This is a genomic window from uncultured Ruegeria sp. (assembly GCF_947489545.1).
Taxonomy (GTDB): Bacteria; Pseudomonadota; Alphaproteobacteria; order Rhodobacterales; family Rhodobacteraceae; genus Ruegeria.
In genome coordinates this window covers 112,236-169,906 of the sequence record NZ_CANLDZ010000010.1, presented here as the reverse complement: position 1 = coordinate 169,906, position 57,671 = coordinate 112,236, and the positions used below count along the sequence as shown (strand labels likewise).

52 protein-coding genes (2 of these 52 cut by a window edge) are annotated in these 57,671 nt (G+C 54.9%); 25 read left to right on the top strand and 27 right to left on the bottom strand.

What is annotated here, in order from left to right; translation table 11 throughout:
- From Q1B13_RS15155 to Q1B13_RS15145, 3 genes are all read right to left on the bottom strand, one after another.
- Positions 1-902 carry the 5' portion of a TRAP transporter large permease gene (locus tag Q1B13_RS15155; RefSeq protein WP_298936335.1) on the bottom strand. 439 nt of this gene lie to the left of the window's left edge, so 902 of the gene's 1,341 nt are visible here — the first part of the coding sequence; it begins with the start codon at positions 900-902; its stop codon lies off the left edge, out of view.
- Positions 902-1,468: a TRAP transporter small permease gene (locus tag Q1B13_RS15150; RefSeq protein WP_299081428.1), complete on the bottom strand. Its 567-nt coding sequence runs from the start codon at positions 1,466-1,468 to the stop codon at positions 902-904. The genes Q1B13_RS15155 and Q1B13_RS15150 overlap by 1 nt, the downstream gene beginning before the upstream one ends.
- Positions 1,469-1,537: 69 nt before the next feature.
- Positions 1,538-2,554 (bottom strand): TRAP transporter substrate-binding protein, encoded by a 1,017-nt coding sequence (locus Q1B13_RS15145; RefSeq protein WP_298936333.1) that lies wholly within the window; start codon positions 2,552-2,554, stop codon positions 1,538-1,540.
- Positions 2,555-2,709: 155 nt separating this feature from the next.
- Here Q1B13_RS15145 and Q1B13_RS15140 point away from each other — a divergent pair, with 155 nt between their 5' ends.
- Positions 2,710-3,666 carry a LysR family transcriptional regulator gene (locus Q1B13_RS15140; RefSeq protein WP_299081431.1) on the top strand — a complete coding sequence of 319 codons (957 nt, stop codon included), beginning with the start codon at positions 2,710-2,712 and terminating at the stop codon, positions 3,664-3,666.
- A 149-nt stretch (positions 3,667-3,815) separates the two neighbouring features.
- Here Q1B13_RS15140 and Q1B13_RS15135 read toward each other — a convergent pair whose 3' ends face one another.
- The 5 genes from Q1B13_RS15135 to Q1B13_RS15115 form a co-directional block, all read right to left on the bottom strand.
- A complete protein-coding gene (locus Q1B13_RS15135) occupies positions 3,816-6,608 on the bottom strand; it encodes a bifunctional aconitate hydratase 2/2-methylisocitrate dehydratase (protein WP_299081434.1) in 2,793 nt (930 codons plus the stop codon).
- A 149-nt stretch (positions 6,609-6,757) separates the two neighbouring features.
- Positions 6,758-8,290 (bottom strand): alkaline phosphatase family protein, encoded by a 1,533-nt coding sequence (locus Q1B13_RS15130; protein WP_299081437.1) that lies wholly within the window; start codon positions 8,288-8,290, stop codon positions 6,758-6,760.
- Between the two features lie 71 nt (positions 8,291-8,361).
- Positions 8,362-10,197, bottom strand: coding sequence for a carbamoyltransferase (locus Q1B13_RS15125; protein ID WP_299081440.1), 1,836 nt, complete (start codon positions 10,195-10,197; stop codon positions 8,362-8,364).
- A gap of 4 nt (positions 10,198-10,201) precedes the next feature.
- Complete coding sequence (locus Q1B13_RS15120) at positions 10,202-10,351, bottom strand: DUF5989 family protein (protein WP_298936327.1); 150 nt, start codon at positions 10,349-10,351, stop codon at positions 10,202-10,204.
- Positions 10,352-10,368: 17 nt separating this feature from the next.
- The gene (locus Q1B13_RS15115) at positions 10,369-10,773 is read right to left on the bottom strand and encodes an SxtJ family membrane protein (RefSeq protein ID WP_298936326.1); all 405 of its coding nucleotides are present in this window, start codon (positions 10,771-10,773) and stop codon (positions 10,369-10,371) included.
- A gap of 207 nt (positions 10,774-10,980) precedes the next feature.
- Here Q1B13_RS15115 and Q1B13_RS15110 point away from each other — a divergent pair, with 207 nt between their 5' ends.
- The 4 genes from Q1B13_RS15110 to Q1B13_RS15095 are packed head-to-tail and all read left to right on the top strand — an operon-like array spanning position 10,981 to position 14,897.
- Positions 10,981-12,105, top strand: a complete 1,125-nt coding sequence (locus tag Q1B13_RS15110) for an MlaE family lipid ABC transporter permease subunit (protein WP_299081443.1) — start codon at positions 10,981-10,983, stop codon at positions 12,103-12,105.
- A gap of 1 nt (position 12,106) precedes the next feature.
- On the top strand, positions 12,107-12,922 hold the full coding sequence (locus Q1B13_RS15105) for an ABC transporter ATP-binding protein (RefSeq protein ID WP_299081446.1): 816 nt from the start codon (positions 12,107-12,109) through the stop codon (positions 12,920-12,922).
- Between the two features lie 5 nt (positions 12,923-12,927).
- Complete coding sequence (locus Q1B13_RS15100; RefSeq protein WP_299081449.1) at positions 12,928-14,244, top strand: MlaD family protein; 1,317 nt, start codon at positions 12,928-12,930, stop codon at positions 14,242-14,244.
- Positions 14,241-14,897: an ABC-type transport auxiliary lipoprotein family protein gene (locus Q1B13_RS15095; RefSeq protein ID WP_299081452.1), complete on the top strand. Its 657-nt coding sequence runs from the start codon at positions 14,241-14,243 to the stop codon at positions 14,895-14,897. Before Q1B13_RS15100 ends, Q1B13_RS15095 begins: the two co-directional genes overlap by 4 nt.
- A gap of 32 nt (positions 14,898-14,929) precedes the next feature.
- Here the strand turns inward: Q1B13_RS15095 and Q1B13_RS15090 are convergent, their stop codons facing one another.
- Genes Q1B13_RS15090 through Q1B13_RS15080 form a run of 3 tightly spaced genes read right to left on the bottom strand, consistent with a single transcriptional unit; the run spans position 14,930 to position 19,089 of the window.
- Positions 14,930-16,912 carry a VWA domain-containing protein gene (locus Q1B13_RS15090; protein WP_299081455.1) on the bottom strand — a complete coding sequence of 661 codons (1,983 nt, stop codon included), beginning with the start codon at positions 16,910-16,912 and terminating at the stop codon, positions 14,930-14,932.
- Positions 16,909-17,448, bottom strand: coding sequence for a sigma-70 family RNA polymerase sigma factor (locus tag Q1B13_RS15085; RefSeq protein ID WP_299081460.1), 540 nt, complete (start codon positions 17,446-17,448; stop codon positions 16,909-16,911). Before Q1B13_RS15085 ends, Q1B13_RS15090 begins: the two co-directional genes overlap by 4 nt.
- Positions 17,449-17,508: 60 nt before the next feature.
- Complete coding sequence (locus Q1B13_RS15080) at positions 17,509-19,089, bottom strand: FMN-binding glutamate synthase family protein (protein WP_299081463.1); 1,581 nt, start codon at positions 19,087-19,089, stop codon at positions 17,509-17,511.
- A gap of 228 nt (positions 19,090-19,317) precedes the next feature.
- Here Q1B13_RS15080 and Q1B13_RS15075 point away from each other — a divergent pair, with 228 nt between their 5' ends.
- Both Q1B13_RS15075 and crcB read left to right on the top strand, forming a co-directional pair.
- Complete coding sequence (locus Q1B13_RS15075) at positions 19,318-19,731, top strand: CrcB family protein (RefSeq protein WP_299081466.1); 414 nt, start codon at positions 19,318-19,320, stop codon at positions 19,729-19,731.
- Positions 19,728-20,090 carry a fluoride efflux transporter CrcB gene (gene crcB / locus Q1B13_RS15070; RefSeq protein WP_299081469.1) on the top strand — a complete coding sequence of 121 codons (363 nt, stop codon included), beginning with the start codon at positions 19,728-19,730 and terminating at the stop codon, positions 20,088-20,090. Before Q1B13_RS15075 ends, crcB begins: the two co-directional genes overlap by 4 nt.
- Here the strand turns inward: crcB and Q1B13_RS15065 are convergent.
- From Q1B13_RS15065 to Q1B13_RS15040, 6 genes are read right to left on the bottom strand one after another with little or no spacing between them, the layout of a single operon-like run.
- The gene (locus Q1B13_RS15065; RefSeq protein WP_299081472.1) at positions 20,087-21,610 is read right to left on the bottom strand and encodes a DHA2 family efflux MFS transporter permease subunit; all 1,524 of its coding nucleotides are present in this window, start codon (positions 21,608-21,610) and stop codon (positions 20,087-20,089) included. The genes crcB and Q1B13_RS15065 overlap by 4 nt on opposite strands.
- Positions 21,607-22,590: an HlyD family secretion protein gene (locus tag Q1B13_RS15060; protein ID WP_299081475.1), complete on the bottom strand. Its 984-nt coding sequence runs from the start codon at positions 22,588-22,590 to the stop codon at positions 21,607-21,609. The genes Q1B13_RS15065 and Q1B13_RS15060 overlap by 4 nt, the downstream gene beginning before the upstream one ends.
- 33 nt (positions 22,591-22,623) lie before the next feature.
- Positions 22,624-22,950, bottom strand: coding sequence for a cytochrome C oxidase subunit IV family protein (locus Q1B13_RS15055; RefSeq protein WP_298936312.1), 327 nt, complete (start codon positions 22,948-22,950; stop codon positions 22,624-22,626).
- Positions 22,943-23,575, bottom strand: a complete 633-nt coding sequence (locus tag Q1B13_RS15050) for a cytochrome c oxidase subunit 3 (RefSeq protein WP_298936311.1) — start codon at positions 23,573-23,575, stop codon at positions 22,943-22,945. The genes Q1B13_RS15055 and Q1B13_RS15050 overlap by 8 nt, the downstream gene beginning before the upstream one ends.
- Positions 23,572-25,662 (bottom strand): cbb3-type cytochrome c oxidase subunit I, encoded by a 2,091-nt coding sequence (locus Q1B13_RS15045; RefSeq protein ID WP_299081477.1) that lies wholly within the window; start codon positions 25,660-25,662, stop codon positions 23,572-23,574. The genes Q1B13_RS15050 and Q1B13_RS15045 overlap by 4 nt, the downstream gene beginning before the upstream one ends.
- Complete coding sequence (locus Q1B13_RS15040; RefSeq protein WP_299081480.1) at positions 25,659-26,621, bottom strand: cytochrome ubiquinol oxidase subunit II; 963 nt, start codon at positions 26,619-26,621, stop codon at positions 25,659-25,661. The genes Q1B13_RS15045 and Q1B13_RS15040 overlap by 4 nt, the downstream gene beginning before the upstream one ends.
- A 183-nt stretch (positions 26,622-26,804) precedes the next feature.
- Here Q1B13_RS15040 and Q1B13_RS15035 point away from each other — a divergent pair, with 183 nt between their 5' ends.
- The 10 genes from Q1B13_RS15035 to Q1B13_RS14990 all read left to right on the top strand — a co-directional run bounded on the left by Q1B13_RS15035 (position 26,805) and on the right by Q1B13_RS14990 (position 39,547).
- On the top strand, positions 26,805-28,040 hold the full coding sequence (locus Q1B13_RS15035; protein WP_299081483.1) for a lytic murein transglycosylase: 1,236 nt from the start codon (positions 26,805-26,807) through the stop codon (positions 28,038-28,040).
- Positions 28,041-28,259: 219 nt separating this feature from the next.
- Complete coding sequence (locus tag Q1B13_RS15030; protein ID WP_299081486.1) at positions 28,260-28,508, top strand: hypothetical protein; 249 nt, start codon at positions 28,260-28,262, stop codon at positions 28,506-28,508.
- Positions 28,505-30,133, top strand: coding sequence for a peptide ABC transporter substrate-binding protein (locus Q1B13_RS15025; RefSeq protein ID WP_299081489.1), 1,629 nt, complete (start codon positions 28,505-28,507; stop codon positions 30,131-30,133). Before Q1B13_RS15030 ends, Q1B13_RS15025 begins: the two co-directional genes overlap by 4 nt.
- Positions 30,134-30,198: 65 nt before the next feature.
- The gene (oppB, locus tag Q1B13_RS15020; RefSeq protein ID WP_298936305.1) at positions 30,199-31,122 is read left to right on the top strand and encodes an oligopeptide ABC transporter permease OppB; all 924 of its coding nucleotides are present in this window, start codon (positions 30,199-30,201) and stop codon (positions 31,120-31,122) included.
- 10 nt (positions 31,123-31,132) lie between these two features.
- Entirely contained in the window at positions 31,133-32,062 is a 930-nt protein-coding gene (locus Q1B13_RS15015) for an ABC transporter permease subunit (RefSeq protein WP_298936304.1), read from the top strand.
- A gap of 1 nt (position 32,063) precedes the next feature.
- Positions 32,064-33,869 (top strand): ABC transporter ATP-binding protein, encoded by a 1,806-nt coding sequence (locus Q1B13_RS15010; RefSeq protein ID WP_299081492.1) that lies wholly within the window; start codon positions 32,064-32,066, stop codon positions 33,867-33,869.
- Between the two features lie 292 nt (positions 33,870-34,161).
- Positions 34,162-35,055: a UTP--glucose-1-phosphate uridylyltransferase GalU gene (galU, locus tag Q1B13_RS15005; protein WP_298936302.1), complete on the top strand. Its 894-nt coding sequence runs from the start codon at positions 34,162-34,164 to the stop codon at positions 35,053-35,055.
- Between the two features lie 71 nt (positions 35,056-35,126).
- Positions 35,127-36,563, top strand: a complete 1,437-nt coding sequence (locus Q1B13_RS15000) for a mannose-1-phosphate guanylyltransferase/mannose-6-phosphate isomerase (RefSeq protein ID WP_299081495.1) — start codon at positions 35,127-35,129, stop codon at positions 36,561-36,563.
- 256 nt (positions 36,564-36,819) lie between these two features.
- A complete protein-coding gene (locus Q1B13_RS14995; protein ID WP_299081498.1) occupies positions 36,820-37,890 on the top strand; it encodes a DUF2793 domain-containing protein in 1,071 nt (356 codons plus the stop codon).
- 352 nt (positions 37,891-38,242) lie between these two features.
- Complete coding sequence (locus Q1B13_RS14990; RefSeq protein ID WP_298936299.1) at positions 38,243-39,547, top strand: UDP-glucose/GDP-mannose dehydrogenase family protein; 1,305 nt, start codon at positions 38,243-38,245, stop codon at positions 39,545-39,547.
- A 72-nt stretch (positions 39,548-39,619) separates the two neighbouring features.
- Here the strand turns inward: Q1B13_RS14990 and Q1B13_RS14985 are convergent, their stop codons facing one another.
- Genes Q1B13_RS14985 through Q1B13_RS14975 form a run of 3 tightly spaced genes read right to left on the bottom strand, consistent with a single transcriptional unit; the run spans position 39,620 to position 42,011 of the window.
- Complete coding sequence (locus Q1B13_RS14985) at positions 39,620-40,699, bottom strand: helix-turn-helix domain-containing protein (RefSeq protein ID WP_299081501.1); 1,080 nt, start codon at positions 40,697-40,699, stop codon at positions 39,620-39,622.
- Positions 40,700-40,746: 47 nt separating this feature from the next.
- Positions 40,747-41,490 (bottom strand): hypothetical protein, encoded by a 744-nt coding sequence (locus Q1B13_RS14980; RefSeq protein ID WP_299081503.1) that lies wholly within the window; start codon positions 41,488-41,490, stop codon positions 40,747-40,749.
- Positions 41,487-42,011 (bottom strand): RNA polymerase sigma factor, encoded by a 525-nt coding sequence (locus Q1B13_RS14975; protein WP_298936296.1) that lies wholly within the window; start codon positions 42,009-42,011, stop codon positions 41,487-41,489. The genes Q1B13_RS14980 and Q1B13_RS14975 overlap by 4 nt, the downstream gene beginning before the upstream one ends.
- A 96-nt stretch (positions 42,012-42,107) precedes the next feature.
- On the opposite strand from Q1B13_RS14975, the gene Q1B13_RS14970 reads away from it, so the two are divergent.
- The 5 genes from Q1B13_RS14970 to Q1B13_RS14950 all read left to right on the top strand — a co-directional run bounded on the left by Q1B13_RS14970 (position 42,108) and on the right by Q1B13_RS14950 (position 47,681).
- The gene (locus tag Q1B13_RS14970) at positions 42,108-43,052 is read left to right on the top strand and encodes a c-type cytochrome (RefSeq protein WP_299081506.1); all 945 of its coding nucleotides are present in this window, start codon (positions 42,108-42,110) and stop codon (positions 43,050-43,052) included.
- Between the two features lie 265 nt (positions 43,053-43,317).
- Positions 43,318-44,010, top strand: a complete 693-nt coding sequence (locus Q1B13_RS14965) for a phosphatidylserine decarboxylase (RefSeq protein WP_298936294.1) — start codon at positions 43,318-43,320, stop codon at positions 44,008-44,010.
- 3 nt (positions 44,011-44,013) lie between these two features.
- Entirely contained in the window at positions 44,014-44,751 is a 738-nt protein-coding gene (gene pssA / locus Q1B13_RS14960) for a CDP-diacylglycerol--serine O-phosphatidyltransferase (protein ID WP_299081509.1), read from the top strand.
- Between the two features lie 15 nt (positions 44,752-44,766).
- Positions 44,767-45,402 carry a methyltransferase domain-containing protein gene (locus tag Q1B13_RS14955; protein WP_299081512.1) on the top strand — a complete coding sequence of 212 codons (636 nt, stop codon included), beginning with the start codon at positions 44,767-44,769 and terminating at the stop codon, positions 45,400-45,402.
- Between the two features lie 293 nt (positions 45,403-45,695).
- The gene (locus tag Q1B13_RS14950) at positions 45,696-47,681 is read left to right on the top strand and encodes a DEAD/DEAH box helicase (RefSeq protein ID WP_299081515.1); all 1,986 of its coding nucleotides are present in this window, start codon (positions 45,696-45,698) and stop codon (positions 47,679-47,681) included.
- A gap of 73 nt (positions 47,682-47,754) precedes the next feature.
- Here the strand turns inward: Q1B13_RS14950 and Q1B13_RS14945 are convergent, their stop codons facing one another.
- The 5 genes from Q1B13_RS14945 to Q1B13_RS14925 all read right to left on the bottom strand — a co-directional run bounded on the left by Q1B13_RS14945 (position 47,755) and on the right by Q1B13_RS14925 (position 54,695).
- The gene (locus Q1B13_RS14945; protein WP_299081518.1) at positions 47,755-48,846 is read right to left on the bottom strand and encodes a TIGR03032 family protein; all 1,092 of its coding nucleotides are present in this window, start codon (positions 48,844-48,846) and stop codon (positions 47,755-47,757) included.
- A gap of 15 nt (positions 48,847-48,861) precedes the next feature.
- Positions 48,862-49,359: an invasion associated locus B family protein gene (locus tag Q1B13_RS14940; RefSeq protein ID WP_299081521.1), complete on the bottom strand. Its 498-nt coding sequence runs from the start codon at positions 49,357-49,359 to the stop codon at positions 48,862-48,864.
- A complete protein-coding gene (locus tag Q1B13_RS14935) occupies positions 49,360-51,864 on the bottom strand; it encodes an autotransporter outer membrane beta-barrel domain-containing protein (RefSeq protein WP_299799904.1) in 2,505 nt (834 codons plus the stop codon).
- Positions 51,865-52,288: 424 nt separating this feature from the next.
- Positions 52,289-53,572: an adenylate/guanylate cyclase domain-containing protein gene (locus tag Q1B13_RS14930; protein WP_299081527.1), complete on the bottom strand. Its 1,284-nt coding sequence runs from the start codon at positions 53,570-53,572 to the stop codon at positions 52,289-52,291.
- A gap of 232 nt (positions 53,573-53,804) precedes the next feature.
- A complete protein-coding gene (locus Q1B13_RS14925) occupies positions 53,805-54,695 on the bottom strand; it encodes a LysR family transcriptional regulator (RefSeq protein ID WP_299081530.1) in 891 nt (296 codons plus the stop codon).
- A 109-nt stretch (positions 54,696-54,804) separates the two neighbouring features.
- Between Q1B13_RS14925 and gstA the strand changes: the two genes are divergently transcribed.
- Genes gstA through Q1B13_RS14910 form a run of 3 tightly spaced genes read left to right on the top strand, consistent with a single transcriptional unit; the run spans position 54,805 to position 56,019 of the window.
- Positions 54,805-55,416 (top strand): glutathione transferase GstA, encoded by a 612-nt coding sequence (gene gstA, locus Q1B13_RS14920; RefSeq protein WP_299081533.1) that lies wholly within the window; start codon positions 54,805-54,807, stop codon positions 55,414-55,416.
- Positions 55,413-55,793, top strand: a complete 381-nt coding sequence (locus tag Q1B13_RS14915; protein WP_299081536.1) for a nuclear transport factor 2 family protein — start codon at positions 55,413-55,415, stop codon at positions 55,791-55,793. The genes gstA and Q1B13_RS14915 overlap by 4 nt, the downstream gene beginning before the upstream one ends.
- A 4-nt stretch (positions 55,794-55,797) precedes the next feature.
- A complete protein-coding gene (locus Q1B13_RS14910; RefSeq protein WP_299081539.1) occupies positions 55,798-56,019 on the top strand; it encodes a 4-oxalocrotonate tautomerase family protein in 222 nt (73 codons plus the stop codon).
- 16 nt (positions 56,020-56,035) lie between these two features.
- Here Q1B13_RS14910 and Q1B13_RS14905 read toward each other — a convergent pair whose 3' ends face one another.
- Both Q1B13_RS14905 and Q1B13_RS14900 read right to left on the bottom strand, forming a co-directional pair.
- Positions 56,036-57,427: a TRAP transporter large permease gene (locus tag Q1B13_RS14905; RefSeq protein WP_299081542.1), complete on the bottom strand. Its 1,392-nt coding sequence runs from the start codon at positions 57,425-57,427 to the stop codon at positions 56,036-56,038.
- Positions 57,420-57,671, bottom strand: partial view of a TRAP transporter small permease gene (locus Q1B13_RS14900; protein WP_299081545.1) — the 3' portion only. The gene runs 246 nt beyond the window's last position; 252 of the gene's 498 nt are visible here — the last part of the coding sequence; its start codon lies beyond the right edge, outside the window — the gene reads right to left on this strand; it ends in the stop codon at positions 57,420-57,422. The genes Q1B13_RS14905 and Q1B13_RS14900 overlap by 8 nt, the downstream gene beginning before the upstream one ends.

The window sequence follows — 57,671 nt, the reverse complement described above, 5'->3', positions numbered from 1 at the left end:
ATCAACAGAACCCGACCGGTCAGCCAAGTGGTAGTTTCCAGAGCACCGAACAGGCTGCTCCACGACAGCTCCCGATAGATGAACGCGCCTACGATCAGCGTGTAGAAGATCGCAACGATGGCGGCTTCGGTTGGTGTGAAATAGCCCGAATAGATCCCGCCCAGGATCACCACCGGTGCCATCAGCGCCCAGAAGCCGCGATACATCTCGCACCACATATGGCGTGGTGACCAGCCATCGGTGCTGCCAGTATAGTTGTTCTTTTTCGCGAGAACGTAGTTCATCAGCAGCAAACTGCCTGCGATCAGGAAGGCGGGCATAAACCCGGCAATGAAGAGTTTCGGGATCGAAACGGTCTGGAACTGGCCGAACTCTTCCACAGCTTCGGGTGGGGGCGGCATGCCCAATGCCGCGATGCCGAAAATGATCAGCGGGATGGAAGGCGGGATAACGATGCCAAGGCCACCTGATGAGGCGGTGATTGCCGATGCAAAACCCTTGGAATAGCCGCGATCAATCATGGCCGGGATCATCAACATGCCAACGGCGGCAGTCGTCGCCGGGCCGGAGCCAGAGATAGCGCCAAAAAACAAACACGCCATGACGGTTGCAGCCGACATACCGCCGGTGAACGGACCAGCGAAGCTTTCAGCGACGTTGATAAGCCGTCGCGACAGCCCCGATGCCTCCATCAGCGCACCCGCCAGAATGAACGCGGGCAACGCCATCAGTGGGAAGGACCCGACCGAGGTAAAGGCGATCTGCACGAATTTGATTGGGTTTTCACCCAGATAAAGGAAGGTGATCAGGGTCGAGACGCCAAGCGCCACAGTGATCGGAGCACCGATGAACAGCAGAAACAGGAATCCGCCAAACAGCAGTGGGATAATTTCTGCGCCCATTACTTATCTCCCTCAGAACTGGAACTGCCATGGCTATGGCTTTCGGCTTCGGCTTTGACAGCGTCGAGATCGATCGAGTCTGGATCGATCATCTCTTCATCCAGCACGAGTTTGCGATAGTTCACCTGGATCACCCGGATGGTCATCAGCGTGAAGGCGATGGGAAGGACGATATAGACCCAGCTCAGGTGGAACCCGAGAGTTTGCGACGACTGGAACTTGTTCATCTTGTTGAAGATGAAGTCGATTGCCAGATAGACGAAAACGACGTTGAAGAAGATCCAGAAGAGATCCGCGAAGGCCTCAATGTATTTAATCGCGCGGGGCGACAGGAACTTGAACTGAAATGTCACCCGGTTATGGGCGCCCATCTTTGCGGCATAACTGGCGCCAAAGAAGACAAACCAGACGAACATGTAGATCGACAGTTCTTCGACCCAGGAAAACGAGAATGCAAACAGCGTTCTCACGATAACCTGAAGAAACAACAGACAAACGAACATCGCCAACAATGTGCGGCAGATATAGCTTTCGATGTTGTCGACAAATCCCCAAAACTTCGACATCTGACCCTCCCTTTTTTGTAGGGGGCACCGTCAGGCACCCCCCCATTTCATTGACCTTTTGGCCTTAGCTTATTGCGAAACCGGTTCGCGGCCGATTTCAGCCAGCACGGCGTTGAGCTTTTCGACGCCACCGATGCTTTCATAGAACTTCGGCCACACGGCGGTGGTTGCAAGTTCGATGAATTCAGCTTCGTCGTTCTCAGGATCGACAATTTCCATGCCTTTTTCGATCAGGATCTCTTTGATCTCGGCCTCTTTCGCGCGCAGGAAGTCTGCAGAAGCCTGTGTTGCGGCCTTGCCAGCCTCAAGCACGATTTCCTGATCCTCGGGGGACAGTTCCTGGAACACCTGCTCGGAAATGATGAGCGGCTCGATCGAGAAGATGTAACGGATGTTGGTCACATACTTCTGAACTTCGTAGAACTTCATCGCGTTGATGGTGGTGTAAGGGTTGTCCTGACCGTCGACAACTTTGGTCTGGAGACCAGCGAAAGTTTCCGACCATGCCATTGGCGTCGGGCTGATACCCCAAGATTTATACGTGTCGATCATGATCTCGTTCTTGGGAACGCGAATGACCAGACCTTCAAGATCCGCTACCGACTTGACCGGCTTTTTCGAGTTGGTCAGGCGACGGAAACCGGTATAGGTCCAGGCGATGATGCGAACACCGGCGTCATTGATGGTGTTCTCGGTCAGTTCCTGACCAATCGGGCCCTGGGTCAGTTTCTCGGCGTCCTCAAGGCTGAGGATCACGTAAGGCAGGGTGAACACGCCAACGGTCGGCGAGAACGGAGTGATGTTGTTGATCGCCAGCAGCGACATATCAAGCGTGCCAATGGCCGCGTCGTTTACGGTATCCTGCTCGGAACCGAGCTGACCGTTCAGGAAAAGAGTTGCCGTATGATTGCCACCCGATAACTCTTCGAGTGCGGCTTTGAAGCCTAGTCCCGTTGCCTCCTGGCTTGAACCCCCGCTGTCGCCAACCGCGATCTTGAAGTTTTTGGCATCTGCTGCGCCGGCAACCATAAGCGCCGCGACGGATACCGCAGCGGTAAAGGCGCCAACCTTCTTGATGAATGACATGGATTTCCTCCCAGTTGTCAGATTTTGAGGTGCGCGCCGACCTTGGGGAGATGTGGCCAGTCCGATTCTGCCTCAGCAGATCAACACTAGCTTGCACAAAATGTTTCTTAGTTGTTAATCTTTGCGCAATAGGTTTCACAGATATCGAACTTAAAATGAATCGCGATACGCTTGCCACGCGAATAGGCGACACGGACATCCGGTTGCTTAGGATATTCAGAACCGTCGTGGAAAGCGGCGGGCTGACGGCGGCCGAGATCGAACTAAACATCGGTAAATCGACTATTTCAAAGCATATCTCGGACCTTGAGTTGCGGTTGAAACTGAAGCTTTGCAATCGCGGTCCGGCCGGGTTTTCCCTGACGGAAGACGGAGAACAGGTATTGGCTGCGGCAGAGGAGTTGTTGATCGCCGTATCGCATTTCCGAACCGAGGTTAACGAGATAAAAGAACAACTTGCAGGAACTATCCGTGTTTCGCTGTTCGATCAATGTGCCTCAAACCCCGAGTCTCAACTTGCCTCGGCGATCCACAATTTCAACGAGGCTGCCCCCGCGGTTCAGATTGAATTGTCACTTGAACCCCCGAACGTGATCGAGAAAATGGTCATTTCAGGCCAGCTGGATTTGGGTATCATTGCGTTGCACCGACCGTCAACGAGCCTTAATTACGTTCCACTCTATGGCGAAGACATGTTTCTTTATTGCGGGGTAGATCATCCGTTATTCGCGACCCCAGACGCCCAACTCAGCACCAGTGACCTGCGCCGATACAACTATGCCGGTGTAAGCGTGAATTCGCCAAATCTGATCGTAGGCCAACAACTTGGGTTCAAGCGCGCAGCAAAAGTCCAGAACGAACAAGCCCTGGCCATCCTCATTCTGTCGGGCCGTTATATCGGATTCTTGCCGGACCATTTGGCCCAGGGGTTTGTCGGTCGTGGGTTAATGAGGAAGATTTTGCCAGAAGAAACCCAGTATCGCACACGATTTGCTGCGGTTACACGAAAGCAGCCCGCCCCTACTCGTGTCACCAAACTGTTCCTTGATGCATTGAAGAGCGCGCATTTGCGAAAAGAACCAACTGTCGTTTCAAGCTTTGCGGAACGCTAACTGGATTTGGTTGTTTTTGGGCAGTCACCAACACTTAGATACCGGGGCTCCAAATGGGGATGGAGGCGCCCAACGACATCAACGTGTGCCCGGCTTCCATCACGGATACCGAGCACGGGTATTTGGGGATAGGGCGTTACCCCTGCGCTTTAGAAATGCACCGACTTTGCAGCAGCAGTTTTTTCCATTGGCGGTGCAAATTTCGTCAGGTCGATACCTTCTACGGCAGATTTGTACTCTTCAATTTTCGGAGTTCGGCCAAGGATCGCTGAAAGGACTACAACCGGCGTAGAAGCCAGCAGGGATTCGCCCTTCTTCACACTTGAATCCTCGACAACACGACCCTGGAACAGGCGCGTGGACGTTGCCAACACCGTGTCACCCTTGGCCGCCTTTTCCTGGTTGCCCATGCACAGGTTACAGCCAGGGCGTTCGAGATACAAAATGTTCTCGTATTCGGTGCGGGCAGCGCCTTTAGGGAACAAATCATCAAACTCGAAGCCCGAGTATTTTTGCAGGATGCTCCAGTCGCCTTCCTCTTTCAGCTCATCAACGATGTTGTAAGTCGGCGCGGCAACAACCAATGGCGCCTTGAATTCAACTTTGCCGTTCTTCTTTTCTAAGTTTCTAAGCATTTGTGAAACAATGACCAGATCGCCCTTGTGGACCATACACGAACCCACAAAACCCAGATCGACCTTTTTCTCACCTTGATAGTAGGACACCGGCCGGATTGTGTCGTGGGTATATCGCTTGGACACATCCGCGTTGTTCACATCCGGGTCCGCGATCATTGGCTCGTCAATTTCGTTCAGGTCAACGACCAGTTCGGCAAAGTATCTGGCGTTGTCATCCGGCGTCAAAGCGGGTTTCTCGCCCGATTGTATCTCAGCGATGCGCGTGTTTGCCTTGTTGATCAATCCCTGAAGGGTGCCAGCGGCATTATCCATGCCTTTATCGATCATGATCTGAATGCGATTTTTCGCGATCTCAAGCGACTCAATCAGTGTTTCGTCCTGAGAAATACAGATCGAGGCTTTGGCCTTCATCTCGGCGGTCCAGTCGGTGAACGTAAATGCCTGATCCGCCAGCAAAGTCCCTATATGAACCTCGATAATCCGGCCCTGAAAGACGTTGTCACCAAATTTCCTAAGCATTTGCGCCTGGGTTGCGTGAACCACGTCGCGGAAGTCCATGTGGTCGGCCATTTGGCCATTGAAGGTCACCTTGACGGATTCAGGGATTGGCATCGTCGCTTCGCCCGTGGCCAATGCCAGAGCAACTGTTCCGGAATCCGCGCCAAATGCAACACCTTTGGACATGCGCGTATGGGAGTCTCCGCCAATAATGATGGCCCAGTCATCCACCGTAATGTCATTCAGAACCTTGTGAATCACGTCCGTCATCGCATGGTATTCGCCCTTGGGATCCCGTGCTGTGATCAGGCCGAATTTGTTCATGAACGACATCAGCTTAGGGATATTCGCCTGCGCCTTGGAATCCCAAACCGAAGCCGTATGGCACCCGGATTGATACGCACCGTCAACGATTGGGGAAATGACCGTTGCCGCCATGGACTCCAGCTCTTGCGACGTCATCAGGCCTGTCGTATCCTGAGATCCGACGATATTGACGCTGACGCGGGCATCCGATCCAGCGTGCAGAACCTTGCCATCGGTGACGCCAACCGCGTTCTTGTTGAAAATCTTCTCAACAGCCGTCAAGCCCTGCCCCTCGTGCGAGATTTCTCTGGACGGCGCAAAGGCTGACTTCAGCTCAATACCCAAAGTCTCTGCTGCAAGTGTCTGAAGCTTTTTGCCAAACACAATCGCATAGGATCCGCCCGCCTTGATGAACTCGACCTTCTGCGGCGAGAATGACGAGGACACGTCAACCAGTTCTTCATCACCGGCCGCGTTGCACAGCGTTTTGTCTTTTGTGTTGATGGTCAGAACCGTCCCGGTGTCGACCGAATAGGTCTGTTCGAGAATTGGGTTGCCATCATTGTTCAGGATCGGGTTGCCGTCGGAATCCACTTTCTTGACCCAGTTTTTGAGATCAATACCGATCCCGCCGGTCACGCCAACCGTCGTCAGGAAAATCGGTGAAATACCGTTTGTTCCGGCGACAATCGGGGCAATGTTGACGAAAGGCACGTAAGGGCTGGCCTGTTTTCCCGTCCAAAGTGCCACGTTGTTCACACCGGACATGCGCGAGGACCCAACGCCCATAGTGCCCTTCTCGGCGACCAACATGACACACTTGTCCGGATGCTGTCTTTGAAGCTCCTGAATTTCAGCCTGAGCTTCGTGTGAAATCAAACATTTACCATGCAATTCACGATCCGAGCGTGAATGGGCCTGATTGCCCGGCGACAACAAGTCGGTCGAGATATCACCTTCGGCCGCGACGTAAGTGACGACCTTGATCTCATCTTCTATTTCAGGAAGCTTGGTGAAGAATTCAGCCTGCGCATAACTTTCCAGAATACTCTTGGCAGTTTGATTTCCTGCCTCGAAAGCCGCCCTGAGCCGATCGGTGTCAGCGTCATATAGAAAGACTTGGGTTTTCAGAACATCTGCGGCTTGCTCGGCGATCGAAGGGTTATCACCCAATGCCAGATCAAGAAGAACTTCGACCGAAGGGCCCCCTTTCATATGTGACAACAGCTCGAACGCAAAAGGCTGAGGAATCCCTTGAACGTCGGCCTCGCCAAGAATGATCTCTTTGAGAAATCTGGCCTTTTCTCCTGCTGCGCTGGTTGTGCCCGGCAGGGTGTTGTAGATGAAATGGTCCAACGACTCGGCTTTGTGCGTGTTTCCAGCGTCTCTGATTTGACCAATGATCTCTTGTGTCAGCGCGCCATCTTCGATTGGCTTGGGGTTGAGCCCTTGTGCCTTGCGGGTTTCGATCTCGTTCAGGTAATCTGTGTAAAGGCTCATGGCTGCTTCCGGCGAATTCGATTGGGCACCAAGCGGTTAAACGCCCGGCGAGTAACATTGTATGCGGCGGTATACTAAATAAACCTGAGTTGCAAGATCGACGCCACACTACTTTTTGACGAGCTGAAGACCTGCCGTTGTGAATGACGTCAGTACCGAGGCTGGACTTTTGGGCCGTTGGGCGTGATCGAGTGCAGCGACAATGTATGATCCATGTTGCGCATCCGATGTCTTAGCATCTGCCGCCCAAGACGGGCGAGATCGTCGGCAAATTCGGCGTTTGCGGCTACATTCTCGAACTCTCCCCGGCCCTGATGATCAAACAGGATCGGTGGCAGGTCGGCCGCGAACTCAACCAGCGTAAACCGCTCGTCCCGCAAAATAGAAAGACAAGACTCGCTGTTGCTGGTTCCCAATTGCCGTTGCCATTGGGTCGGGTTTTCAGGTTCAGAAAAATCAAGCTCGCTGAACGAGTAGTTGCGCCAATTCTCGGGCATTTCGCCATACAACAAGGGAAGCAAAGACCGGCCATCCATCGCATTGGGTGCTTTTTGACCAACCCAATCCAGAATTGTGGGCGTCACATCAATCGACTCGGTTGGGACCGTGACCGTTGATCCTGCTCGCGCTTGATTGCCGGGATCACGGATGATCAAGGGCGTATGATATGCAGCGTCATAGGCCGTCATTTTGCCCCAGCTATGGCGATCCCCCAACATCTCTCCATGGTCGGCGGTGATGACAACCAGTGTATCATCGTATTGACCGCTCTGTTTCAGATACTCAACCACGCGCCCAACATGGTGATCGACCTCTGTCGCCAGGCCCATGTAGATGGCCCTCAATGTGCAGATGCTCTCATCCGTTGGCTCAACTTCATCGAACCCGTGCACAAATCGCATTGGGGTGTAAGCGTCGAGAGTTGGCCCGAAGAACGGATGCAATCCCTTTTCGTCGGCAATAGTGGCAAGGCGTTGGGGCACAGGAATGCCCGCCGGATCATACATGTCGTTGTACGGTGCCGGGGCCACCAAGGGCGGATGCGGGCGAATGTAAGTAAGGTGGGCAAACCAGTTCTTGCCTCGATGCGGTGCGATACCATCCAGAAACGCATCGGTCAGAAAAGCTGTATCACTGTCTTCCGCCCGATAAAGAGCGGGATCATTCAGCTTTGGCTTACGTCCATCCGCCGAAACGGGCTTATAAACATCCCAATAAGTGTCAAACTGATAGCCCTTTTTCATCAAATGCGATTGCCAGGAAAAAGACTGCTCAAGGCGCATTTCAACAACCTCATGGAACCCATCCATGCACTGCTCATAGGATTTCAGTATCGGATCATTGGGATCATGCACCCGAGGATCTGCCGATGTGTCGGTATAGCCAAACAGCATCGGCAGATATCCGGCCTTGCGCATTTCAGTCGCAATGTTCGGTGTATCGTGTCGCAACGGCGTTCCGTTGCGCACGGACCGATGGTTCATCGCATATTGCCCAGTCAAAAGTGACACGCGCGATGGTCCACAGGGATTAGTGACCGAGTAGTGACGCGCAAATGTCACCGCGTCGTCCATAAAAGCCCGCAGGTTAGGCAGATCAACGTGCTCGGCCAACGCTCCGGACAGGCAATCGGCCCGGAGCTGATCGATGATAACGAACAAGACATTTCCAGCCTGACCCATACCACGGACCCCTATTCCGCACCCTTTTTCAGATACGGACTTTGTCGTGGTTCAATCGGTCATGCAACTGGTTAGTCCAGCTCGTATTTGGTCTCGTAGTTCTCCCGAAGGGCCGGATCCTGTTCTTCCTTGCGCAGCAAGCAATTCCCGATGGACAGCACTTCGATATCCGTGCCCATGAAACACCGGAACGCATCGGTTGGCGTACACACGATCGGTTCACCCCGCACGTTAAACGATGTGTTGACCACCAGTGAACAGCCGGTCAGATCCTTAAACTTCGAGATCAGCGCGTGATAGGCCGGATTAGTCTCTTTGTGCACGGTCTGGATGCGGGCGGAATAGTCGACATGGGTCACTGCCGGAATGTCGGACCGTTTTACATTTAGCTTATCAATGCCAAACAGAGCGTTTTCCTCATCCGTCATCTTGCGCCGGATGCGATCCTGAACGTCGGCAACGATCAGCATGTAGGGGCTGTCCCCATCCAGTTCGAACCAGTCAGACACATCTTCGCTTAGAACGGATGGTGCGAATGGCCTGAAACTCTCACGGTACTTGACCTTGAGGTTGAGGGTCTTTTGCATCGACTCGGATCTTGGATCGCCCAGGATCGAGCGGGCACCCAAGGCACGAGGACCAAACTCCATACGCCCCTGGAACCAGCCAACCGCTTTGCCATCTGCCAACGCCTGTGCGGTTTGATCGACCAGCTCTCCGTTCGCATAGGTGGAGAATTTTGCACCCGCTTGGATCAGTTCCTTGGCAATTGCATCATCCTCATACAGTGGGCCAAGATAAGACCCCTGCATTTGATCGCCAGAAGGCACTTCACGCGGTTGTTGCATCTCTTGATGCCAGGCGGCATAGGCAGCGCCCAATGCACCACCTGCATCGCCGGCGGCGGGCTGTACCCAAACATTGTCGAAGGCACCGTCGCGGAGGATTTTGCCGTTGGCGACGCAGTTCAAGGCCACCCCACCTGCCATACACAGATTGCGTATGCCATGCTCGCGCGCCAGATCACGGGTGATGCGCAGCATGATTTCCTCGGTCACGGCCTGCACCGAAGCCGCAATGTCCATATGGAATTGCGACAACTGTTCCGTTTCAGGCTTGCGCACAGGATGGCCAAACAAGTCTTCCAACGCCTTGTTGGTCATCGTCAGACCGGCAGTGTAGTTGAAATACTTCTGGTTCAGACGGAACGAACCGTCCTCTTTCAGGTCCACCAGATGTTCTAGGATAAGGTCCTTGTATTGCGGCACCCCATAAGGAGCCAAACCCATGACCTTGTATTCACCGGAATTGACCTTGAAGCCTGTGTAATAGGTGAAAGCCGAATAGAGCAGACCCAGTGAATGCGGGAAGTGCAATTCCTTGACCATAGTTAGGTCATTGCCGCGCCCGATACCCACAGTTGTTGTTGCCCATTCCCCGACACCGTCGACTGTCAGCACGATGGCCTCTTCAAACGGAGAGGGATAGAATGCGCTGGCCGCATGGCTGACGTGGTGTTCTGTGAACAGAATTTTTTCGACCGAGAAATCCGGGTCGATCCTACGCAGCTGTTTGTTCAGCAGATCCTTGAGAAACAACTTCTCTCTCAACCAGACCGGCATCGCCATTCGGAACGAGTTAAAACCACGCGGTGCTACTGCGATATAGGTTTCGATCAGGCGTTCGAACTTCAGAAACGGTTTGTCATAAAAGACAACATTGTCCACATCGGCAAGGGTAACTCCTGATTCGGCCAACACATATTCGATGGCCTTTTCAGGAAAACCCGGGTCGTGTTTGCGACGGGTAAAGCGTTCTTCCTGCGCGGCGGCAATGATCTTGCCGTCGCACAGCAAAGCTGCTGCGCTGTCATGATACAGCGCTGATATGCCTAAAATATAAGTCATAGGATCAGAACAGCGTATAGATGAACGGCGCAATCGCCGAACCTTGGCTAAGTACAATCAGACCGCCAAACAAACCCAACACAATCAGGATGGGCAACAGCCAAAACTTTTTTCTGACCCTCATAAATGACCAGAGCTCGGAAACGAATGACACGCCTGGTTCTCCCTTCTTTAAAACTGCTGTTTCATGCTGCCGGGCTGATCCGTGCGATCAACCCAATAGCTTTTTGCTGAACTGTCTAGTTTTTCAGACAAAAGATCTTTGCCAAACAGGCGTACGACGACGCCGAAAGGCACAAATGTGGTTATAAAAACAAGGAACATCACGACTGGTGCAACGATGGCGCCCAGCAACATACCAAACTTGAACCACAGCCGGTTGGGCTTGGTCAGCGTTTTCGGGGCAATAAAGGTCAAAGCCAGAATAATCGCAGCTATGACCAGCGGAATCCAGCGCACTGTACCACCGCCCCACAGCGGCCACAGGGCAATGATCAGGAAGACTACAGTGAAGACGATCCCAAAGCCCCGCTCGGACCCGATTTCGACATCAACATTTGCTTGATGGTCAGACATGAAACACAACCGAATAACAAAAACACAATAACAGGGCCAAAGATAACATCGCCACCCAGCGACACAAGGGAATAGATCACAGAGCGCGCTGGAAAATCGTTAATTTCTGTCGCCCGGTGTCGCACGAACGCCATTCTGAGCACTCAATTCCAGATTGGGTGGCACAAACCCGTTGCAGCCCATGTGCGTTTCACTTCACATATGGCCATGACGCCGCCTAACATAACATCCGAGCAAGACAGCGACGGCACGTTGGTACGGATTGCAGGTGACATGCTAACGCAATCACTGGAAACCGTTGAAAACGACTTTGCCGCAATCCGTCCTTCTGATGGCCCGGTGACGCTGGATTTGACAGACGTCGAAGCATTGGACACCGGCGGTGCATGGTTGGTCGCTGATCTGGCCGGGCGATTCACGTCCAAAGGTGCGACACTTCAGTTCAAGGGGGTTCAGCCAGCCCATGCAGCCCTGATCGATACTGTCTCTCACAATATCCCCGATGACCCTGGCAAGCTGCCACAACCACGTGATTTCACGGATTGGGTCGAACATATTGGGCAAGGTACTTACGGGACCTGGCAGGACACTCTGTCCATATTGGGGTTCCTCGGGCTGACACTCGACCGGCTGGTGCGTACGCTTCTGCGACCTTGGCGCCTGCGTCGCGCCGCGTTGGTCACGCATATGGAAGAAACCGGATTCAAGGCCCTGCCCATTGTCGCGCTCATGGGGTTTCTGATTGGCGTCGTTCTGGCCTTTCAGGGCGCGACCCAGCTTAAACAGTTTGGCGCGGAGATTTTCGTAGTCGAGTTGATCTCAATCTCGATTCTGCGTGAACTTGGCATTCTGCTCACGGCAATTATTGTTGCGGGCCGGTCTGGTTCGGCCTTTACGGCCTCGATTGGCTCAATGAAAGTGCAGGAAGAGATTGATGCCATGCGCACATTGGGGCTGGACCCGATCGAAGTGCTGGTCATCCCCCGTGTGCTTGCCCTTTTGATCATGCTGCCAATTCTAGGATTTGTCGCTGACATGGCTGGCCTTTTTGGCGGCGCCTTGATGAGCTGGATTGATCTTGGCGTCAGCCCCGGCATGTTCGTGACTCGTCTGAAAGAAAACACCGATGTATGGCAACTGGCCGTTGGTCTGATCAAAGCGCCGTTTTTTGCCCTTGTCATAGGCGTCATAGCCTGCTGGCAGGCCATGCAGGTCAGGGGCTCGTCCCAGAGTGTTGGTCAGCGTACAACGGCGTCGGTGGTACAATCCATCTTTATGGTGATCGCAATCGATGCGCTTTTCTCGATCTTCTTTTCTCAGATCGGGGTCTGACATGGACGGCACGGTTCAACAGCAGGAAACGAAGTCAGACGCTCAACGTGATGCCGTGATCCGCGTCCGGGGCCTGCGAAATCAGTTCGGTCCGCAAGTGGTACATGACGATCTGAACCTCGATGTTTGGCGGGGCGAGGTTTTGGGCATTGTCGGCGGTTCGGGCACTGGTAAGTCCGTTCTGTTGCGCACGATTGTAGGGCTGAACAAACCTGCGGCAGGCAGTATAGAGGTTCTGGGGGTAGACGTTCTAAACGGGCCGGAAGAAGACCGACGTCGGATCGAACGGCATTGGGGTGTTGCCTTTCAGGACGGCGCGTTATTCTCCTCATTGACGGTTCTGCAAAACGTCATGGCTCCCCTGCGCGAACACACCGGCATCAGCGAAAGCCTGATGGAGGCGCTTGGAGCGCTCAAAATCAGCCTCGTTGGCTTGCCACAATTAAGCTGCAGCAAGTTTCCGTCCGAACTGTCGGGCGGCATGCGTAAACGTGCCGCTTTGGCGCGCGCGCTGGCTTTGGACCCGGAAATTGTGTTCTTGGACGAACCTACGGCCGGCTTGGACCCGATTGGTGCCGCCGCCTATGATGACCTGATTGGCGAATTGCAGCAGGCGCTTGGACTGACGGTTTTTATGGTAACTCACGATCTGGACAGTCTTTACGCCATCTGTGACCGTATCGCAGTGCTTGCAGAAAAACGCGTGCTGGTCGAAGGTCCGATAGAAGACATGACCAAGGTCGACCATCCTTGGGTGAAAGAGTACTTCACAGGCCCCCGTGCCCGCGCGGCACAACAGAAGGGGCAGGACAGGTAGAGGCGATGGAAACCCGAGCAAACTATATTCTGATCGGAGCGTTCACCCTTGCGGGGATTCTGGGCGCGTTCGGCTTTTTCCTGTGGCTCGCCAAATTCGAGGTTACCCGCCAATACGCTTACTATGATGTGTTGTTCGACAATGTCTCTGGCTTGTCGGCCGCCGGAGGCGTTAACTACAACGGCCTACCGGTCGGGCAGGTGATCTCGCTTAATCTGGACAACGACGACCCATCCAAAGTTCGGGTTCGGATCGAAGTGGATGCCGATATCCCCATCACCTCGGAGACAATAGCACAGCTACAGTCCCTTGGCGTCACAGGCGTCGGTTACGTCGAACTTACAGGAGGATCCGCAACCGCAGAGCGATTGGCACAGAACAGCGTGATCAAAAGCAAACGCAGCACGATCCAATCCTTGTTTGAAGGTGCGCCAAAAGTTCTGGACGAGGCGGTAACTTTACTGGAAAGCCTTAACAAGGTGGTTGATGACAAGAACCGCGAAGCCGTCAGCAGCATTCTGGACAACCTATCCTCTGCCACCGGAAAACTGGATAAAACGCTGACCAGCTTCGAGTCGGTGGCTAGCGATGTTGGCCAGGTCGCCAAAGATATCGGTGAGTTTTCAAAGCGCTTGGATCCGTTGATCGACACAGCGGAAACAACACTAAAAACAGGTACAGATACTCTCAAGTCTGTTAAAACGGCGTCGGATTCAGCCAAGCTGGCCCTCGATGAGGCAAAGACCACTTTAACGACGGCGGACCGGGTCCTTCAGGAAGACATCCGGCCCTTTATCGAACGTGGCTCGCAGCTGGCTGAACGCCTGACACGCCTATCGGACGAAGGCAGTGTGACGCTGGAGGTTGTCACCGAAACCGTGCTGAACGCAAACAAGACGCTGGGGTCGATCACCTCGGCGATGGACACGGCGAAGAGCACGCTTACATCGGCCGAACGCGCATTCGACTCGGCAAACCGGGTGATGGATGAAAACGTGGCCCCGGTCGCGGAAGACATCCGCAAGGCGGCAAATCAGGTCACAGAAACCGTGTCAAACATCACGGACAAGATCGACAAGATTTCAGACGACATTCTCAGCGCCTCAAATTCCGCGTCGGAGTTGCTGGGAACAATTGATGGCATTGTCCAGACCAACCGCCGACAGGTATCAGATTTTCTACGTGTTGGCCTGCCGCAATTCGTACGGTTTGTCGAAGAATCTCAGCGGCTGGTCATCAGCCTTGATCGTCTTGTAGACAAGATCGAACGTGACCCAGCACGTTTCCTTCTGGGCACCCAAGCATCGGAGTTTCGTCAATGATTAGGCCTTTTGTTCTGACCCTGATGATAGCGACGCTTGGTGGATGCGCGGGTTTGGGAACACTGCAGCAAGCCGCCAAACCCAATGATCTTTATCTGTTGACGCCCAAAAGCACCTTTTCTTCGTCGCTGCCGAAAGTGCAAAAACAGATTGTGGTCCAAGAACCAACCGCAACAGCTGCGGTGAACACGGATCAGATTGCAGTTCAGCCGACCCCACTGCAGGTGCAGTATTTGCCTCGCGCCCGTTGGGTTGACCGGGCTCCGCTCATCGTTCAGGCGCTGATGGTTGAAAGCTACGAAAACTCTGGCAAAGTGGCCGCCGTCGGGCGCTCGACCGTTGGACTGCGCGCGGACTACGTCATAGTGCCCGACCTGCGCGAGTTTCAGGGCGTTGTGGTTTCCGAGACTGAAGAGTCAAAAACCGTACGTGTTGAAGTGCGTATGAACATTAAGATCGTCGACGAGTTTGAAGACAAAATCATCGCATCAAGCTCGTTTCAGGAAAACGTGGTGTCAGAAAGTGACGCGACCCCGGATCTGGTCAATGCCTTCGACGTTGCGTTGGGAAGAACCATGCGAGATGCCGTGGAATGGAGCGTTCGCAAGATCAATTCTCATGCAGCCAACAACCCACGTGCATCCGTAAACTGAGTGTGCAGCGGGTCACCGACCCGCCACCCGTTTTAACGGGAAAGGGCTTCGGCCAGACGCATCAGTGTGATGGCCTCGGCCCGGTATCCAAACGGATCCTCACCCTTGGCCGTATTCGCCAGTGCTATTGCATCTTCGTACGACCAGTCACCCAGATAGCTACCCCCGCGCAGCAGCTGGCCGAACCCGGCAATCGCATACGAAAATTTGACGTCATCATTCGCCGGGGCCTGAGCAGGCAAGATCGGTTGTTGGATCAACTGGCTATCTCCAGCTCCGGGTGTCTTGTAGCGCAGCTTAAAGTATCCGATCTCATCAGACCCCGATGGTTCCGGATCCGAGGCGTATCGCAAAGAGCTATTGCGAATGGCATCTGACCCAACCGGAGTGACCTCATAAATGGCGGTCACACTGTGACCCGCGCCAATATCGCCCGCATCGACCTGATCATTCGAGAAATCCTCGCGTCGCAGGGCGCGGGTTTCATACCCGATCAAACGGTATTCGGCGATCTGTGCCGGGTTAAATTCCACTTGAATCTTCACGTCGTTGGCAATTGGGAACAACGCACCTGTCAACTGGTCCACCAGCACCTTGCGTGCCTCATTAAGCGTGTCGACATAGGCCGCCTGCCCGTTTCCGTTCTGGGCCAGCGCCTGCATCGTCGCGTCATCCAGATTGCCCCGACCAAAGCCCAGAACGCTTAGAAACGTGTCGCTGTCGCGTTTGTTTGCGATGAAGTTCTTCAACGCATCTGGGTCGGACAGACCAACGTTGAAATCCCCATCCGTGGCAAGGACCACGCGCGTAACATCGCCTTCCTCAGCCATGCCTTCAGCCACCTGATAGGCTTGCTGCAACCCTGCCTGCCCGGCGGTCGACCCGCCTGCTTCCAGCTGCTCAAGTGCGTTCAGGATCTTCGTGCGCTCAGAAGCTGCCGTTGGTTCAAGGACCTGCCCGGCGCTGCCTGCATAGGTTACGATAGACACCTGATCCTCTGGCCGCAGTTCGGACAGCAGCAGGCGGAAAGATTGCTTGAGCAACGGCAGTTTGTTGGCGTCCTGCATGGACCCGGATGTATCAATCAGGAACACAAGGTTGAGCGGTGGACGATCTTCGATCTCAGGCAATGCGCCCTGAATTCCGATATGGACAAGCTGTGTACCTTCATTCCAAGGCGTCGGAGACACGGTGATCGTTGACCGGAAGGGCGTGTCTCGATCAGGAGCGGGATAGGCGTACGGGAAATAGTTCACCATTTCTTCCACCCGCACTGCATCCTTGGGTGGCAGATAACCGTTCATCAGCGAAGACCGGACAATCGAGTAAGACGCGGTATCAACGTCGATCGAGAAGGTCGAAACCGGCTCGTCAGCAGTGATTTTCAGCGAGTTTGTGTCAGAGTTGGAAAAGGATTCCGTATTTGGGTTTGATACAAATCGGTCATCCTCAGGCAAGGGTGCGATCGACGTCGAGGTTTCGGTCCCATTCAGGGCACCTCCGGCGATGCCGAAACGGCCGGCATCCTTCGAAAACTGAACGCCAGGGGATGGCGTTGCAGTGGGTGCAATGGCGGGCTCTGTTTCGGTCACCGGCTGAGTTTCAGCAACCGACTCTTCTGCGCTTTCACCGAGCAGGCTGGCTAAAACGTCGGCTTCATCATCCGTCTTTGAAGTTTCCGGTTTTGGCAACGCGCCCCGGCTTTCGGTCCACGTGGTTGGATCAACCACATAGTCCCGCGTCTGCGGCACGATCATAACCAAAGCCACGGCTGCGATTGCAGTGGTTGCGGTCAACACACCGCGATGTGAGAGGGTATTCAACATGGATTTTGCTCCTTCTGTCATGCGGAGCATCAAGCCTCGCTTAACAGTGGGACGCATCCCGGCACGCGATCCTTGGGCACGCATAAAATTTTCCTGTGCCAATTCCAGATTTTCTGCACGGCGACGGGCATCGGGTGCTGGCGTCGCTGCATCCATCAAAGCTTTCAGATCGTCAAATTCGTCAGTCATTGCGCCAGCTCCTCTTGTCGCATGGCTCGCAAGCGTTTGCGTATCTCGGACATCCGCCACGACACTGTTCCTTCCGAGATGCCCAGAATGTCTGCCGCGTCCGCATGGGTCATTTCTTCGTCGAGTGTCAGGGCCAACGTGTCTTGCAGTTCGTCAGGCAAGGACCGCATTGCATGGTGTAACCAGTCCATTGCCTCGGCCGTTTCTGCTGCCTCGGCCCGGCGCAGGCGTTCGACGTCCCCCCACCCGGCGGCGGCACGGTCATGGCTGGCATGGCGGCGGCGGGCGTCTTCTGCGGCGTTGACGACGACGCGATAAAGCCAGGTGGTGAATCTCGCCTGAGCTCGGAACCCGGCGATTTTAGCCGGGAGCGCTGCGCAAATGTCCTGCGTCAGATCCTCGGCCCGCTCCGCGCGCCCGGTCAACCGGAACGCCAGGCGAAACACCCGGTCGTAATGCCGCGCCAAAAGCGTGGCAAACGCATCCGTATCGCCACCAGCAGCCGCCAAGGCCAGATCTTCGTCCGAAGTTTTCATCCGCATCACGTTTGTAAGACGGATGGAAAAGGTCAATCCTTGGCGATGTCAGAAAAATATTTAAAAACGTTCGGCAGAGGCGCGTTTCCAATCCGCTGCGAACTCCTCAGGGACCACATCGGTCAACAATGCCCCATCCTCGATGAACGAATAAAGCTCGGCATAAGAACGTTCGCGTTCATCTGCCGTGCGCCGTCGAATATCACCCGGTTGAAGGTCCGAAACTTTCGCTTTTCCCATCGCGCCCAACAGCTCTCGGAAGCTTTCCAGCGTGGCGTCATGAAAACGATGCACCCGCTGGCGCTTTTGCGGCACATTCACGGCGCGACCCCGGATTGGATCTTGGGTTGCCACACCTGACGGGCAGCGGTTTGTGTTGCAATGCAAAGCCTGAATGCAGCCCACCGCAAACATCATGGCGCGCGCCGCGTTGCACATATCGGCCCCCAGCGCGCATTTTTCGATCATGTCATACCCGGTGGCAACCTTGCCGGAACAGATGATCCGGATCTTGTCGCGCAGGGCAACGCCTCGCAGGCTGTTGTTTACAAAAATCAGCGCCTCGTTCAGCGGCATCCCCAGCCGATTGGTAAATTCAACCGGGGCAGCGCCCGTGCCACCTTCAGCCCCATCAACGGTGATGAAATCGGGCAGGATACCTGTCTCGAGCATGGCCTTACAGATCGCCAGAAACTCGGACCGGTTGCCGATGCAGAGTTTGAACCCGATGGGCTTGCCACCGGACATCTCTCGCAAATGCTGGACAAAGTTCATGAGACCCGTTGGGCCGTCAAAGGCTGAGTGTATGGGTGGCGAGATGACGTCCTGATGCTCTGGCACGCCTCGGATTTCGGCAATTTCCTTGTCGACCTTCGCGGCAGGCAATACACCACCATGTGAGGGCTTTGCACCTTGCGACAGCTTGATCTCGATCGCCTTAACCACATCCTTCTTGGCCTTTTCGGCAAAGGCATCTTTGTCAAAACCACCCTCGGGTGTACGGCAGCCAAAATAGCCGGTCCCGATCTGCCAGATAATGTCCCCACCCTCGGCTAGATGATGCGGCGACAACCCACCCTCACCCGTGTTGTGGGCAAACCCCCCATCTTTGGCTCCGCCATTCAGGGCGCGGATGGCATTTGCGCTCAGTGCTCCAAAGCTCATCGCCGAAACGTTCAGGCGCGATGCGCTGTACGGCTTGTCGCATTGCGGCCCGCCCAGCGTGACGCGTTCTTCGCTTTTCGGGACGTCCTTTGGTGCCATCGAGTGGCTGGCGCGGTGATACCCGACGGTCATGATGTCGTATTGAGTGCCGAAGGCTTGTGTATCCACCTGGCCTTTGGCACGCGAATAGACCAGACCGCGGATGATACGGTTATAAGGTCGACCGCTTTCGTTGGTTTCCACGAAGTATTGACGGATCTCCGGGCTGACAAATTCAAGCATATAGCGGAAATGCCCCAGAACCGGATAATTGTTCAGGACGTTGTGTTTGGTGGTTAGCATGTCGTAAAGGCCAACCACGGCATACGGCACAAGGAAAAGCAGCAACCAATGGGCAGGAGGCCAGTAAAACCCCCAAATTGCCACCAGTGGCAGACACACATAACTCAGAAAATAATAGAGCCTGCGTATAATCATTCCTGAACTCCCTGGGTGGCGCCTAAAAGGCGTGGCCTTAATAGACTGGAGATGCTGAACTCACAGCAACAAATCCAACGTGGAACAGTTATGCGTTGAATTGCAAGCGTTTGGTAAAGCCGGTTGCCCTTTCGGGTGTGGCAGAAAACGGGTTATCTGGCTCAGCAGCTGTTGATCCGATCCCGGGCAATCTGTATGCGGAACAGATCACGGAACGAGGCCACACGCTTGGCAAAGACTGAACCCCCAGCAGCGACCAACGGCCGGACCCTGATGTTTCTGGCCGTCTTTGCCGGGGGCGCGCTCGGGTCCTTGCTCCGCGAGGCGTTTTCGTTAGAAATCCCCGGGGCATCGTTTCTGACCGCAACTTTTGGCATCAATGTTGCTGCGTGTTTCATTCTGGGCTGGCTGTACTCAATACGCCATCGGGTCCATGCCCATGTTCTGCATTTGGGTGCGGTGGGGTTTTGCGGGGGGTTGTCGACATTCTCTTCCTTCGTGGCCGAGCTTGAAAGACTGGCAACCACCAACATCTGGACGATCCCTGCCGCCGCAGGGCTGGAGATTTTCTTTGGCCTTGCTGCCGCTATTTTAGGCGAGGCTCTGGGGCGACGCTTTTGTTCAGAAAGCCGTCCTGGATGACAGACCTGTTTCTTCACGCAATGTTTGGTTTGGGCGGTGGCCTGGGCGCAGTATTGCGGCATTGGCTGGCTTTGCGGATCAGTCATGATCTGCCGTTGTCTACCCTAATCGTTAATGTGCTTGGCAGCCTGCTTCTGGGCCTTTGGATTGGCTATCTGGGTGGACCGGTCTCGATGGGCGAAGAAGAAAAACGGCTGGTCTTTGGATTTTGCGGTGGCTTCACGACGTTCTCCAGCTTTGCTTACCAATCCCTTGAGCTGCGCCGGGAACGCACGATTGCACTGGCCGCAGGAAACATCCTGATCAGTTTGATCCTGTGTTGGCTTGCGCTGTGGTTAGGCCTTGTCATAATGCGCTAATGGGCATGCACCGTAGGCTGGGTGCCCGGTTTCGATGCGCGGCAGAAGAAGAGTAGGGGTATCGTAGCAAATGCCAACAGACCCAGATTGTTGAACACTGTCAGATACGAAATAAGCTCTGCCTGACGCGCAATTTCCTGGCCCAGGATTGCAGCGCCCTCGGCGCTATCGGGGGTCAGACCCAGGGGCTGCAGATAGGCCTGAGCCGCCGGGTTGTAGGGTGTCACATTCTGGCTCAGTACCGCGGTATTGGTTTGCAAGCCCCGGACCACCCATGTGCCGACCAAGGATATCCCGATTGACGATCCCAGCTGACGGGTGACATTGAACAAACCCGAAGCTTCATCCTGCCGGGTTTGGCTGATGCTCTCGAACGCCAGTATCGACATTGGCACAAACACCAAACCCATGCCCAGCCCGCTGACTGCCCCCGGCCAGGCAAGTTGCCAAAACCCTGCATTCATGTTGAGCGCGCCCAGCATGAAGTTCCCGAGGGCTGTTAACAGCAACCCGACACCAGCCAAGACGCGTGGGTCAAACCGGGTGACCAGAACAGCACCAGTCAGAACCATCGAAAGCCCCGCTGCTATACCGCGGGGAATGAACAGATGGCCCGAGACGATAACAGGGTAGTCCAAAAGGTTTTGCACAAAGGTCGGCAAGATGGCGATGCCGCCAAACAGAGAGATAGCAAAACCGGCAATGATCAGGTTGCACAACGCAAAGTTGCGATCGGCGAAGAGGCGAAGGTCTACGACCGAAGTCTTGGCCGTCAGGCCGTGGGCAATGAAACCCAAGGCACCGAGAACCGATGCAATCGCTGTGACTTGGATAACCCGCGACGATAGCCAATCCTTGGTCTCTCCCTGGTCGAGAACGAACTGCAGGCAGCCAATGCCAAGCGCCAGCAGCGCCAAACCCTTCCAATCGATCTTAATCTCTTCGGTTTCGTCATCCGGGAGCTCTCCGGCCAGTAGAAGCAATGCCATCGCTGCGACGGGTAGATTGACGAAAAACACCATCCGCCATGTGAAATACTCAGTCAGGATCGCACCCACGGTCGGCCCGAGCACCGGGGCCACGACAACTCCGAGACCAAACACCGCCATGGCCTGGCCGCGTTTCTCGCGCGGGAAGGCGTCAAACAGGATGGATTGCGACAGAGGGATCAGGAAGGCACCAAACATGCCTTGCGCCAGCCTGAACACCACAATGGTCTCAAGACTCCAGGACAGGCCACACATGATCGACATCACTGCAAACCCGGTGACCGCTGTCAGGATCAAACGACGTCGTCCAACGCGCCGTGCCACAAAACCGGTCAGCGGCATCACAACGACGGCCGAGACGATATAGCTGGTTAAGATCCATGTTGCCTGATCAGACGTCGCACCAAAAGCCGCCTGAATATGCGGCAACGCCACATTAACGATCGTGCTGTCCAATACTTCGAGCACGGCGCTGAGCACGACGGCCACCACGATCACCTTATTGATGGCGCTGGTCGCGGACGGCGTCATTTTCTGTCCGAAGACCCCGTTGTGTCGACAATAACCTTGCTGCTGCCGCCAACACGCAATGTGGCTTCGGTCGGATCAAGATCGATCCTCACTGGGAAGCGCCGGGTTACTTTGACCCAGTTTCCACTGGAATTCTCGGATGGCAGCAGGGAAAAGGTGTCGCCCGATCCCCTACCGATGGATGCGACTTTGCCGGTCAGAGCCACGCCCGGCAACATGTCGACGTGCACCGTCACGGGTTGACCGGGACGAATACGGGGCAGCGAGGTTTCCTTGAAATTGGCATCCACCCACCAATCCGTTGATTCAACGATCGAAAACTGAGGCGCGTTGGCAGACACGGATGATCCGGGGCGCAGACTCAGATTGGCAATCCAACCATCAGCTGTTGCAAACACCTTGGTCCATGCCTGGTTGGCTTTGGCGATCTCAAGCTGCGCTTGCGAAGACAGTATGCCATCCTGCTTCGCCGCCAAGCCGCTCTGTAATGCCAACAGACTGGATTGGCTGGTGGTCAACCGCGCCGACGCCTGCGCAAATGCCGAAGTTGTCTGATCCAGCGAGGCTTGTGCCAAGTCTCCGCTGGCGTGCAACGCCTTGGCGCGTTCCAGGCTTTTATCTGCCGTCTCATATGCGGATTGCGCACTTGCGACCGATGCCTCGGCGGCTGTGATTTGCGTTGAATAGGATTTGGCCTGTTGTACCGAACTGTCCAGATCCGCCTTGGCCTGATCCACTGACGCCTTGAATTGCGTGTCATCTATCGAGAACAAGAGATCACCAGTCTTGATCGGCTGGTTTTCGACGACATGCACCTCTGCCACCTGCCCCGTCACCTGTGCCGCCACATAAATGATATTGGCACCGATATATGCGTCTTTGGTCGACGGGTATCTTTCGTCGTAACGCCAATACAGCACCAGCCCAACGGTGATGGCACCCAGCATGACAACAACAGCAACAGATTTGAGGGATTTCAAGCGCGCTTCCTTCCGTCTCATGACGCGGAGTTTTTACATCATGTCCATATGCATGCGGATCGACAGATTGCCCAAGATCCAGATTGTCCCGAGGATGATGATCAGCAGGACAAGTGTCGAAAACAGGATCAGGTCCAAATCTTCCCGGCTGCTGCGACGCCGGTCGATATGCAGAAAATAGACGAGCTGCACGATCAATTGGGCGAGGCCCAGTAGGCCAATGGTCAGGTAGACCCCCACCGTTTCGATGCCATACTGATAGGCGACGCCAAACATGAGCAGTGTCAGTAGAAGCGAACCGCCATATCCAATGACATAGCGCCGCCGTTCGCGCCGGTGCATTTCGGTCCGGTTATCCATAGGTCAGCCCTCCGAAATACACGATCGTGATGATGCCGATCCAGATCAGGTCCAAGAAGTGCCAGAACAGTGCCAACCGAACCACGCGCGAGATGACCAGATCGGTCATGCCCATCACACGCAACTGAATGCCGAGCACAATCAGCCATAGGCATCCTGCCGCCACATGCAGCCCATGTAGCGGCACCAACCCGAAGAAGGCCGAAAGAAAGCCACTACGCTGAGGGATGCCACCTTTTTCGGCCATGGCCATGAAATCTCGGATTTCCAGCGCCAGAAAACTAAGGCCAAGCAGCAATGTCACGCCAAACCACAGGACGATGCGCGATCTTGGCAGGTTGTATTTCAACGCCAACATGGCAAGACCAACCGTCAGGCTGCTTGTCAGCAGGATCAGCGTTTGTGCAAACACGCTTTTCAGGTCGAACAGTTCATGCGGGCCGGGACCGCCCGCCTGCGCATCAATCATTGTGATGTAGATGGCGAACATCAGGCCGAAATAGACCAGATCGCTCATCAAAAAGACCCAGAAACCAAAAGTCACCACCTCGGCGGCTTTATCGGCGCTGGCGTGGCGACGGCCCAGATTAATGCCAGGATAGCTGTGAGTGGGTGCGCGCTTCATGTCACCGCCTCCAGATCAGGGCGGGCAAGGCCGCGGTTCTCGGGTGCGGTTTCGTGGTCACGGTTCACAGCGGCCGAGGCATGAACCAGATCCAACCAAGCCTCATGCTCTTTGCGAACCTCTTCGGCCGGGATCACAAGTTCGGTGTTGGTATCAAAGCTCCAGACAATGATGGCCAAGACAATCAGCGCCGTTATCAATATGGCCAGCCACCAGATCCACCAGACCAATGCAAACATCCAGATGCCGCTAAGGACGCAAAGGATGAACCCAATGCCCGTGTTCCGCGACATCTCGATATCCTCGTAGGCTTCGGGTTTTGGATAGGCCCTGGCCTGTTCTTTGGCGGCCGCAAAGTCATCGCGATCAGTGACCTGCGGAATGATTGCAAAGTTGTAAGGTGGCGGCGGGGACGGAATAGACCATTCCAAGGTGCGCCCGTCCCACGGATCGCCAACGGGCGCTGTAGTCTTATCCCGGTCGCGGATGCTGACCCAAAGCTGAACCAGTACCGAAAGCAGCGCCGCCAGGATGACCAATGCTCCGATCACGGCGACGATCATGTAGGGATGAAAGCTGGGGTCTTCCCAACTGAAGGACCGGCGCGGCATGCCCATCAGGCCTACAAAGTACAGCGGCAGGAAAGTCAGCATGAAACCAACAGTCCAAAGTGCAACCGACACACGGCCCCAGAACTCATTCAGGCGGAAACCGAATGCCTTGGGAAACCAGTAGTTGTAAGCTGCCAGCAATCCGAACAGAACACCCGGAAGCAGCACATTGTGGAAATGGGCGACAAGAAACAGGGTGTTGTGAACCTGATAGTCGACGGTTGGATTGGCCAGGATCACGCCGCTAAGCCCACCAATGACGAAAAGCATCAGAAACGCCAACCCGTAAAGCATCGGAACCGTGAACCGAATTCGCCCACGCCATAGCGTTGCCATCCAATCATAGACTTTTACGCCAGTCGGGATGGCAATCAGCATCGTGGCAATTCCAAACACCGCGTTGATCAGTGCGCTTTGACCCATCGTAAAGAAATGGTGCAGCCAGACCGTGAAGGACATGATCGCAATCGACATAGTCGCGATGACCAATGAGTTGTAACCATAAAGCCGCTTGGCCGAGAAGGTCGCAAAGATCTCGGAATAGATACCGTAGGCGGGCAGGACCAGCAGATACACTTCGGGGTGACCAAACAACCAGAACAGGTTGGCGTAATTCATCATGTTGCCACCAAGGTCGTTGGTGAAAAAATGGAAATCCAAGTACCTGTCTGCCGCCAGTAACAGCGCTGCAACGCCCAGAGGCGGCATCGCAAAGATAAGCAGGATAGAACTGCAGATGATCGTCCAGCAATACATCGGCAGCCGCATGAACTTCATACCCGGTGCGCGCAGCTTGTAGATGGTCACCGCAAAGTTAAGCCCCGTCAGCGTCGTACCGACGCCTGAAACCACAATCGCCCAAATCCAGTAATCCGGACCCACACCTGGATTAAACGCAGCGCCGGTGTAGGGCGGATAAGCGGTCCAGCCCCCAGTCGAGAATTCTCCGACCACCAGCGATACCATAAGCATCATGCCAGCGGAAACTGTAAGGCCAAGACTGATCTGGTTCAAAACCGGAAAGGCAACGTCCCGCGCGCCGATCATCAGCGGAACCACAAAGTTCGCGATGCCAAAAACAAAAGGAACCGCGACAAAGAATATCATGATCGTGCCGTGGGTACTGAACAGTTCCGCAAAGTGTTCAGCCTCCAGAAACCCATCTCCTGGACCGGCGGCCTGCTGGGCGCGCATCACGACACCTTCGAGTACCCCGCGCGCAAGCATCACGATCGCAAACACGATGTACATAATTCCGATTTTTTTGTGGTCAGCACTGGTGAGCCAATCGCGCCAGAGCGGACCCCACAATCGAAACCACGTGAGCAGGCTGACCACCGCAACAACACCAACAAGCACGATGCCAGCGGCGGTATTGGCGACGATCTCATTTGCGTTGGGGTCTTGAATCAGACCAACAATGGGCAACGCATCCCAGTTCAGACGGCCAAAGAACCCAGACTCAGTCGCTGTCATTGGCTTGCCTCCTGCCCATATTCGACGGTTCCGGGTTGTTGATCCACCGAGAGCGGCTCTCCGCTGTGATATCGGTGCAGGATTGAGTGGAACAGATCGCCGTCTTCGAGATTGAAGTACAAAGCGTTGGTCGGCATCTGGGCGGTCCCAAGCGCTTTTTGAACCTCATCCCGGTCCGTTCGCATCGACAGTATCTGATACGTCTGTTGATCAAGTACTATGCCGTTCTTTCGAACTTCCTCTACCCATGCACTGAAATCATCTGGTTGCATGGCAAGTGTTTCAAATTTCTGCTTAGTAAACCCGCGGCCATTATACTGCGTGTTTTCGCCTTGCATCTGTTTTGGCCTATCCGCCACCAGATGCAACTGCGTCGTCATTCCCGGCATGGCGTAAATCTGACCGGCCAGCGCCGGGATCATGAAGGACTGCATGACGGTATCCGTTGTCAGTGTCACAGCAACTTGCTGCTTGACCGGAATTCCCAGCTCACCCACGCTTGCGATACCCAGATCGGGATAAATGAACAGCCATTTCCAATCCAAACCAACAACCTGAACCTTCAGCGCGGGTTCCTCGCCAAACGAAGCGGCGTAGGGATCCAGCCGATGCGTGGATTTCCACAAAGAAACGGACAGAATGATCACGATAAGTACAGGCACACCCCACATCAGAAATTCAAGCTTGGCCGAGAAATCCCAATTGGGAGTATAGGATGCGTTACCACCCTTACGGCGGCGATACCGCAGCGCAATTAATGGCACAAGAACCAGTACAGGGACGACCGCGACCAGAATCAAAACGGTCGCCCGCAACATATGGGTTCTTTGCGCAGCTGCGATTGGCCCTTGCGGATCCATAAAACTATCACTCGCCGCGGCCATCTGTGCCGAGATCACCAAAAACCCAAGGGCCAACAGTATGGGAACTGGTGCAGGGGACGTTTTGGTGGTGGTCATGACTGACAGTCCTCTCCTGCACTCAACTTGGTACAACTATCGGCAGAGACTCCTATTTTCTCAAGGCTTTTCCTGACCATCGGTTGTCAAACTTCAGTATTCCCACCATGAATCCCTACCTTAGCATCAGAGGATTCACCTTCCCGTTGACTTAGTGCCGTGGCCGCGACACATATTGCAGGCATGCGCACGCTTCTTTTTTCAGTCGGTCTTGCACTGTTGGCCCACAGCGCCTTGGCCCAGGACCGCGCATCTGTTGAGCGGCAGTTTCAATCCTGGCTACAAGACACAATCTGGCCGCAAGCGCGCGCACAAGGCGTGTCGCGGCACACGATGACACAGGCCTTTTCCGGGGTTTCACTGAACTGGGATCTGCCGGATCTTGTAGCACCTGGCAGCAAGGCCAAAACGCCCAAAACACAAAGACAGGCCGAGTTTGGCTCACCCGGGAAGTATTTCAACGCGGGCTCAGTTCAGGGCGCCACTTCGATGGGACGGAAAATGGCGAACCGCCACGCTACAGCGCTTGCGCGCGCCGAAGCCAAAACCGGCGTCCCAGCCCGCATCATATTGGCGATCTGGGGACGAGAAAGCGGTTATGGCCAGGTCCCTATCCGTCACGACGCCTTTCAGGTCCTCGCCACCAAGGGCTTCATGAGCACGCGTGCAGAGTATTTCACTGAAGAATTGATTGCCGCGCTTCAGATAGCTGATGCTGGTCACATAAAAGGCCGCGCGATGAAAAGCAGCTGGGCGGGTGCGCTGGGGCAGCCGCAATTCATGCCCTCAAGCTTTCTGGCATTCGCCGCAGACGGCAATGGCGACGGGCGCGCTGACATTTGGGAATCCCAAGACGACACGATCGCCTCAATCGCCAATTATCTGGCACAACACGGCTGGGTCGCGGGACGCGATTGGGGGTTCGAAGTCACAGTCCCTCAGGCCGTCTCATGTGCATTGGAAGGACCGGATCAGGGGCGCCTTATTCGCGACTGGGAAGCAATGGGAGTTACGCGCGTCTCGGGCAAAACCTTTCCCGCACATGAGCGAACCGGAGAGGGGTATCTGATGATGCCTGCAGGGCGCAACGGACCAGCCTTTCTGGTTACCCCTAATTTTTATGTGCTCAAGGAATACAACAAGAGCGACCTCTATGCGTTGTTCGTCGGCCACGTGGGTGACCGGATTCAATATGGCGTCGGCGATTTCCGCGGCGCATGGGGGCAAGTCGGTGGGCTCTATCGATCCGATGTTGCCAGGATGCAGAAAGCCCTGGAGCGGCAGGGGCACGACGTCGGAGGCGCAGATGGTTTGCCGGGTTTCAAAACCCGCCGATCCGTCGGGCGCTGGCAAGAGGCTACCGGTCGCAAACCCACGTGCTTTCCCGAAAAGAAGATGAAGACCACATTGATTCCCTGAGATCTGTGGGAAACTATCTACCGGCTTTCGGACCGCCCCACCCCAGCTTCTACCGGTGATTCGCTAGATTTCGGACGCCACATGACCGTTGGCGCATGGGAAATTTCGATGCCCGAAGCAGCCCTGGCAGCTCACCTTTAACAGATGTGTCGAAGCAAGGCGCTGATTGATCACAAAGTTTCAGAGCAGCCCGGCGAAACCGAAATTTTCAGCCTTCGGTTGATCAACCTCCACAGCAAGGCTTTTACCTTTACTAAAAAAATGTCACGTTTCCCCGCAGTGAAAGAAAGCTTTCGCAGTTACGTTCCTGACAGCAAATCGAAGGCCGCAACGCAGTGCTCATTGCGACTTGGCAAAGCCAAATTCAATCAAGACTGCAGCCCGGCCGATGTCGGACAAAACCGGTTGCCGGATGTCATCCCTGCGGGTGGCGGCTATCTGGCTCCAAAAATGGGAGAAAAATCATGAACAAAGTTATCCGAACGTCGCTGGCTGGTCTTTTGACCTCAACCTTTATGACAGGCGCTGCATTTGCAGCTGGCACGCACCCGGAAACGGGCGAGGCACTGGCAGATGATCAGACCTTTATTTATCGCCTAGGCGACGAACATACATCGGTGGACCCACAAGTCGTCGAAGATACATATGGTGCCGAGATTGTTCGCGACCTGTTTGAAGGTCTGATGAACCAGGATGAAGACGGCAATCTGGTTCCCGGTGTGGCAACTGGCTATGAGGTCAACGACACCAAAGACGTTTATACATTTACACTGCGCGATAATGCGAAGTGGTCGAATGGTGATCCTGTTACCGCAGGTGATTTCGTCTACGCTTGGAAACGGGCCGTCGATCCCGCGCTATCCTCGCCCTACGCCTGGTTCATGGAATTGATGTCGATTGAGAATGCAGCCGACATCATTGCGGGCAATGCGCCCATCGATGATTTGGGCGTAAAGGCTATAGACGACAAAACCTTGGAGGTCCGCCTAAGCGCACCGCTGCCTTACTTCCCACAAATGACGACGCATTCCACCACCTTCCCTGCACCGCAGAAGGTCGTTGAAGAGTTCGGCGATGCCTGGACCAAGCCGGAAAACATCGTTTCGAATGGTGCGTACATCTGGACCGAACATTTGCCGCAGGAACGTTCGACACGTGAACGCAACGAAATGTACTGGGACAATGACAATACCATCCTAGACAAAGTTGTGACCCTGGTCATCAACGACGAAAACGTTGCTCTGACGCGTTACCTTGCAGGCGAACTAGACCGGACAGAAATCCCCGCCGGCCAATACCCACGCCTGAGCCAAGAACATCCGACCGAAGCCATAAGCTTCCCGCGCCTGTGCAACTATTACTATACATTCAACCTGACTGAAGATGGGCCCGAGGCGTTCAAAGACCCCAATGTGCGCCAGGCGCTGTCATTGGCCGTGGACCGCGACATCATCACCGAAAAAGTGATGGCCGGTGGCCAGCCGCCAGCCTATACCTTTGCGCCCGAAGCAACTGCAGGCTTTACTGTTCCAGCGGTTGAAATGGCGTCAATGAGTCAGTCAGAGCGGGACGAGCTCGCTAAAGAACTGTTGGCCGAGGCGGGCTACGGCCCCGACAATCCGTTGAGCTTTGAAATGGTCTACAATACCAATGAAGACCACAAGAAGGTCGCCGTTGCGGTAAGCCAGATGTGGAAGCAAAAGCTGGGCGTTCAGGTCGAGCTGGCCAATATGGAATGGAAAGTGTTCCTGGAAGAGCGCGGCAACCAGAACTTTGATCTTGCCCGTGGCGCATGGTGTGGCGACTACAACGAAGCCTCGACCTTCCTGGATCTGTTGCAGTCCGATTCTGGCTACAACGACGGGAAATTCGCCAACGCCCGTGTTGATGAATTGCTGGCCGAGGCCAAAACGTCAGACGATCCGGCACCTCTGTACACCGAGGTCGAGCGCATCATCGCGCAGGAAACCCCAATTATCCCGGTCTACCACTATGCTGGCGTCTACATGATGGACACCGATGTCGGGAACTGGCCGGTGAACAATGTCGAGCAGAACTGGTACTCGAAGAACCTGTACAAGCTCGCCGAATAATCATCCTTTGATCACGCGCTGCCCCGGAACACTTTCCGGGGCAGCGCCAATAATGGGGGCATGAAATGCTTGCCTATAGCTTGCGGCGACTGCTGGTTGCCATTCCGACGATTCTATTGCTGATCGTCGCTTGTTTCTTTCTGATGCACTTTGCGCCTGGTGGGCCGTTTACCTCGGAACGGCCTCTGCCACCCGCAGTTTTGGCCAATATCGAGGCGCGATACGGGTTGGACCAACCGCTTTGGAAGCAGCTTTGGGATTATCTCTACAACATCGTGGTGCATTTCGATTTCGGCCCGTCTTTTAAGTTCAAGGACCGGGACGTGAATGACATCATTGCACAGGGCTTTCCAATCTCTCTGACCTACGGGTCATTGTCGTTTCTCGTCGCGACCGCCGTGGGCGTCAGCCTCGGCATTGCTGCAGCCATAAAACACAACAGCTGGATCGACTATTTCGCTGTGGGTCTGGGGATTGCGGCGCAAGCGCTGCCAAACTTTATCATGGGTCCAATCCTGATCTTGACCTTCACTTTGTGGCTGGGATGGCTGCCAGGTGGTGGCTGGAATGGAGGGCAGTGGCAGTACCTGATCATGCCGGTGATCGCATTGGCGACATCTTACATGGGATCCATAGCACGGATCACCCGGTCTTCGATGTTAGAGGTTTTGAATTCGAACTTCATTCGCACCGCCCGCGCCAAGGGCCTGCCGACCAGAACCGTAATCTGGCGCCATGCGCTGAAACCCACGTTGTTGCCGGTGGTGTCCTATCTGGGACCGGTCTTTGTCTACGTGCTGACCGGCTCGGTTTTCGTCGACATCTATTTCTCAACCGGTGGTCTGGGGCAAGCCTATGTCGGCTCGGCCCTGTCGCGAGACTATGCGGTGCTGTTGGGCGTCACGATCCTGTATGGCGCGTTGACTGTCGTCGTGAACCTGCTGACCGACCTGGCTTATGCCTGGTTCGATCCGAAAATCCGCTACTGAGGGGCTGGCAATGCTTGGAAAATCACAAAAAGCCGCCCATCTGGCCGAAGAAATCACCGATTTCACGGTCGTTCAGGGGCGTTCACTCTGGCAGGACGCGCGCATGCGGTTCGTCCGCAACAAAGCCGCAATGGCGAGTGTCTTTATTCTGGGCCTGATCGTCCTGTTCACGATCATCGGTCCCTATTTCGCCGTTTGGGACAACGAAGAAATCGACTGGAACGTTATGGGGGACGTGCGCGGTATGGGCATGCCCTCGCTCGAAACCGGACACTATTTTGGCGTCGATGATCTGGGGCGCGACCTGTATAGCCGGGTCATCCAGGCGACGACCACATCTCTGTTGGTGGGTCTGATCGGGGCTGCAACGGCACTGATCGTCGGCACTTGCTATGGCATCGCCGCAGGTTACATCGGTGGTCGCGTTGATGGTGCGATGATGCGCTTTGTCGACATTCTGTTGGCGATCCCAGCCACACTTATCATCATTTTGCTGCTGGTTGTGGCGGGTCGGTCGTTCTTTATGTTGTTCATTGCGCTTGGGGCCGTGGGTTGGCTGACCATGGCGCGAATTGTAAGGGGGCAAACTCTGACCCTGAAGAACCGCGAGTTTATCGAGGCCGCCCGCGCGGCGGGTGTCAGCGAGTTCACCATCATGTACCGCCATATCCTGCCCAATCTTCTGGGAGTGGTAATCGTGTACGCCTCGCTGCTGGTGCCAGAAATGATCCTCACCGAAAGCTTCATCTCATTCCTCGGTCTTGGGATTTCGGAACCTTATACGTCGCTGGGGCGTCTGATCGCCGAAGGGGCCGGAACCATGGGATACGGCACTCTGTGGCAACTGATGTACCCGCTGACATTCTACGTCGCCATTATCATCACGATGTTCTTCATCGGGGATGGATTGCGTGATGCTCTGGACCCAAAGGATCGCTGATATGTCACTGTTTTCTGTAAAGGACCTGAGCGTCAAATTCGACACCGCCGATGGTGTTGTCGAGGCTGTCAAAAACATCAGCTTTGACATCAATCCAGGTGAATGTCTGGGCATCGTCGGTGAAAGCGGGTCAGGCAAAAGCCAAACCTTCATGGCAGCCATGGGCCTGCTACCGCCGGCTGGTCTTGCGACTGGGTCAGCACTGCTGAATGGTGAGGAAATTCTGAACCTGCCCGTCAACAAGCTGAACCAGATCCGTGGTGATGATGTGGGCATGATCTTTCAGGATCCACTGACGGCACTGACTCCGCATCTGCGGATTGGTCAACAAATGCGAGAAGTGTTGCAGGTTCATGAAGGTATGCAAGGCGCAGCGGCGCGCGCGCGTTGTCTGGACTGGCTGGATCGCGTCCGTATCCCGGAAGCCAAGCGGCGACTGGATCAGTATCCACACGAATTGTCCGGCGGAATGCGCCAGCGCGTCATGATTGCCATGTCGATGCTGTGCAATCCAAAACTGCTGATCGCCGATGAACCTACGACAGCGCTTGATGTCACCGTACAGGCGGACATTCTGGACCTGATGGTTCGGCTGCAGAAGGACGAAGGTACCGCGATTGCCCTGATCACACATGATATGGGCGTTGTGGCACGCATGTGTGATCGCATTCAGGTGATGCGTTTGGGTGAGTTTGTCGAAGCTGGCGACACGCGCGAAATCTTCCAGGCACCAAAACATGACTACACCCGGACCCTGCTTGAGGCGATGCCTCGGATCGACGCGGGAGATGCGCCTAAAGCCCTGGCCAATGTCGAAGAACCAATGCTTAAGGTTGACGACGTCAAGGTTCACTTCCCAATCCACGTCTCGGGTGGACTGTTTGGGCACAAGGTTCCACTCAAGGCGGTTGACGGTGTCAGCTTTGACATTCGCAAAGGCGAAACACTGGGTGTTGTTGGCGAGTCCGGCTGCGGGAAATCCACTTTGGCACGGGCTGTTTTGCAGCTAATTGAACCCAGCGCAGGCAATGTCAGTTGGTTGGGTCATCCGATCGTGGGATTGAGACGGGCCGAGTTGAACAAGTACCGCAAGGACTTGCAGATCGTGTTCCAGGATCCGCTTGCCAGTCTCGATCCGCGGATGACGATTTCGGCATCGATTGCCGAGCCGCTAAAAACTTATCGCCCCGACCTGACTGAACGGGAACGCAAAGAGATGGTCGCAGAGATGATGGAGCGTGTTGGCTTGAAGGCCAACATGATCAACCGGTACCCGCATGAGCTGTCCGGTGGTCAAAACCAGCGGGTCGGCATTGCCCGGGCGATGATCAACAAGCCCAAACTGATCATCTGCGACGAAGCAGTCTCGGCCCTGGACGTCTCGATTCAGGCCCAGATCGTAGCATTGCTGCGCGAATTGCAGCAAGAGTTCGGGCTGTCGATGATCTTCATCAGTCATGACTTGTCTGTTGTGCGAGCTATTTCGAACCGGATCATGGTTCTTTATTTGGGCCGGATCGTCGAGCTGGGCGATGGAGAGGTGGTCTGTTCCAAACCCGTCCACCCCTACACCCAATCGCTCATATCGGCTGTTCCAATCCCAGACCCAGATGTGGAACGCAGCCGCACGCGGCTGAAGCTGCCGGGCGAATTGCCCTCACCCATGGATCCGAAGGCCGCGCTGCGGTTCCTGCCCAGCCGACTTTCCGCCGGTGAAACAGACTACGTCCCAAAGCTTAGCGAGGTTGCTCCGGATCATTTCGTGGCAGAACACGATTCGCTGGACGTCATCATGGCAAAAGCCTGATCACCTGCCCCGGGGCCAGCTTTTTTGGCTTCGGGGAGTACCCCCGCCAATGACCCCGCCTTGTGTGCAAACACTCGCGAGTCTCGCTCAATGATCTCCAGCATTCGGCAAACATGGGTGCATCATTTAAGCCAAACTGTTGGTTCATTTTGACTCCGCCTGCCCAAGGTGGCACGATTTGACTGATTGGCGCCCGGTTTTCCGGGTATGATTGATTGATCTGACCTCAAAGCTTATGAGGGCATTCCGGAGGGGTTCAAATCTTCCGGCTAATTTGAATTCGAGAGGCACCATGGCACGCAAGGTCACGAAAGCGATTTTTCCCGTAGCAGGGCTGGGCACGCGGTTTTTGCCTGCAACCAAATCTGTCCCAAAAGAGATCATGACCCTGGTCGACCGTCCCTTGGTGCAATACGCCATCGACGAAGCGCGTGCTGCAGGGATCAAGGAATTCATTTTTGTCACTTCGCGCGGGAAATCCGCGCTTGAGGATTATTTTGACCACAACCTTGTTTTGGAACAGGAGTTGAAGGCAAAGGGCAAGGACGAACTGCTTGAGACACTGAATGCGACCAATATGGAAAGTGGAGCGATTGCCTATATTCGTCAGCACAAGGCGCTGGGTCTGGGTCATGCCGTGTGGTGCGCCCGCCGCTTGATTGGGGACGAACCCTTTGCTGTGATGCTACCAGACGATGTGATCGCGGCAGATAAGCCCTGCCTGCAGCAGATGATTGAGGCCTACGAAGAAACCGGTGGCAACATGGTTGCAGCAATGGAAGTCCCGCCCGAAAAAACCAGCTCTTATGGTGTTCTGGATGTAGGCTCAAACGTTGGGACCGTTGTCCGTGCCAAAGGGATGATCGAAAAGCCAAAGCCCGAAGAAGCCCCGTCCAACCTTGCCGTGATCGGACGCTACGTTCTTGGCCCCTCGGTCTTGTACAATTTGAACAAACTGAAAGCAGGTAGCGGCGGAGAAATTCAGCTGACCGACGCGATTGCTGAAGACATTATTAATGGCGTGCCGGTTTTTGGGTACAAATTCAAAGGTCAACGGTTTGACTGCGGCTCGAAATCAGGGTTCTTGCAAGCCACAGTGGCCTTTGCTTTGGCACGTGATGACCTGAGCGGCGATCTGAGCGAATATCTGCATGACATCGTTGCCACGGGAAAAGCGGCACAGTAACTACAGGCCTTTCCCTTGATCGCAATTAAAGCGATACCGTTTGGCAACAGCAGCTCAAAGGCACCAAAGTTATGAATTCCGTCTATCCCGTCATTCTGTGCGGTGGGTCAGGGACCCGTTTGTGGCCCCTGTCCCGGAAAAGCTATCCCAAGCAGTTTGTACCACTGATTGGTGAGACAAGCCTGCTGCAGGATTGTGCTGAACGGATGCGGGGGCCTAAGAAGGCACCTTATGCCAAGCCTTTGATCTTAACCAACGAAGCGTTTCGTTTTGTCGTGCCTGAGCAGCTTACTGCAGTCAGCGTAGACCCCGGACCGATCCTCATCGAGCCCGAAGGGCGCAACACCGCTCCGGCTGTTTTGGCGGCAGCCTTGTATCTGGAGTCGACTGACCCAGACGCTGTCATGCTGGTAGCACCTTCTGACCACGTTGTGCCTGACAAACCTGCGTTCCATCGCGCCGTTGACGAAGGTGTACGGGTCATCAAGGACCGCGGCGACCTTGTTACCTTTGGTATCACTCCGGATCGTCCGGAAACGGGTTATGGTTACCTGAAACTCAGCCACGCACCGGATGCATCAGGCGCCGCGGTGCCTCTGGATCGCTTCGTCGAAAAGCCTGATCTGGACAATGCCAACACTATGCTGGCGGATGGCAGCTACCTTTGGAATTCAGGTATTTTCCTGTTTGCTGTGCGCGACATCATCGCGGCTTTTGAGCAGCATGCAACGGCTCTGATCGAGCCTGTGAAACAAGCCGTTGCAGATGCCCAAACGGATTTGGGTTTTCTGCGGTTAGATGCCGCGGCGTGGTCGAAGGTTGACGATATCTCGATCGACTATGCTGTCATGGAAAAGGCATCGAACCTCAGCGTTGTTCCTTATGCTGCGGGTTGGTCGGATGTGGGCAGCTGGACGGCTGTACAGGAACTGACCCATCCCGATGACGACGGCGTTGCCACAACCGGCGAAGTGACCACAATCGACTGCAATAACGTTCTGATCCGGTCCGAGTCGCCTTCGCAAGAAGTCGTGGCACTGGGTTTGGAAAACATAGTGGCGGTCGCCATGCCGGACGCTGTTTTGGTCGCCAGCATGGACAGGTCGCAAGATGTCAAACTGGCTGTGTCGGCATTGAAAGCCAAAGGTGCGAAACAGGCAGAGTTGCTGCCGGTTGATCATCGCCCCTGGGGTTGGTTCGAAAGCCTGGTGGTTGGCGACAGATTCCAAGTCAAACGCATCCATGTTCACCCCGGGGCAGCGCTCAGCCTGCAATCCCATCACCATCGGTCTGAACATTGGATTGTTGTGGAAGGCACCGCAAAGATCACTATCGACGATGAAGTTCAGCTCCTCTCCGAAAACCAATCGGTCTACATTCCTTTGGGCGCGGTTCACCGAATGGAAAACCCAGGCAAAGTTCCCATGGTGCTGATCGAAGTTCAAACCGGCAGCTACCTGGGTGAGGATGACATCATTCGGTACGAAGACATCTACGCCCGGCGCTGAGATCTGCGGTCGCGTAGACGGCGTGTTGCCCTCCGATCTTCCTGGGAATCCAGCCTCAACAGAATCACTTGCGTGTGCAGATGACCATCCCGCGTGGGGACGAAGCTGATCTCTAGTCGGAATTGTTTCCGATCTGGAAATCCAGAGTTATCAAAACGTTTTCTGGGCGTTCGGCCCGTTCAGACAGGATTTACGCGCATGACGGCAAGTTGGCGCGCAACAGTAATGTCGGACCGACAGCCACAGGAGGACGCCCGTGTCTCAGATTTCACCGCGATTAAACCTGCCTTTTTTGCAACCATCACAAGCGCAGAAACACGTCACCCATAATGAGGCGCTGCGTCAGCTGGATCTGACTGTACAACTGACCGTCCTGTCGACCAACGCATCAAACCCGCCAGCCGTCCCTGAACAAGGCGAGATCCACGCCCTGGCAGCTGCTCCAACCGGGGATTGGGCAGGTCACGGCGGCGAGCTTGCCGCGTGGCTGGACAACGCCTGGTATTTCGTGACGCCCAACACCGGATGGCGCGCCTGGGATCTTGCAAGCAACATGGCGAAGGTTTGGGACGGCACAGCATGGATCACGCCGCCCGTAGCGGCCCAAAATCTGAACGGAGTCGGCGTTGCCACTAGCTATGATAGTACCAATCGTCTGTCAGTGCGCAGTCCGGCAACCCTGCTAAGCCACGAAGGTGGTGGGCATCAGCTAAAGATCAATAAGGCCAGTGCGGGTGACACGGCATCACTGCTATTCCAATCGAACTGGACAGGCCACGCTGAGATGGGTCTGTCGGGAAGCACAGGATTCTCTATCAAAGTGTCCCCTGATGGTGGCAGCTGGACCGAAGCCCTGGCATTTGATCCGACGACCGGTATCCCAAGCGGTGCAGCTGTTCAGGCCAGTGCCGACGACATCACAACAGGGCGATTGATGCGGGCCGATTACGGCTATGGGCCGGGCAATCTGTTGGGATCCGTTTCAGAAAGTTCGGGCACACCTACAGGAGCCGTGATCGAACGCGGCAGCACATCAGATGGCGATTACGTTCGCTTTGCAGACGGCACACAAGTCTGCACAGCTACTTTGAACGCTGTCAGCTGTACCACCGCTGAGGGCGCGCTTTTCTCAAGTAATTCTGAGAGCTGGACCTTTCCCGTGGCCTTCTCATCCGCTCCGATGGTTAGCGGCAGCGGTGGAGCAATGAGCCGTTTCATGGGGTTTGATGAATCGTCCAGTTCGCATGTAGACTACCAGGTTCTTTCTGCAGTTTCTGATGCGGCAACACAGCGACCTTCTGCCATCGCAATTGGCCGCTGGTATTGAAGCGTTGCTCGCCCGGATCTTATGTCCGGGCAGTCACTGCTTGCAGAGAGCTTCCGCCGCCTTATCCAAAACGCCCAGCACTGGTTGCGCGGCACTGGAGAACGTGAAATTCGTGCGTCTTCAGATAGCGTTTTGTTGTAATGCTGACCTGATCCTGACTTGTAACGCCGGTAATCAGTGCCGTTTAGATCATAGCTTTACCTCGCAGACCAAATCCGCCTGTTTCTTGTCTCAAAAAGAGCAAGAATCTGTTGAATGCAGGCTAACGCGAAGGTCAGGCATTGAAACCCTCGGCAGTTTCTTTGAATGTATGCGCGCCGCAGGCGGTAATTGGTAAGAAGGATTTTGATGAATGCGTATTGCAATGATTGGCACTGGCTATGTGGGTTTGGTGTCAGGTGTGTGTTTCTCGGATTTCGGTCACGATGTGATCTGCGTCGATAAGGCAGAAAACAAGATTGAAATGCTCAAGGCCGGAGATGTGCCGATTTACGAGCCTGGTCTTGATGTGCTTATGGCCAAGAATGTCGCGGCTGGACGCCTTAGCTTTACGACCGATTTGGAGGCAGCCGTTGATGGTGCGGATGCGGTATTTATAGCTGTTGGTACGCCAACTCGCCGTGGTGACGGGCATGCAGACCTGACCTATGTCATGGCCGCAGCGGAAGAAATCGCGCGCGCTGTGACCGGCTACACTGTGATTGTCACGAAATCGACCGTACCCGTAGGCACCAACCGCCAAGTTCATCAGGTTGTCGCGGCCGCCAATCCGGATGCCGATTTCGACGTCGCTTCGAACCCTGAATTCCTGCGCGAAGGTGCCGCCATCGACGATTTCATGCGCCCTGACCGCGTTGTGGTAGGTGTGGAAAGTGACCGCGCTGCCGAGGTCATGGCCGAGATTTACCGCCCACTTTATCTACGTGACTTTCCGATCCTGACCACGGATCTGGAAAGCGCTGAGATGATCAAATACGCCGCTAACGCATTCCTGGCGACCAAGATCACCTTTATCAACGAGATAGCCGGGCTGTGCGAACGCGTCGGCGGGGACGTCAAAGAAGTGGCGCGCGGAATTGGGCTGGACGGTCGGATCGGCAACAAATTCCTGCATGCGGGCCCCGGTTACGGTGGCTCGTGCTTTCCAAAGGATACTGCTGCACTGGCTCGGATCGGTCAGGAACACGCGCATCCGATGCAGATTACCGAAACTGTCATTCGCGTGAATGACGAGGTCAAGAAACGGATGACCGAGAAAATTCGCGAGGCCTGCGATGACCGGTTCAATGGCAAGACCGTGGCCATACTAGGCGTCACCTTCAAACCCAACACTGACGATATGCGTGACGCACCCTCACTGACCATCGTTCCGGCGCTGATCGGAAGTGGGGCCAAAGTCCGCGTTGTCGACCCGCAAGGCAAATCCGAAGGCGAAGCGCTGCTGCCGGGCGTGGAATGGTCTGATGACCCATATGCGGCTGCCAAAGATGCGGACGTCGTTGTGTTGCTGACCGAATGGAACGAATTCCGTGCGCTCAATCTGACTGAGTTGGCCGGAACTATGAATACAGCCCGGATGGTCGATCTGCGAAATATCTATTCCGAAAGCACAGTTCTGAAATCCGGCTTTGAAACTTATGTTGGTGTCGGGCGCTAGCGCCCGATAAACGCGTCTGGCTCGGGCTGTTAAGCCAGCCAAACTCGGTGGATATTTGTAATTGCAGTAGGGCTATAGCGCGGCAGTCCAAACCCGGTATCGCCCCTGCCCCGTCACTTCGCGGACCAAACCGCGCCGCGCGAAACGGTCAATGTTGCGTTGTGCCGCCGCCCGGGACGATTGTGTCAGTTCCTCGGCCAATGGGGCCGAGACCATGGGCCACGCTGTCAAAGCTTCGATCAACAGCGGCGGTGTGCGTCCGCTCAGGTCGGCCGTCGCTTCACGCGCCCGCGCGTCCCATGCGCTGATCCGATCCAGATGCAACAAAGCCGCCAACGCCGCCTGCCCTGTCCCACGTATCCACGCCGAGAGTTTTTCCAGCGGCTCGCCGACCCCGCGCAAAGCACCCGGTCCTGACAACGCAAGCGGCATGAACAGCGCACCGCCTCGTCCCATCGACGCCGCGTGACGGGCGGCGACAATGGCAGCTTCGGTGTCCTGCCCGATGCCTTGCGACAAAGCACGCCATGCGTGAAAGGCAATTGCAGCTTGGGTCACGGGGTGCAGCCCCTCCGCATTGCGCATCACTTCGGCCAGGTCCGCAACTGCTTCGGGGACATCTTCCATGCCTTGCGCCATTCGGTCCAGAAACGCGGTCAGGCCAGTCTCCCATCCGCCAGTCGACGGTGCTGCGCCAGAAGTGAGGCGGCGCACGGCCCATCCAGCCCGGAACAGGGCCTGCACATCATCGCTGGTCGCGCCAATCCTAAGCCCGGTCCACAAAGCCAGACGATCCACGCTGATCCGATCCCCGGTCCACCAGCCCAGATCGGACACATCCATCAACGCCAGACGGTGGGTCCAACCTTCTGGTCCGGACCGCAAACGTTCATCCAAAGCACCGAATGTCACCGCCAGTTCAGCAAGTTCGGATGACAGTTCCGACTGTGCTGCACGCCAGTCCCGCGGGTCGAACAACAACCGCTGATCGACGCGAGGCCCGGGTGACAGAAAAACATCCTGGGATTCTTCATCCTCGGGCGGTAGAAACCAAAGATCGTCATCTTCAGGCGGGTCAGTGTCATAAATACTGCGAGGCCCCAGATCTGCAGCCTCGTCATCCGGATCGGGCATGACCTTTTTTGACTTCATGTTGGGTATTCTTTGGGCATTCTCAGACGGGCACAAGAGGTTTTATGCTAACCTGAAAACGTCTGTGTCAGAACATCCAGCTCACCGCCAAGATCGGTTTGCGCATCACTGCCCAAAAGCATGTAGCCATATCCGTCCTGCGCCCATATCGCTGTGGCCAATCCACTCAGGACAGCTTGCTTGACCTCTTTGTTTGGCGCAGCAGGACCTTGCCTGATAACGCAGAACGCAAAGGGGCGACCCTGTTCGTCAGCAAACACAACCTGAATCAGTGGCTTACCTTTGAATGACAGTATCTGCGCCCGTTTCAGATCCAGACCCGGCAGCGCCTCTAATGCGTCGCGGTTCAGCGAGCGACCCAGCTGTTCCTCAGCCATAGCGAATTGGTCATCCAGAGATTCGGGTGAGCTGTCCAACGATGAAATCGTCTCGGGCACGTACAAAGATTGATAGAGCGCCGCTTGTTGCGCCCAACCCAATTCGGCAGGGCGTGTTGCCCAGAATGTCGCTGAAACCGCAACTATGGCCACGGAAGCGGCAACGGCAAGCAATCGCAACGGACTGCCAGAGTTGGACGGAACGGGCACTATAGCTTCGGGTAGATCGACCTGTGGCGCCTGTGCGGGCAACCCTTCGAAGACGCCCTTGACGACAGGCGCAAATGGATCCAGCGCCATCATGCGGCGTTCAAGCTCGGCATCGACTTCGACCGCAGTCTCAATGGCACGGCACTGGGTTTCATCCAGGCTGCCTTCCAGATACGCCATCAGCGTCTCGTCGGAAAACTTCATTTGCCACTCCGTTGTGCGACGTCAACCGCATCATGCTGCATTACGGCTTTCAATTTCTGCCGGGCATTCGATAGCCGGCTCATGATCGTACCGATGGGAACCTCCAGCAACGCAGCGGCTTCGCGGTAGCTATACCCTTCGACAAAAACAAGCATGACCGTTTCCCGCTGCGCCTCTGGCAGGTGCATCACTTGGGTAAACACTTCAGACGCGAAAATATTCGTTTCTGAATCCGGCCCGATTGCAACCAAATCCGCCTCGGGCGTGACCGACAGTGCCTGAGCGCGACGAACGGACCGCGATCGTACTTCGTTTAGCCAGATCGAACGGCAAATTGTCATGAGCCAGGAATCCAACCGCTCATGCGACGTCACTTGATGATATCGCTCCAGCGCGCGCAGGCAGGTCGCTTGCACCAGATCATCCGCAACGTCCGGCGCACCCGACAGCGCCAGCGCAAACCGCCACACACGTTTCGAATGTGTCTGCACGGCGCCGCGTACGGCTTGTTCGGAACTCATTTCGGCACTCATCGAATAAAACGCGACCTGTGTGTGTTTGCCTTAAACGGACCGGGCCCGCGGGGTCAGGACTGACATATACCGTGGAGGAACAAAATGAAACTTCTGATGAAAGCAGTCACAATCGCGTCGGCAATTGTTGCAAGCCCGGCCCTGGCCACAAGCTGGACGCTGGATCCCGAGGGCTCGCACCTGGCATACGGCTCAATCAAGAAAGACGTTGTGGGCGAGGTGAACAGCTTTACCAATCTCAGCGGACATGTCGGCCCGGACGGCAAGGTTGAAATCGAAATTGACCTGTCGTCGGTGGAAACCAATATCGACATCCGAAACGAGAGGATGATCGAGTATGTCTTCCGCAAAGCCGGGACCGCGATCTTGTCAGCCGAGTTTGACATGCAGGACGTTGCTGACCTGGCCGTTGGTGGAACGACAATTGTTGATGCCGAAGCCGTCCTGTCGCTTGTTGGCACGGATGTCGAATTCGACGCCGAAATGTTCGTTGCCAGATTGTCCGAAACCTCGGTGTTGGTATCGACCAATGACATGGTGTTCCTGAGCACCGAAGATGCGGGGCTAAATGCGGGTGTAGACAAGCTGATGGAACTGGCCGATCTGCCGGGCATCACCCGTACCGTACCAGTCACCGCACGGTTGATCTTCACCATGGACGACAAAAAGGCCCAGGCGTTCGCCGATACCCCAACGACCATCGCCGCCGCAGCCATTGATGGAGATGCAACGGCCGGCAAAAAAGTTTTTCGCAAATGCCGCGCGTGCCATCAGTTGAAAGAGGGCCGCCACGGGGTTGGTCCCTCGCTGCATGGAATCCTCGGTATGACAGCTGGAACGGTGGACGGGTTCAAATTCTCATCCGCGCTGCGGGAGTCAGGGGTCACTTGGACCGCTGAGACTTTGACCCGGTTCCTGACCGACCCCAAGGGAACAGTTCCTGACAATAAAATGCAGTTTCCGGGGCTGAAGAAGGACGAGGATATCGAGAATCTGATCGCTTACCTTAACGAAGAATCGACCGAATAAGACGTTTGTTCTGACGCCACTTTCTGCGCCTCCAATCCCACGAAGAACCCTAAGTATCCGTAGTAACCCGCGGGAAGACCCCTCGTAATGCGCCATGTCAGGTGCCCAACAGTGGTCTTGTCCGCCACCGCTTCCTCGACAACCGCAATCTCAATACGACAAGTCTGCTACTTAGGCACAATATCACCACGCTGAATATACCAAGTTGTAGACCAAGCCCGAACCGGGTTAGGAAGCGTCCAGTTACTATTGAAGGGCGACACAAATGAGGATGCGTGACACTTTTTTAAAGCCGATGCACCCTGAAGGACGCAAGTTTGTCGCGATCTTTGGCGTCGTCACTGTCCTGCTCTTTCTGATCTCGTCGATTTTGGGGTGGATCGGTGTCGGAGCAACAATCTGGTGTTACTATTTTTTCCGAGACCCAAAGCGGGCGACACCGACACCAGAAGGGCTTATCGTTAGCCCCGCAGACGGTGTTGTATCGCTGATTGAAAAGGCAGTACCACCACCAGAGCTTGGAATGCCCGAGGACGAACTCACCCGCATCAGCGTGTTCATGAGCGTTTTCAACTGCCACGTGAACCGCGCTCCGATTGCCGGAGAAATCACTCAAATCGCGTATCGCCCTGGCAAGTTCTTCAACGCGTCGCTTGATAAAGCCAGCGCAGACAACGAACGAAATAGCTTGTGTATTCAAATGGATGACGGCCGCCAGATCGCGGTGGTGCAGATTGCGGGTCTCGTAGCTCGGCGCATTGTTTGTTTCGTTGCGAAAGGGGACAAAATCGCCACTGGAGAGCGGTTCGGGTTGATCCGCTTTGGATCCCGATTGGACGTCTACCTGCCAGATGGCGTGCATCCCATGGTCAGCTTAGGGCAAACCATGATCGCAGGCGAAACTGTGCTGGCTGACCTGGCTTCAAACGAACCCGCCCGAATGGCCCGGACTGATTGATAGATGTCAGACCCTGCGCCAGATAATAAACGTGATATGCCGGTCGTTCATCTACTGCCCAACCTGCTGACGATCACTGCAATCTGCGCTGGGTTGACCGCCATTCGGTTTGGGTTTCAGGGTGATTTCGAGACGGCCGTCAGGTTAGTGCTTTTGGCGATGGTGCTCGATGGACTGGACGGAAGGCTGGCTCGTTTGATGAACTGCCAAAGCCCATTTGGCGCTGAGCTGGATTCCTTGGCTGACTTCCTCAATTTCGGAGTGGCACCGGGATTAATACTATATTTCTGGGCCTTACAGGACTTCAGCGCGGGTTGGCTTGCAGTTCTGGGCTATACGATTTGCTGCGTCTTGCGGCTTGCCCGCTTCAACGTGACCAGCAAATCGGATGCAGGAGAAACCGAGAGCAACTTTTTTGAAGGCGTACCCTCCCCCGCCGGCGCATTGCTTGCAATGCTGCCGATGTATGTGTCTTTCTTGTTCTCGGACATGCCTTCGGCGTCGCCTCTGTTCGTGACCATCTATCTGTTGGTGATTGGGTATTTGATGATCAGCCGGGTTCCAACATTTTCATTCAAAAACGTCTCGGTCTCACCCGGATATGCCAAATTTTTGATGTTGGGGTTCGTTCTTTTGTTGTCTGCATTGCTTATCTTTCTTTGGGCGACGCTCACACTCATGTCGATCATCTACATCGTGAGCCTGGCGCTGGCATTCAGAACTGCACGCAAATCCAACTAAAAAGAGGACAGTCCTTTGGATATTCATGCCGTTAAATCCTCATATGCCCGATGGGCGCCGGTTTATGACAAAACGTTTGGCGCCGCGACGAAAGCAGGGCGACGGGCAGCGGTCGATTACATCAACGCGCAAACGGGTACGAAGGTCCTAGAAGTCGGGGTCGGAACCGGGTTGGCCCTACGGCACTATCGTTCCGATCTTCAGATCACCGGAGTTGATTTCAGCGCCGAAATGTTAGCAAAAGCGAAGAAGAAGGTGCAAGATCTCGGTTTGACCCAGGTTGAAGCCCTTCTGCAGATGGACGCCCGCGATCTGTCTTTTCCCGACAATAGTTTCGACGCTGTCACTGCTATGCACATTGTCTCGGTCGTTCCGGAACCAGAGCGTGTGGTCGCCGAGATGGCACGGGTGTGCAAACCGGGTGGAAAGATCATCATTACCAACCATTTTGCTCGCGAAACCGGGGTTTTGTCGGTTGTGGAAAAGCTCTCAGCCCCTTTTGCCAACGTGCTGGGCTGGCATTCTGATTTCAAGATCAATACGGTCCTGAAAGAGCCCAGCCTTGAAGTCGTCAAGAAAGACTCGCTGCCGCCCATGAAGATGATGACGTTTCTTGTTCTGCAAAAAAAGGCAACTCACCACGCTGAATGATCTGGTCTGGCTCGCACAGCGCCAAAACATCGTGCTGAAAAACTGTTGGAACGCAATGCGTTAGGCTTCGCGGCGGTGGATTTGTGATTTCACAATGATGGAACCTGTTCGTCGTTGCGAAGGCAAGACAGGAGATTTCGGTTTAGCTAAACCAGCCAGGCTCGCCAGCACTCAGAAAACCTTGCCTATACAAACCCTGTGCCAACCGTTAGAGGACTGTCTTTAACCTTGGATGATGCGCCTTTTGCCATGCTGCACGGCCCACCACCTGTCTTATACAAAGAACCTCCGTCGTGAAAAAAACCATCGCCGACGCACTTGCCCGCAAGGGCTATGATGCTTTGACCCCTGTTCAACAAGCAGTCACTCAACCAGTGCTGGAAGGCCGAGACCTTTTGGTGTCCGCCCAAACCGGATCGGGTAAGACGATCGGTTTTGGACTGGCAATTGCCCCTACTTTGCTGGGCGATGGCGACACATTCGGCGCGGCGGGCGCACCCTTTGCACTGGTCATCGCACCAACGCGGGAACTGGCCTTGCAGGTGAAGCGTGAACTTGGCTGGCTGTATGCGGATGCAGGGGCCTTTCTGGCATCTTGCGTTGGTGGCATGGATATGCGTGATGAACGGCGCGCGTTGGCTCGTGGTTCGCATATCGTCGTTGCTACGCCGGGGCGGTTGCGCGACCATATCATGCGCGGATCGATCGATCTGACCCAAGTGCGCGCTGTTGTTTTGGACGAAGCAGATGAAATGCTGGATCTGGGCTTTCGCGAAGATCTGGAATTCATCCTGGATGAAACGCCAAAAGACCGGCAGACCCTGCTGTTTTCTGCAACGGTTCCCGCCGCGATTGCCAAGCTCGCCAAAAGCTATCAGCGCGATGCGGAACGCATCTCGACCGTAAGTGAACAGACCCAGCATGCCGATATCGAATATCGCGCGATGCAGGTGGCCGCGCGTGACGGTGAAAACGCCATCATCAATGTGCTGCGTTATTACGAAGCGCCAAACGCAATTGTGTTTTGTAACACCCGCGCGATGGTATCGCGCCTGACGGCCCGCCTTTCGAACCGCGGCTTTTCGGTTGTGGCCTTGTCCGGTGAGTTGACCCAAAGCGAACGATCCAATGCCTTGCAGGCGATGCGCGACGGGCGCGCACGGGTTTGTGTGGCGACCGACGTGGCTGCCCGCGGCATTGACCTGCCCAACCTTGATCTGGTGGTTCACGCAGAATTGCCCAACAGCCACGAGACCCTTTTGCACCGCTCTGGCCGGACGGGGCGCGCAGGGCGTAAAGGCGTAAGTGCATTGGTTGTTGTGCCGTCCTCCCGCAAGAAGGCGGAGCGGATCCTTAAATTTGCCAAGCTAAGCGCCGATTGGGGATCTGCACCTTCCGCTGATGACGTGAACCAGCGTGACCAAGCCCGTATGCTTGAAGCTGAGGACTGGCAGACGGATATTGCCGAAAGTGAGCGTTCGACAATCGACCAGCTGGTTGAAAAGTTCACTCCGGAACAGATTGCGGCAGCCTATCTGCGGCAATACAAAAAACGCCACTCGGCTCCGGAAGAACTTGGTGCGGTTCAGGTCGAAAAACCCAAACAGCGGGCGGAATTTGGTCCCAGTGTTTGGTTTTCGCTTTCAGAAGGGCGCAACCAGAACGCCTCCCCTCGCCATTTGTTGCCGATGGTGTGCAAAGCAGGGAACATTACCAAAGACGATATCGGTGCGATCCGCATTGTCGATGATTTGTCTTATGTCGAAATCAAAGCCGCTATTGTCGACCGTTTTCTAACGGCGATTGGTCCTGACATGAAGATCGAAGGGACCAAGAGCATCGCGCAGCTGGATAAGGCACCAGACCTGCCGGCATTTAGCCGATCAAAACCTGATCGTGCGCCGTCTGGAAAACCGCGCCATCGCAAAGGTAGCACGCCTCCGATTGATTGGAACGATGCACCCGAACCACGGCGTCGCAAACCCAAGCCCGAGGATCGCAAACCTAAGAAGCCGCTCGCGCAAAAGCCCAAGGCGAAAGAAACAGACACGGTCGCACCGACACCTTTCAAGGGTCGGAAACCATCAGCGGTAAGCGCCAAAAGCAAACCTAAGAGCGCCACAAAAGAAGCAGTCAAGGACAGCTATTCCAAACCCCGCAGCAGTGACGCCAAAGGACCTCCGCCCCCAAAAGGCAAAGCCAGCAGCAAGAAAAATCGTGCCCGCGCGGCTGCAGCAAAAAGCGCCAAGGGCGGGAACGCTGTTCCAAAACGCCGCTAGGGGTTGAGCCATGTTTTAGCCCCGCCTATTTGATTGGATCACTTAGGTGGAGCTGCGCACACTCTTTGCGACTTCAGCCTTCTTCGTAGGTCACCAAGGATCTGATGTGGTCTGTCACAAAGCTGAGTGACATGCCACAACCCACGTTTGGCAAGGTCGCTACATCGTAAAGTTCTTGTACTGCGCCATCGATGCGAAACCATGCGACGACTTCTTTCTTTTCCAAATCAACGATTTGAACACCGCACCAAGGTTCGCTATCCGCCTCGCTAAGCTTTTCGTCTAGCGGAAGGCCTTCGAACCGCTCGTAGCGCGGCTTTGACAGGCCCACGATTGCGAAGTTGTTATGGAACGCCAATCCACGCACGAAACCAGGGCAGAACGCGATCTTTTCAAAACTGCCTTTGTCTGACCCCGTATCCCGAACAACTTCCCCAAGACGTCCTGAACCAGAATCCAGCACATAAAGCCTGTCGTTATGCACCCTAGGGGAATGCGGCATCGACAGGCCATCACAAACAATCTCGTCCGTTCTGGCGTCGATCACAACTCCACCATGGTTGCGGCGGTCTCGCCAACCGTCAATCGTGTCCGATTTACTGACAGCGGTGACATAGGCCAGCACGCCGTTTTCAAGCGCCATCCCGTTCAAATGACATCGATCTTCGTCTGCTATTTTTGAGATAAACGAAGGTCTCCAAACCACCTCGAAACTGTGTTTGTCAGAAACGGTCGCAACACAATTGAACCGCGTGTTCACAAACAGTATCTGACCGGCATCTGTGACCGCCACATCATGGGCATCAAGCTCACCCGTCGTGAAACTCTGACGGGGTACAAAACAAGCATCAAAAAGGGTGTCGATCCTTTGATCATCGCGCAGAACGTTTTCGAACCGGTGAATCTGAAACAAGGTTGCCAGTGTGATCGAGCCATTCTTGACGTCAATTCCCATGGCTTTCTCAAAAACCTGCTCATTGATCATAATCCCACCATTGGGGTTTCGCCCAATCAGATAAAATCGACCGGATTGGTAGGAGCTTAAGCAGATTGAAAGGTCATGTTTGTCCAGAAACCCAAGCAAGCCCGGTGAGACAGAATAAGCGACCTGCGTGTCAGTTGGGCTTTGGGTCGGGCTTTCCGATTGTAGAATGTCTTGGGTCATGGTCCCGTCATAGGCTCAAAGCGCATCGAATGCAGCCGTAAACCCTGCGAGAGAAACCGGAACCTCAAGGGTCTTTCCGCCATCCAGCGTGTAAAGTGAGATTTGAATTGTACTGCTTTCTTTCATCTCCTGGACAATCGCCGACCCCATTGTCACAGGAATAACACAGCCGAAGTTCTGGCACGTCCTCATCGGAAGATTCCAGCGCGGCCCTCCATCGATCGACAGTGAAACACCTTTGGCAATATCAAGACCAAATGGAACGATAATAATGCCAGATGCGCCATCCTCTTCGCCACGCTGCAGCTCCATCCGCAACAAAAGACCGGATTGGTTTTGCAAATTGAGGCTTTGGCTCATCGCGCACTGCTTTTGCCCTGCCTCTTGGGCACAGTTCACCGTCCAGCTTTGGAACTGGGTCGATGTCGTTTCTTTCGTTTGTGCGAAGGCGGCATTCAGTGTGACGCCAAGGGCGACTGCACCCAGTGCCAGCGACTTAACTTTTGTGATCATTCAAAACCGGACCTGCAGACCCAATACCGCCTCCAGTTCATAGCTTTCCCCAAGGTCCTCAAGACCCGTAAGGTAGTTTAGCGAACCGGAAAGCTCGTACCTATCGTTCAGAATCATACGCGCGCCAAATCCCAATTCAATGGCGGTGTCATCGATTTCCTCGTCAAAATTCATCCCGCCAACCGAGACCCGCGTGTCTGGATCAAATTCGTGATACAGGTTGATCAGACCAAAGTAGCTGCCAGAACCGTGACTATTCGTAAACCACTTGTTGGCAGACAGTCCCACCCGCGCCAGAACGCTTTCGGCATCTTCGAACGCGACCTGATTGCCAGAACTGTCGGTGAAGTCATCCACGTCCAACGTGGTGTATGAAAGCTGCGCCTGAGGAACCAGAACCAGTCCGGGGTTAACTTCGATTGGGCGACCAACCTCCAATGACACTGCAAATTGATCCGAGTCGATATCATCTTGTGCCAAACCGGTTGTCGGGTCTGTGATATCGCTAGAGTTGTTGTTGTATTGAAGCTGCGTATCCAGGTAGAAGCCGCGGGCATCCAGCCAGGTGGCGCTTAGGTTCAACCCGAGTGAATCGGTGTCGATATCACTGGCGCCCTGATCCGTTCTGACGGTGCTTGATGCATCGCCGTAAATCAGGCCCACGCCGCCGTACAATGTGCCGTTAGACAGTTCAGTCAGAATTGTGTCGACCCCGACCGAGATGGTGTAGGTGTTGGTCTGGACACTGGTGATACCAGCTTCGGACTGGACCGGCGTTATGTCGCTGCGCTTGCCGCTCAGTTCGATCCACACCGGGCTATTAGGATAGGCCAACACGTCGCCACTTGTGCCATAGGGGGCCGTCAATCTGGTAACCGTACCGCCGTCAGAAGGCCCTGCCGGTAAACGCGACGCAATGCGAGCCTGATAGCCGCGCAGCCGGTTCATCGACAGCAGGACAGATGGCAACGTTTCGAAGGCCGCAGCACCGGCCCCGACAAGGATCGGGTTTCCTGATGCATCCAGGCTAGATAACGCAAAGTTGCCACTACTGGTCTCAACCAAACGATAGCCAAACGGGCCGGCGACGACGATCTGTTCGCCGCTGGCCGTCTGGGCGGTGCCGTTCAGGGTAAAACTTCCGCCTGAAACACCGCTGACTTGAATGATTTCAATACCATTGATGGTCTGCGCACCCGCCCCGCCGATATTATTGACCGAAACGAACGTCGAACCAGAGCTATCCCCGGAAATTTGGAGGATGTCAGTGGCTGATCCATCACCGCCAAGCTGAACATCCAGCATGATCGTTCCGCCATTTCCGACAAAATCGCCACTGACCGTGATCATGTCCCCGACCAACCCGTTCTGTGCCGAAATCGTTCCGCCATTGCTGACATTGCCATTCAGAGTTGTTGCGCCTGAGTTCAGCCGCAGGACGCCACCCGATTGCGTAAAAATACCGGTTCCGGCACCGCCATCACCTGCTGTCAGGGTGTTATCGGTCAGCGTCACAACCGCGCTGTTTACAACTTCGAACCTTTCGAAATTGGTCACGTTCGCGCCATTCAAAGAACCGCTGCTGCCGAACCGCAGGGTATCGACAAAGCCATCGCCGCCCGAGTTGTCGTCCCCACCGTCGAACAGGGTGACACCGCTGAAATCGCCTCCGGAAAAGTCCAGAAGATCGCTGCCATCGCCCAGACTGATCGCGCCGTTGACTGCAGAGCCGGAATTTACCGAGACAGTTGCGTTGGAATCGTCGTTTGTGATCGCCGTGCCTGAAGTCGCACCAACAGTGCTACCTGAATTCAAATTGATCTGGACCGCCGCGCCCACGTTACCCTGAGTCGCAATACCCGCGCCCGTGCCGCCGTTCACAGCGCCGGAAGTTGTGATCGAAATCGATCCTGACCCTGTATTTTCGGCAAAGATCGCCGTTCTGCCGCCGCTGACCGCAGCTGCTGTGATGGTCAGATCGGTTCCTGAATTTCGCGCGTTTATCCCATCCTGCGAAGTTCCGGAAACAGTGCCTGTCGATGTTATTGACAAAGCACCAGTGCCAGTATTGCGCCCACTGATCCCGGTAACTCCCCCGTTCACATCGACCGTCGATATCGTCAGGTCGGTCGAGGTCGCACCGTTTAGCGAATAGATTGCCGTGTTCGCAACTCCGGTGACTACACCAGTGACAGTAATCGCTGTCGCTCCGGTTCCGGTGTTTCGTGAGTAGATTCCGATAGTCGACCCGGAAATCGCCGAACTGTTGTTATCGGTGAAAGAAATACTATCGGTCGAACGCAGATTGAATGCGAGACCCGTTGAAACCGTCTGACCAAACCCCGGCTGTGTAGTAACCGTTAGCGGTGCAGCGCCAGAATTAAGTGTAATCGTAGTGTCGCCCGCTGATGCGGGACCGGAGCATTGGTACGTTCCCCCGCCAGACGGTGTGCAGCTGCCACCATAGGCTACCCGCCCGTATCCGCTTACAAAAGCAAGCGCCATCGACGAGGTAAGGAGAAGTTGAGCTTTGCTCAGCGAAACGGTTTGTGTACAGGTTTTTGGCACGAGTTAACAATTCTCTAACAGTTTACTGCGACCAAGCGTAGCGACTCCTTGCCGGTTTTCCAAGAAACATCCGGCTGTCGCATCGAGTTATTAACGGAAATTACAAGAATTAGCGCGGTGACGCTGCCAACAGAAAGTTATCTCGTCTGTGAGCCCGGTTTGCCCGTCGGGGATTATTGCGCCGTAATTGAGGACAATAAGCTAAAAATTATCACAAGTGTTTCTAAATGCTGATCGCCGTGACCTAGCACGTCATGCGTCCTGGAACATGACGCAAAATTCAGACGCAACTTGAAAGACCCTGACACATGCCGATCTCATCTAAGCATAACGCCCACCTGCAGGCATTTTAGCGACGGAGCTATTGCGGCGCCCGCGTAGTAGCGCCAGTCAAGTAGTATGCCTGAACTTCACCTTTACCCTTGATATCAATGATCCCGCGTTCTTCGAACGTATAGTGGCCGGACAAGATCTCGTAGGTCTCTTTGCTCACCTGAATTCGGCCCGGCGATCCATAGGATTCCAGTCTTGAAGCCGTGTTCACGGTGTCGCCCCACACGTCATAGAAGAACTTGCGCGTCCCGATCACGCCGGCGACGGCCGGACCGGTGTGAATCCCGATCCGCACGGCCAGTGCCTCTCCCATCTCGTCACTGATTTGTTTTGTAACGGCCAGCATTTCCAAAGCCATATCAGCAACAGCCGATGCGTGGTCCGGACGGGGTTCAGGCATACCGCCTGCGATCATGTAAGCATCGCCAATGGTTTTGATCTTTTCCAACTGGTGCCTGTCCGCGAGATCATCAAAATGTGTAAAAACACGATTCAAAAAAGACACCAGCTCGGGCGCGCGCATAAGTGTCGCCCTCGGTGTAAAATCCACGATGTCCGCAAACAGGATCGTAACCTGCAAAAGATCGTCGGCGATTATCTTGTCAGGCTCCTGCTTCAACCGCTCAGCAATGGGCGCGGGCAAGATATTCTCCAGCAGCCGTTCTGATCGCTGATACTCGTGTTCGATCTGCGCCTTTTGCACAAGAATGAGCTCGCGTGCCGCTTCAAGCTGTCGATAGCCAGAAAAAATTAGGAAATAGACAAAGAAAACACCAAGTGTCATCGCCAGACCTTCGCCTGTCTCCATCGGCTGTTTAAGGGGTGATTGAAACAATGATCCACTAGGATTAGCCGATGTTTGATTTATGGGCAGGTCGATCTCTGGCAGGGCCCCATCGAAGATCGGCAGAAGCAGCATGACAAGGAAACATAGGCCAAACCACGGGCGTGACCGCTTTGGCCCAAGCACAACCACTGCGGCAGCTGGCGTTACGAGAAATGGCAACACATCGCCTTCCCGGTTTCCATTGAGCAGCATGAAAATCAGTTGAACAGTCAGAAAGGCCGGAGCAAAGAAATAGAATACTGTCTCGACGTCTCGCGTGCGATGCAACAAATACAGGCCGATCAAAATGGTGACGACAACGGTCACATCAAGCGCGCGGTATATAATTGACCGTTCTGGTTCGAGGAAAAAGGCGGAGGCCATGCACATAATGACAGTCAGGATGACCACCGACATGGATTTCAAACGCCTGGTACTCAGGCTGTCATCCACCGCATGGCCAATGCGGATATAGTCGACAATCATATTGGCGCGCCCCGTTCCCAAGAACCCCTGTCCCAAGGTTTATATACGACCAAACGAATTGATCGAAGAATTTGGCCTGCTTAAGTTCGCCCCGTTTCTCGGCGCTCCAACCTCTGCCAGTCTGGCTGGCGTTCGAAATGATCCGACGTCTCCATCGAAATCAATCCATTCATTCCAGCAGCGCAGCTGCGGCCAACTGCGCCTGACCACCCATATCCATTGCTCGTAGCGTTCAATGGCTGCTTGACGACTGCGCATCAAGAGACGCCCAAATCTGCGACATGACTTTGCCCACAGGCTGGTCACGTCGCCTGATTGCAAAAATTTCCGTGTGTCGCGTTGGAAAACCCTCAACGTTCAGCGGTACCAGCGTGCCATTCGAAAGCTCTGTCGCCATCATATGCTCAGGGACACCGCCCCACCCCAGACCAGCCTTGATGACAGACTTCTTTGCTTCAAAATCAGAGACAGTCCAGCGCTGCCCACCTCTCAGCAGATCCCGGCTTTGGTCAAACTCCCGACCGCCTGTGCCGGACACGATGACCTGGGTGTAAGATTGCATCTCACGTCTTGATTTCACTCCCGGGCGTTGCGACGCCGGAAAGTCACGGCTTGCAACCGGCCGGATTGTTACCGTTCCGACCGGCAGGGCTTCGACCTCATCTATCGGTACACCGTCCAGACCAGCCACGATCAGATCTGCCTCACCCGCCATCAGTCGCGCCAGAGGTCCACCCATCATTTCGGTTGCAACCTGAATATGGGTTCCGGGATAGGTTCGCCCGATGTCGCCAAGCACATCCAGTATAGGGTCTAATGACATAGTGGCGGTTATAGCGATAGAGATTCTGGGCTCTTGCGCGCTTTGCAGTCCTGCGGCCACCGATCTTAATCCGCGCACCTGTTCCAGCACCCGCGCTGTTTCGCGAAAAAAAACTTCGCCTTCAGATGTCAGGCTGGGGCGATACGCATCCCTGGAAAACAGATCAAAACCCAGCTCAGCTTCCAGTTTTCGAATTTGATGGCTGACCGCAGACTGCGCCTTGTTCAGACGTTCTGCGGCAGCGCGAAACGTTCCAGTGGCGACAATTGCGTCCAAGGCGTTGAGTTGGTCAAGGGTCATTGGTAACTCATATGATCTGTTTTCAAGATCATAATCATGAAAACTCGATATTATCAAATGCTCGACCTCGTTGTTACGAAAGGCGCGCAACAAGAAAAAGGATACTGATATGAAACTCTACTACAAACCGGGCGCGTGCTCGCTCGCCAGCCACATCATGCTGTATGAAATCGGTGCAGATTTTGAGATCGAGGCTGTAGACACGGTCGCTGGTCAGACCGAAAGAGGACAAAACTACCGGGACATCAATGCAAACGGCTATGTCCCGTCTCTGGAAACTGACGGCGGAGAGCATCTGAGCGAAGGGGTCGCAATCCTGCAGTTCCTTGCAGATAGCAATCCTGAGCGGGCCTACTCTCCGGCACCCGGTAGCATCGAACGTGCCCGGCTGCAGCAATTCCTGAATTTCGCCGCGGCCGAGTTACACAAAGCGTGGGGCCCGCTGTTTGCCGACGGCTCCTCTGATGCAGAAAAACAGGCGGCGCAGACAAAAGTGGCGACAAAACTCGACTATCTTGAAACCGTTCTTGCGGATAATCGGGGTTTTCTGGTTGGCAATCAATTTTCGGTCGCCGATGCGTATGTTTTCGTTTTGGTCAACTGGGCCAATTTCAAGGCGATTGACCTTGCGGCCTGGCCCAAACTCGCGGCTTACACGGCGCGGATTGCAAACCGCCCATCTACCAAATCTGCCTTTGCCGCCGAAGGGCTTGCGCAATGACGCGGCCGGATCAAACCGAGATAGAAGACCTGATGAGACGGTACTTTGGGGGCCTTTATCACTCGGACAGCCAAACTCTTCGCACAGTGTTTCACGCGGATCTTTCCTATGTGAACGGGACCTCTGGCATCTACGAGGTCATGGGGTTGGACGACTATATGGCACGCATTGACGCACGCACACCGCCATCGTCACGTGGCGACCCACGTGACGATGTAATAGAACGCATTGCGCTTAAAGGAGATCGGATTGGCATCGTCGAGGCGCGCATGACGATGATCGGCCGCAACTATCAGGATCTGCTGACAGTGATCAACACGGATGAGGGATGGCGCATCCTGACCAAAGTCTTCTCATTCGTCGAACGAAAGGACTGACGTCATGCCTTATGTGAACATCAAAGTAACCAAAGAAGGCGGACCGGATGGAACCGGTCCAACATCCGAGGAAAAGCAGCAGCTTATCACAGGGGTCACCGACCTTTTGCAAAAGGTTCTGAACAAGAACCCGGCCACCACGTTTGTGGTGATTGATGAGGTGCCATTGGACAACTGGGGCATGGAGAGCCGTCAGGTCAGTCAAATTCGCGCCGCGCAAACCTAAGGCCGTTAAGGTTCCGTCAGCCGCCGATCAGCTTAGGAACCGCAAGCGTCAGGGCTGGTATCATCAGTATCAGCCCTACGCGTACGGCTTCTGCACCCAAAAACGGAATGACGCCTCTGAAAACTGTTCCCATCGGCGTATCGCGCGCAAGCGAAGAGATTATGAACACATTCAGCCCGACCGGAGGCGTAATAAGCCCCAGTTCCACGACGATAAGGGCCAAAATCCCGAACCAGATTTTCAGGCTGTCCGGCTCCATGCCAAAAGCCGCTGTTTCTGCAGTGACATAGTCACCTCCATTCAACGCAATCAGTGTGGGCCAAAAGAACGGAACAACGACAAGGATCATCGCCAGACTTTCCATAAAGCAGCCCAACACAACAAAAATGCAAAGCATGATTACGAGGATCAACATTGGATCCATGCCGCTTGTCGCCGCCCACTCGGACAGGGCCTGGGGCAGCTGGGTGCGCGCGAAAAAACCCTTCAAGACTTCGGCACCGAACAGAATCAGGTAAATCATCCCGCTGGTGATCGCAGTCGCCCGGATGGCCTTCAGAACGCCTGAGACCGTCAATCCTTCACCAGTCAGCGCGCGCAGCAAGAAGCCATATGCCGTGATCGCAAACACGCCGATGCTGGCTGCTGGCGTCGGTGTAAACAAGCCAAACCCCAGCCCCAATATGATGGCACCGAAAATCAGGATGACGGGCCATAGCCTGCGGACCGCCTGTCTCTTTTCATCCGGATCCATCTGAGTGGGCTCCGGTGCCAAGGACGGGTTAAGCCGCACCTGAATCGCAATCACAGCAATAAAGCCAAAGACAGCCAGAAGTCCCGGCACGATTGCCGCCTGAAACATCCTGAGGATCGATCCTTCGACGATGATCGCGTAGATCACCAGAGCAACGGATGGCGGGATCAAAATCCCCAGCGTTCCCCCTGCGGCCAAAGACCCGGATGCCAAACTGGGTGCATATCCAAGCTTCTTAAGTTCTGGCAAGGAAACCCGCCCCATAGTGGCCGCAGTTGCCAGAGACGATCCGCAAACGGCCCCAAACCCACCGCAGGCTGCGACCGCCGCCATTGCGACTCCGCCCCGCAACCGGGACATCAGGGCCTCTAACCCCTTGAACAGGTCAGTGGACAACCTCGCCTCGGCGGCGACGTATCCCATCAGGACAAACAAAGGCACAACGGACAGATCGTAGTTGGCTACATTCTCCCAAAGAAGACTTTTGAACTGCTTCAGATAGGGAACGAACCGGATATAGCTGACAGAGTGGCTCAGTACCCATGTGCCACCTATCCCGACCACGATCATAGCGATGCCAACGGGCATACGCAGCAATAGCAAAACAAACAATACGGCCAGACCGATTACGCCAATGGTCATAGGATCAAGCATCAGCCACATCCCCAAACGCCTGAGAGGCGGCAATCAAAGCCCAGAGGATCATGGACAATAGGCCAGGGATGTAGAAGGGCCAGGTTGGCCAGCCAAGGACGCTGGTGACAACCTGATCCGAGCGCACCTCTAACATGCCGAAGACCATCCAATAGGCCAGAAACAGCGCGACTGCGACTGTCACAGCCAACCAAAGAAAATCAATTGCCCGCTGCAACGCACCCGGCATGCGATCCATCAGCAG

What these genes read in the sequence shown, in the direction of transcription:
- Q1B13_RS14910 (WP_299081539.1), top strand. Translation starts at nt 55,798, where the DNA reads ATGCCTTATGTGAACATCAAAGTAACCAAAGAAGGCGGACCGGATGGA.
- Q1B13_RS15040 (WP_299081480.1), bottom strand. Translation starts at nt 26,621, where the DNA reads ATGACCACCACCAAAACGTCCCCTGCACCAGTTCCCATACTGTTGGCC.
- Q1B13_RS15080 (WP_299081463.1), bottom strand. Translation starts at nt 19,089, where the DNA reads ATGATTATACGCAGGCTCTATTATTTTCTGAGTTATGTGTGTCTGCCA.
- galU (WP_298936302.1), top strand. Translation starts at nt 34,162, where the DNA reads ATGGCACGCAAGGTCACGAAAGCGATTTTTCCCGTAGCAGGGCTGGGC.
- Q1B13_RS15125 (WP_299081440.1), bottom strand. Translation starts at nt 10,197, where the DNA reads ATGACTTATATTTTAGGCATATCAGCGCTGTATCATGACAGCGCAGCA.
- Q1B13_RS14935 (WP_299799904.1), bottom strand. Translation starts at nt 51,864, where the DNA reads ATGGCGCTTGCTTTTGTAAGCGGATACGGGCGGGTAGCCTATGGTGGC.
- Q1B13_RS14940 (WP_299081521.1), bottom strand. Translation starts at nt 49,359, where the DNA reads ATGATCACAAAAGTTAAGTCGCTGGCACTGGGTGCAGTCGCCCTTGGC.
- Q1B13_RS14975 (WP_298936296.1), bottom strand. Translation starts at nt 42,011, where the DNA reads ATGAGTTCCGAACAAGCCGTACGCGGCGCCGTGCAGACACATTCGAAA.
- Q1B13_RS15135 (WP_299081434.1), bottom strand. Translation starts at nt 6,608, where the DNA reads ATGAGCCTTTACACAGATTACCTGAACGAGATCGAAACCCGCAAGGCA.
- Q1B13_RS15085 (WP_299081460.1), bottom strand. Translation starts at nt 17,448, where the DNA reads ATGAAAACTTCGGACGAAGATCTGGCCTTGGCGGCTGCTGGTGGCGAT.
- Q1B13_RS15100 (WP_299081449.1), top strand. Translation starts at nt 12,928, where the DNA reads ATGGAAACCCGAGCAAACTATATTCTGATCGGAGCGTTCACCCTTGCG.
- Q1B13_RS14985 (WP_299081501.1), bottom strand. Translation starts at nt 40,699, where the DNA reads ATGAAGTCAAAAAAGGTCATGCCCGATCCGGATGACGAGGCTGCAGAT.
- oppB (WP_298936305.1), top strand. Translation starts at nt 30,199, where the DNA reads ATGCTTGCCTATAGCTTGCGGCGACTGCTGGTTGCCATTCCGACGATT.
- Q1B13_RS15105 (WP_299081446.1), top strand. Translation starts at nt 12,107, where the DNA reads ATGGACGGCACGGTTCAACAGCAGGAAACGAAGTCAGACGCTCAACGT.
- Q1B13_RS15025 (WP_299081489.1), top strand. Translation starts at nt 28,505, where the DNA reads ATGAACAAAGTTATCCGAACGTCGCTGGCTGGTCTTTTGACCTCAACC.
- gstA (WP_299081533.1), top strand. Translation starts at nt 54,805, where the DNA reads ATGAAACTCTACTACAAACCGGGCGCGTGCTCGCTCGCCAGCCACATC.
- Q1B13_RS15145 (WP_298936333.1), bottom strand. Translation starts at nt 2,554, where the DNA reads ATGTCATTCATCAAGAAGGTTGGCGCCTTTACCGCTGCGGTATCCGTC.
- Q1B13_RS14930 (WP_299081527.1), bottom strand. Translation starts at nt 53,572, where the DNA reads ATGATTGTCGACTATATCCGCATTGGCCATGCGGTGGATGACAGCCTG.
- Q1B13_RS15130 (WP_299081437.1), bottom strand. Translation starts at nt 8,290, where the DNA reads ATGGGTCAGGCTGGAAATGTCTTGTTCGTTATCATCGATCAGCTCCGG.
- Q1B13_RS14970 (WP_299081506.1), top strand. Translation starts at nt 42,108, where the DNA reads ATGAAACTTCTGATGAAAGCAGTCACAATCGCGTCGGCAATTGTTGCA.
- Q1B13_RS15000 (WP_299081495.1), top strand. Translation starts at nt 35,127, where the DNA reads ATGAATTCCGTCTATCCCGTCATTCTGTGCGGTGGGTCAGGGACCCGT.
- Q1B13_RS15095 (WP_299081452.1), top strand. Translation starts at nt 14,241, where the DNA reads ATGATTAGGCCTTTTGTTCTGACCCTGATGATAGCGACGCTTGGTGGA.
- Q1B13_RS15065 (WP_299081472.1), bottom strand. Translation starts at nt 21,610, where the DNA reads ATGACGCCGTCCGCGACCAGCGCCATCAATAAGGTGATCGTGGTGGCC.
- Q1B13_RS15140 (WP_299081431.1), top strand. Translation starts at nt 2,710, where the DNA reads ATGAATCGCGATACGCTTGCCACGCGAATAGGCGACACGGACATCCGG.
- Q1B13_RS14980 (WP_299081503.1), bottom strand. Translation starts at nt 41,490, where the DNA reads ATGAAGTTTTCCGACGAGACGCTGATGGCGTATCTGGAAGGCAGCCTG.
- crcB (WP_299081469.1), top strand. Translation starts at nt 19,728, where the DNA reads ATGACAGACCTGTTTCTTCACGCAATGTTTGGTTTGGGCGGTGGCCTG.
- Q1B13_RS14925 (WP_299081530.1), bottom strand. Translation starts at nt 54,695, where the DNA reads ATGACCCTTGACCAACTCAACGCCTTGGACGCAATTGTCGCCACTGGA.
- Q1B13_RS15045 (WP_299081477.1), bottom strand. Translation starts at nt 25,662, where the DNA reads ATGACAGCGACTGAGTCTGGGTTCTTTGGCCGTCTGAACTGGGATGCG.
- Q1B13_RS15090 (WP_299081455.1), bottom strand. Translation starts at nt 16,912, where the DNA reads ATGACTGACGAATTTGACGATCTGAAAGCTTTGATGGATGCAGCGACG.
- Q1B13_RS14965 (WP_298936294.1), top strand. Translation starts at nt 43,318, where the DNA reads ATGAGGATGCGTGACACTTTTTTAAAGCCGATGCACCCTGAAGGACGC.
- Q1B13_RS14990 (WP_298936299.1), top strand. Translation starts at nt 38,243, where the DNA reads ATGCGTATTGCAATGATTGGCACTGGCTATGTGGGTTTGGTGTCAGGT.
- Q1B13_RS15010 (WP_299081492.1), top strand. Translation starts at nt 32,064, where the DNA reads ATGTCACTGTTTTCTGTAAAGGACCTGAGCGTCAAATTCGACACCGCC.
- Q1B13_RS15150 (WP_299081428.1), bottom strand. Translation starts at nt 1,468, where the DNA reads ATGTCGAAGTTTTGGGGATTTGTCGACAACATCGAAAGCTATATCTGC.
- Q1B13_RS14905 (WP_299081542.1), bottom strand. Translation starts at nt 57,427, where the DNA reads ATGCTTGATCCTATGACCATTGGCGTAATCGGTCTGGCCGTATTGTTT.
- Q1B13_RS15035 (WP_299081483.1), top strand. Translation starts at nt 26,805, where the DNA reads ATGCGCACGCTTCTTTTTTCAGTCGGTCTTGCACTGTTGGCCCACAGC.
- Q1B13_RS14915 (WP_299081536.1), top strand. Translation starts at nt 55,413, where the DNA reads ATGACGCGGCCGGATCAAACCGAGATAGAAGACCTGATGAGACGGTAC.
- pssA (WP_299081509.1), top strand. Translation starts at nt 44,014, where the DNA reads ATGTCAGACCCTGCGCCAGATAATAAACGTGATATGCCGGTCGTTCAT.
- Q1B13_RS14945 (WP_299081518.1), bottom strand. Translation starts at nt 48,846, where the DNA reads ATGACCCAAGACATTCTACAATCGGAAAGCCCGACCCAAAGCCCAACT.
- Q1B13_RS15055 (WP_298936312.1), bottom strand. Translation starts at nt 22,950, where the DNA reads ATGGATAACCGGACCGAAATGCACCGGCGCGAACGGCGGCGCTATGTC.
- Q1B13_RS15015 (WP_298936304.1), top strand. Translation starts at nt 31,133, where the DNA reads ATGCTTGGAAAATCACAAAAAGCCGCCCATCTGGCCGAAGAAATCACC.
- Q1B13_RS15110 (WP_299081443.1), top strand. Translation starts at nt 10,981, where the DNA reads ATGACGCCGCCTAACATAACATCCGAGCAAGACAGCGACGGCACGTTG.
- Q1B13_RS15050 (WP_298936311.1), bottom strand. Translation starts at nt 23,575, where the DNA reads ATGAAGCGCGCACCCACTCACAGCTATCCTGGCATTAATCTGGGCCGT.
- Q1B13_RS15115 (WP_298936326.1), bottom strand. Translation starts at nt 10,773, where the DNA reads ATGTCTGACCATCAAGCAAATGTTGATGTCGAAATCGGGTCCGAGCGG.